The 55,435-nt window shown below is 51.4% G+C and carries 61 protein-coding genes, 4 tRNA genes and 1 pseudogene (1 of these 66 cut by a window edge); 29 read left to right on the top strand and 37 right to left on the bottom strand.

Annotated elements, in window-relative coordinates:
• Nucleotides 1-275 carry the 3' portion of a flagellar protein FliT gene (gene fliT / locus ACF8OF_RS11820; protein WP_025152211.1) on the top strand. It extends 115 nt beyond the left edge of the window, so the window shows 275 of its 390 coding nt (coding positions 116-390); its start codon lies off the left edge, out of view; the stop codon is at nt 273-275.
• A gap of 94 nt (nt 276-369) precedes the next feature.
• Here fliT and ACF8OF_RS11815 read toward each other — a convergent pair whose 3' ends face one another.
• The 3 genes from ACF8OF_RS11815 to ACF8OF_RS11805 form a co-directional block, all read right to left on the bottom strand.
• The gene (locus ACF8OF_RS11815; protein WP_274370152.1) at nt 370-768 is read right to left on the bottom strand and encodes a CrcB family protein; all 399 of its coding nucleotides are present in this window, start codon (nt 766-768) and stop codon (nt 370-372) included.
• Nucleotides 769-778: 10 nt separating this feature from the next.
• Complete coding sequence (gene crcB / locus ACF8OF_RS11810; RefSeq protein ID WP_004236805.1) at nt 779-1,159, bottom strand: fluoride efflux transporter CrcB; 381 nt, start codon at nt 1,157-1,159, stop codon at nt 779-781.
• Nucleotides 1,160-1,321: 162 nt separating this feature from the next.
• Entirely contained in the window at nt 1,322-1,615 is a 294-nt protein-coding gene (locus ACF8OF_RS11805) for a hypothetical protein (protein WP_279799935.1), read from the bottom strand.
• A 171-nt stretch (nt 1,616-1,786) separates the two neighbouring features.
• Between ACF8OF_RS11805 and ACF8OF_RS11800 the strand changes: the two genes are divergently transcribed.
• The gene (locus ACF8OF_RS11800; RefSeq protein ID WP_279799937.1) at nt 1,787-2,287 is read left to right on the top strand and encodes a DUF4377 domain-containing protein; all 501 of its coding nucleotides are present in this window, start codon (nt 1,787-1,789) and stop codon (nt 2,285-2,287) included.
• A 145-nt stretch (nt 2,288-2,432) separates the two neighbouring features.
• Here the strand turns inward: ACF8OF_RS11800 and ACF8OF_RS11795 are convergent, their stop codons facing one another.
• Together ACF8OF_RS11795 and ACF8OF_RS11790 are read right to left on the bottom strand one after the other, a co-directional pair.
• Nucleotides 2,433-2,540, bottom strand: a complete 108-nt coding sequence (locus tag ACF8OF_RS11795) for an MliC family protein (RefSeq protein WP_392496735.1) — start codon at nt 2,538-2,540, stop codon at nt 2,433-2,435.
• A gap of 257 nt (nt 2,541-2,797) precedes the next feature.
• Complete coding sequence (locus ACF8OF_RS11790) at nt 2,798-3,523, bottom strand: hypothetical protein (protein ID WP_392496734.1); 726 nt, start codon at nt 3,521-3,523, stop codon at nt 2,798-2,800.
• A 295-nt stretch (nt 3,524-3,818) separates the two neighbouring features.
• Here ACF8OF_RS11790 and ACF8OF_RS11785 point away from each other — a divergent pair, with 295 nt between their 5' ends.
• Entirely contained in the window at nt 3,819-4,877 is a 1,059-nt protein-coding gene (locus ACF8OF_RS11785) for a hypothetical protein (protein WP_392496733.1), read from the top strand.
• Nucleotides 4,878-5,139: 262 nt separating this feature from the next.
• Here ACF8OF_RS11785 and fliE read toward each other — a convergent pair whose 3' ends face one another.
• Entirely contained in the window at nt 5,140-5,451 is a 312-nt protein-coding gene (fliE, locus tag ACF8OF_RS11780; protein ID WP_025152206.1) for a flagellar hook-basal body complex protein FliE, read from the bottom strand.
• A gap of 274 nt (nt 5,452-5,725) precedes the next feature.
• On the opposite strand from fliE, the gene fliF reads away from it, so the two are divergent.
• The 13 genes from fliF to fliR all read left to right on the top strand — a co-directional run bounded on the left by fliF (nt 5,726) and on the right by fliR (nt 16,697).
• The gene (gene fliF / locus ACF8OF_RS11775; RefSeq protein ID WP_392496732.1) at nt 5,726-7,426 is read left to right on the top strand and encodes a flagellar basal-body MS-ring/collar protein FliF; all 1,701 of its coding nucleotides are present in this window, start codon (nt 5,726-5,728) and stop codon (nt 7,424-7,426) included.
• A complete protein-coding gene (fliG, locus tag ACF8OF_RS11770) occupies nt 7,423-8,415 on the top strand; it encodes a flagellar motor switch protein FliG (protein ID WP_024473852.1) in 993 nt (330 codons plus the stop codon). The genes fliF and fliG overlap by 4 nt, the downstream gene beginning before the upstream one ends.
• Complete coding sequence (gene fliH / locus ACF8OF_RS11765) at nt 8,408-9,139, top strand: flagellar assembly protein FliH (RefSeq protein WP_262858842.1); 732 nt, start codon at nt 8,408-8,410, stop codon at nt 9,137-9,139. The genes fliG and fliH overlap by 8 nt, the downstream gene beginning before the upstream one ends.
• Nucleotides 9,136-10,500, top strand: a complete 1,365-nt coding sequence (gene fliI / locus ACF8OF_RS11760) for a flagellar protein export ATPase FliI (RefSeq protein WP_262858734.1) — start codon at nt 9,136-9,138, stop codon at nt 10,498-10,500. The genes fliH and fliI overlap by 4 nt, the downstream gene beginning before the upstream one ends.
• An 11-nt stretch (nt 10,501-10,511) precedes the next feature.
• Complete coding sequence (gene fliJ / locus ACF8OF_RS11755) at nt 10,512-10,955, top strand: flagellar export protein FliJ (protein WP_262858735.1); 444 nt, start codon at nt 10,512-10,514, stop codon at nt 10,953-10,955.
• On the top strand, nt 10,940-12,319 hold the full coding sequence (locus ACF8OF_RS11750) for a flagellar hook-length control protein FliK (protein ID WP_392496730.1): 1,380 nt from the start codon (nt 10,940-10,942) through the stop codon (nt 12,317-12,319). Before fliJ ends, ACF8OF_RS11750 begins: the two co-directional genes overlap by 16 nt.
• A gap of 164 nt (nt 12,320-12,483) precedes the next feature.
• Nucleotides 12,484-12,969 carry a flagellar basal body-associated protein FliL gene (fliL, locus tag ACF8OF_RS11745; RefSeq protein WP_392496729.1) on the top strand — a complete coding sequence of 162 codons (486 nt, stop codon included), beginning with the start codon at nt 12,484-12,486 and terminating at the stop codon, nt 12,967-12,969.
• A gap of 5 nt (nt 12,970-12,974) precedes the next feature.
• Nucleotides 12,975-13,988, top strand: a complete 1,014-nt coding sequence (gene fliM / locus ACF8OF_RS11740) for a flagellar motor switch protein FliM (RefSeq protein WP_262882988.1) — start codon at nt 12,975-12,977, stop codon at nt 13,986-13,988.
• Nucleotides 13,981-14,391, top strand: coding sequence for a flagellar motor switch protein FliN (fliN, locus tag ACF8OF_RS11735; RefSeq protein ID WP_025152197.1), 411 nt, complete (start codon nt 13,981-13,983; stop codon nt 14,389-14,391). Before fliM ends, fliN begins: the two co-directional genes overlap by 8 nt.
• A gap of 1 nt (nt 14,392) precedes the next feature.
• Complete coding sequence (fliO, locus tag ACF8OF_RS11730; protein ID WP_392496727.1) at nt 14,393-14,860, top strand: flagellar biosynthetic protein FliO; 468 nt, start codon at nt 14,393-14,395, stop codon at nt 14,858-14,860.
• An 8-nt stretch (nt 14,861-14,868) separates the two neighbouring features.
• Complete coding sequence (gene fliP, locus ACF8OF_RS11725) at nt 14,869-15,609, top strand: flagellar type III secretion system pore protein FliP (RefSeq protein ID WP_262858739.1); 741 nt, start codon at nt 14,869-14,871, stop codon at nt 15,607-15,609.
• A gap of 29 nt (nt 15,610-15,638) precedes the next feature.
• Nucleotides 15,639-15,908 carry a flagellar biosynthesis protein FliQ gene (gene fliQ, locus ACF8OF_RS11720; protein WP_262858740.1) on the top strand — a complete coding sequence of 90 codons (270 nt, stop codon included), beginning with the start codon at nt 15,639-15,641 and terminating at the stop codon, nt 15,906-15,908.
• 3 nt (nt 15,909-15,911) lie between these two features.
• Nucleotides 15,912-16,697, top strand: a complete 786-nt coding sequence (gene fliR / locus ACF8OF_RS11715; protein ID WP_004236824.1) for a flagellar biosynthetic protein FliR — start codon at nt 15,912-15,914, stop codon at nt 16,695-16,697.
• Nucleotides 16,698-16,858: 161 nt separating this feature from the next.
• On the opposite strand, the gene ACF8OF_RS11710 is transcribed toward fliR, so the two are convergent.
• Complete coding sequence (locus ACF8OF_RS11710; protein WP_262858742.1) at nt 16,859-17,596, bottom strand: SDR family NAD(P)-dependent oxidoreductase; 738 nt, start codon at nt 17,594-17,596, stop codon at nt 16,859-16,861.
• 112 nt (nt 17,597-17,708) lie between these two features.
• Between ACF8OF_RS11710 and ACF8OF_RS11705 the strand changes: the two genes are divergently transcribed.
• Complete coding sequence (locus tag ACF8OF_RS11705; RefSeq protein ID WP_279799965.1) at nt 17,709-18,662, top strand: LysR family transcriptional regulator; 954 nt, start codon at nt 17,709-17,711, stop codon at nt 18,660-18,662.
• Nucleotides 18,663-18,731: 69 nt separating this feature from the next.
• Here the strand turns inward: ACF8OF_RS11705 and flgL are convergent, their stop codons facing one another.
• The 11 genes from flgL to flgB all read right to left on the bottom strand — a co-directional run bounded on the left by flgL (nt 18,732) and on the right by flgB (nt 28,885).
• Nucleotides 18,732-19,679, bottom strand: coding sequence for a flagellar hook-associated protein FlgL (flgL, locus tag ACF8OF_RS11700; protein WP_392496725.1), 948 nt, complete (start codon nt 19,677-19,679; stop codon nt 18,732-18,734).
• A 24-nt stretch (nt 19,680-19,703) separates the two neighbouring features.
• A complete protein-coding gene (flgK, locus tag ACF8OF_RS11695; protein ID WP_392496724.1) occupies nt 19,704-21,344 on the bottom strand; it encodes a flagellar hook-associated protein FlgK in 1,641 nt (546 codons plus the stop codon).
• Between the two features lie 149 nt (nt 21,345-21,493).
• The gene (flgJ, locus tag ACF8OF_RS11690; RefSeq protein WP_262858746.1) at nt 21,494-22,471 is read right to left on the bottom strand and encodes a flagellar assembly peptidoglycan hydrolase FlgJ; all 978 of its coding nucleotides are present in this window, start codon (nt 22,469-22,471) and stop codon (nt 21,494-21,496) included.
• Nucleotides 22,471-23,577, bottom strand: coding sequence for a flagellar basal body P-ring protein FlgI (locus ACF8OF_RS11685; RefSeq protein ID WP_262858747.1), 1,107 nt, complete (start codon nt 23,575-23,577; stop codon nt 22,471-22,473). Before ACF8OF_RS11685 ends, flgJ begins: the two co-directional genes overlap by 1 nt.
• Before the next feature lie 17 nt (nt 23,578-23,594).
• Complete coding sequence (locus ACF8OF_RS11680; protein WP_072871785.1) at nt 23,595-24,344, bottom strand: flagellar basal body L-ring protein FlgH; 750 nt, start codon at nt 24,342-24,344, stop codon at nt 23,595-23,597.
• Between the two features lie 75 nt (nt 24,345-24,419).
• The gene (flgG, locus tag ACF8OF_RS11675) at nt 24,420-25,202 is read right to left on the bottom strand and encodes a flagellar basal-body rod protein FlgG (protein WP_004236835.1); all 783 of its coding nucleotides are present in this window, start codon (nt 25,200-25,202) and stop codon (nt 24,420-24,422) included.
• A gap of 19 nt (nt 25,203-25,221) precedes the next feature.
• The gene (locus ACF8OF_RS11670) at nt 25,222-25,977 is read right to left on the bottom strand and encodes a flagellar basal body rod protein FlgF (protein ID WP_262858749.1); all 756 of its coding nucleotides are present in this window, start codon (nt 25,975-25,977) and stop codon (nt 25,222-25,224) included.
• A gap of 21 nt (nt 25,978-25,998) precedes the next feature.
• A complete protein-coding gene (gene flgE / locus ACF8OF_RS11665) occupies nt 25,999-27,210 on the bottom strand; it encodes a flagellar hook protein FlgE (protein ID WP_262882995.1) in 1,212 nt (403 codons plus the stop codon).
• Between the two features lie 29 nt (nt 27,211-27,239).
• Nucleotides 27,240-28,046: a flagellar hook assembly protein FlgD gene (locus ACF8OF_RS11660; RefSeq protein WP_392496723.1), complete on the bottom strand. Its 807-nt coding sequence runs from the start codon at nt 28,044-28,046 to the stop codon at nt 27,240-27,242.
• An 11-nt stretch (nt 28,047-28,057) separates the two neighbouring features.
• Nucleotides 28,058-28,462 (bottom strand): flagellar basal body rod protein FlgC, encoded by a 405-nt coding sequence (flgC, locus tag ACF8OF_RS11655; RefSeq protein ID WP_004236840.1) that lies wholly within the window; start codon nt 28,460-28,462, stop codon nt 28,058-28,060.
• Between the two features lie 6 nt (nt 28,463-28,468).
• Nucleotides 28,469-28,885: a flagellar basal body rod protein FlgB gene (gene flgB, locus ACF8OF_RS11650; protein WP_032098796.1), complete on the bottom strand. Its 417-nt coding sequence runs from the start codon at nt 28,883-28,885 to the stop codon at nt 28,469-28,471.
• A gap of 206 nt (nt 28,886-29,091) precedes the next feature.
• Between flgB and flgA the strand changes: the two genes are divergently transcribed.
• The 3 genes from flgA (at nt 29,092) to ACF8OF_RS11635 (ending at nt 30,616) form a co-directional block, all read left to right on the top strand.
• Complete coding sequence (gene flgA / locus ACF8OF_RS11645; RefSeq protein WP_392496722.1) at nt 29,092-29,748, top strand: flagellar basal body P-ring formation chaperone FlgA; 657 nt, start codon at nt 29,092-29,094, stop codon at nt 29,746-29,748.
• A gap of 114 nt (nt 29,749-29,862) precedes the next feature.
• Nucleotides 29,863-30,183, top strand: coding sequence for a flagellar biosynthesis anti-sigma factor FlgM (gene flgM / locus ACF8OF_RS11640; protein ID WP_262858753.1), 321 nt, complete (start codon nt 29,863-29,865; stop codon nt 30,181-30,183).
• Nucleotides 30,176-30,616 (top strand): flagella synthesis protein FlgN, encoded by a 441-nt coding sequence (locus ACF8OF_RS11635; RefSeq protein ID WP_025152180.1) that lies wholly within the window; start codon nt 30,176-30,178, stop codon nt 30,614-30,616. The genes flgM and ACF8OF_RS11635 overlap by 8 nt, the downstream gene beginning before the upstream one ends.
• 356 nt (nt 30,617-30,972) lie before the next feature.
• Here ACF8OF_RS11635 and flhA read toward each other — a convergent pair whose 3' ends face one another.
• Together flhA and flhB are read right to left on the bottom strand one after the other, a co-directional pair.
• Entirely contained in the window at nt 30,973-33,069 is a 2,097-nt protein-coding gene (gene flhA / locus ACF8OF_RS11630) for a flagellar biosynthesis protein FlhA (RefSeq protein ID WP_392496719.1), read from the bottom strand.
• Nucleotides 33,062-34,213 carry a flagellar biosynthesis protein FlhB gene (flhB, locus tag ACF8OF_RS11625; protein WP_392496718.1) on the bottom strand — a complete coding sequence of 384 codons (1,152 nt, stop codon included), beginning with the start codon at nt 34,211-34,213 and terminating at the stop codon, nt 33,062-33,064. Before flhB ends, flhA begins: the two co-directional genes overlap by 8 nt.
• Nucleotides 34,214-34,536: 323 nt before the next feature.
• On the opposite strand from flhB, the gene ACF8OF_RS11620 reads away from it, so the two are divergent.
• Nucleotides 34,537-34,860: a DUF5339 domain-containing protein gene (locus tag ACF8OF_RS11620; RefSeq protein WP_262858757.1), complete on the top strand. Its 324-nt coding sequence runs from the start codon at nt 34,537-34,539 to the stop codon at nt 34,858-34,860.
• 59 nt (nt 34,861-34,919) lie between these two features.
• Here ACF8OF_RS11620 and ACF8OF_RS11615 read toward each other — a convergent pair whose 3' ends face one another.
• The 15 genes from ACF8OF_RS11615 to cspE form a co-directional block, all read right to left on the bottom strand.
• Nucleotides 34,920-35,558, bottom strand: a complete 639-nt coding sequence (locus ACF8OF_RS11615) for a protein phosphatase CheZ (RefSeq protein WP_262858758.1) — start codon at nt 35,556-35,558, stop codon at nt 34,920-34,922.
• A 25-nt stretch (nt 35,559-35,583) separates the two neighbouring features.
• Nucleotides 35,584-35,976, bottom strand: a complete 393-nt coding sequence (cheY, locus tag ACF8OF_RS11610; RefSeq protein ID WP_004236857.1) for a chemotaxis response regulator CheY — start codon at nt 35,974-35,976, stop codon at nt 35,584-35,586.
• 41 nt (nt 35,977-36,017) lie between these two features.
• Nucleotides 36,018-37,085 carry a chemotaxis response regulator protein-glutamate methylesterase gene (locus ACF8OF_RS11605; RefSeq protein WP_279799996.1) on the bottom strand — a complete coding sequence of 356 codons (1,068 nt, stop codon included), beginning with the start codon at nt 37,083-37,085 and terminating at the stop codon, nt 36,018-36,020.
• Nucleotides 37,057-37,920, bottom strand: a complete 864-nt coding sequence (locus ACF8OF_RS11600; protein WP_262858760.1) for a CheR family methyltransferase — start codon at nt 37,918-37,920, stop codon at nt 37,057-37,059. The genes ACF8OF_RS11605 and ACF8OF_RS11600 overlap by 29 nt, the downstream gene beginning before the upstream one ends.
• 117 nt (nt 37,921-38,037) lie before the next feature.
• Nucleotides 38,038-39,612, bottom strand: a complete 1,575-nt coding sequence (locus ACF8OF_RS11595) for a methyl-accepting chemotaxis protein (RefSeq protein WP_262858761.1) — start codon at nt 39,610-39,612, stop codon at nt 38,038-38,040.
• 111 nt (nt 39,613-39,723) lie between these two features.
• Nucleotides 39,724-41,409 (bottom strand): methyl-accepting chemotaxis protein, encoded by a 1,686-nt coding sequence (locus ACF8OF_RS11590; protein WP_392496714.1) that lies wholly within the window; start codon nt 41,407-41,409, stop codon nt 39,724-39,726.
• A 95-nt stretch (nt 41,410-41,504) separates the two neighbouring features.
• Nucleotides 41,505-42,002 (bottom strand): chemotaxis protein CheW, encoded by a 498-nt coding sequence (gene cheW, locus ACF8OF_RS11585; RefSeq protein WP_025152172.1) that lies wholly within the window; start codon nt 42,000-42,002, stop codon nt 41,505-41,507.
• Between the two features lie 16 nt (nt 42,003-42,018).
• Entirely contained in the window at nt 42,019-44,091 is a 2,073-nt protein-coding gene (cheA, locus tag ACF8OF_RS11580) for a chemotaxis protein CheA (protein ID WP_392496713.1), read from the bottom strand.
• Between the two features lie 76 nt (nt 44,092-44,167).
• Entirely contained in the window at nt 44,168-45,169 is a 1,002-nt protein-coding gene (motB, locus tag ACF8OF_RS11575; RefSeq protein WP_279800004.1) for a flagellar motor protein MotB, read from the bottom strand.
• Nucleotides 45,170-45,176: 7 nt separating this feature from the next.
• Nucleotides 45,177-46,064: a flagellar motor stator protein MotA gene (gene motA, locus ACF8OF_RS11570; protein ID WP_107679415.1), complete on the bottom strand. Its 888-nt coding sequence runs from the start codon at nt 46,062-46,064 to the stop codon at nt 45,177-45,179.
• Between the two features lie 99 nt (nt 46,065-46,163).
• Nucleotides 46,164-46,745 carry a flagellar transcriptional regulator FlhC gene (flhC, locus tag ACF8OF_RS11565; RefSeq protein ID WP_025152169.1) on the bottom strand — a complete coding sequence of 194 codons (582 nt, stop codon included), beginning with the start codon at nt 46,743-46,745 and terminating at the stop codon, nt 46,164-46,166.
• 5 nt (nt 46,746-46,750) lie between these two features.
• Nucleotides 46,751-47,104: a flagellar transcriptional regulator FlhD gene (gene flhD, locus ACF8OF_RS11560; protein ID WP_025152168.1), complete on the bottom strand. Its 354-nt coding sequence runs from the start codon at nt 47,102-47,104 to the stop codon at nt 46,751-46,753.
• Between the two features lie 1,714 nt (nt 47,105-48,818).
• Nucleotides 48,819-49,514: an MgtC family protein gene (locus tag ACF8OF_RS11555; protein ID WP_025152167.1), complete on the bottom strand. Its 696-nt coding sequence runs from the start codon at nt 49,512-49,514 to the stop codon at nt 48,819-48,821.
• Nucleotides 49,515-49,862: 348 nt separating this feature from the next.
• Entirely contained in the window at nt 49,863-50,057 is a 195-nt protein-coding gene (gene dsrB / locus ACF8OF_RS11550; protein ID WP_392496711.1) for a protein DsrB, read from the bottom strand.
• A 103-nt stretch (nt 50,058-50,160) separates the two neighbouring features.
• Complete coding sequence (cspE, locus tag ACF8OF_RS11545) at nt 50,161-50,373, bottom strand: transcription antiterminator/RNA stability regulator CspE (protein WP_004240014.1); 213 nt, start codon at nt 50,371-50,373, stop codon at nt 50,161-50,163.
• Nucleotides 50,374-50,833: 460 nt separating this feature from the next.
• Here cspE and ACF8OF_RS11540 point away from each other — a divergent pair, with 460 nt between their 5' ends.
• From ACF8OF_RS11540 to ACF8OF_RS11520, 5 genes are all read left to right on the top strand, one after another.
• A complete protein-coding gene (locus tag ACF8OF_RS11540; RefSeq protein ID WP_392496709.1) occupies nt 50,834-51,343 on the top strand; it encodes a YlaC family protein in 510 nt (169 codons plus the stop codon).
• A 129-nt stretch (nt 51,344-51,472) separates the two neighbouring features.
• Nucleotides 51,473-51,548, top strand: a tRNA-Asn gene (locus ACF8OF_RS11535).
• Between the two features lie 248 nt (nt 51,549-51,796).
• Nucleotides 51,797-51,872, top strand: a tRNA-Asn gene (locus ACF8OF_RS11530).
• 243 nt (nt 51,873-52,115) lie between these two features.
• Nucleotides 52,116-52,191: transfer RNA gene (locus tag ACF8OF_RS11525), tRNA-Asn, on the top strand.
• A gap of 226 nt (nt 52,192-52,417) precedes the next feature.
• Nucleotides 52,418-52,493: transfer RNA gene (locus ACF8OF_RS11520), tRNA-Asn, on the top strand.
• A 48-nt stretch (nt 52,494-52,541) separates the two neighbouring features.
• Here ACF8OF_RS11520 and ACF8OF_RS11515 read toward each other — a convergent pair.
• A complete protein-coding gene (locus ACF8OF_RS11515) occupies nt 52,542-52,844 on the bottom strand; it encodes a helix-turn-helix domain-containing protein (RefSeq protein WP_262858767.1) in 303 nt (100 codons plus the stop codon).
• 2 nt (nt 52,845-52,846) lie between these two features.
• Nucleotides 52,847-53,200 (bottom strand): type II toxin-antitoxin system RelE/ParE family toxin, encoded by a 354-nt coding sequence (locus tag ACF8OF_RS11510; protein ID WP_392496708.1) that lies wholly within the window; start codon nt 53,198-53,200, stop codon nt 52,847-52,849.
• Between the two features lie 164 nt (nt 53,201-53,364).
• Here ACF8OF_RS11510 and pyrC point away from each other — a divergent pair, with 164 nt between their 5' ends.
• From pyrC to ACF8OF_RS11495, 3 genes and pseudogenes are all read left to right on the top strand, one after another.
• Nucleotides 53,365-54,417 (top strand): dihydroorotase, encoded by a 1,053-nt coding sequence (gene pyrC / locus ACF8OF_RS11505; RefSeq protein WP_262858768.1) that lies wholly within the window; start codon nt 53,365-53,367, stop codon nt 54,415-54,417.
• Nucleotides 54,418-54,652: 235 nt separating this feature from the next.
• Complete coding sequence (gene bssS / locus ACF8OF_RS11500) at nt 54,653-54,910, top strand: biofilm formation regulator BssS (RefSeq protein WP_004236879.1); 258 nt, start codon at nt 54,653-54,655, stop codon at nt 54,908-54,910.
• Between the two features lie 167 nt (nt 54,911-55,077).
• Nucleotides 55,078-55,435: pseudogene (locus tag ACF8OF_RS11495) on the top strand (hypothetical protein); the annotation flags it as partial.

Here is a 55,435-nt window from a genome sequence, read left to right as displayed (position 1 = left end):
ATTTGATTGCCCGTGAAACGGATTATGTTTGCGCGGTTGAACACCTGACACAGTTATCTCATGAACTGGAAAAAGAACAGCCGGTCACCGGCGAACTGGTGGAAATACTGCAGGCTATTATTGAAAATGAACGGGTAACAAAAATCTGTTTACAGGATCACCTCAACTTTCTGAGTAAAGAAATAAAACAGCTTGACCAACAACGGGTGATTAATAAAAGTTACGGGCAATTCAGTGACCCGGATTATTCCATTAATATTAAACCAGTAGAATAAGTTTTTCTGATCAGCGCAGTGTCTTAAAATAATGAAAAAATGGCCTGATCTGTTCCGGCCGGACAGTCGTTCTCTGTCCGGCCGGAACCTTTTGCTATTCTGCGGTATTTTTTACACCGGGTTTCACACAATTTCCCAGATATAACCCCGCCATAACGGCTGCAAATCCGCCGATCACACTGACCAGTAAATACGTTATTCCGGTACCTAATAACGCCGGGGATGACATAATTTCAAAGGTTCCGTACACAAAACTGCTGAATGTGGATAACCCGCCCATAATACCGGTTGCCACCAGTGCATTAACATACTGATTAATCCGGTTGCGCTGTAATAACGCTGCCGTTATTCCCAGCAGGAATGAGGCAATAATATTGGCCGCCAGAATATCAAGCGGAAACCCGTCACTCAGAGACGGCACACCGAGCATCAGTAATTCGCGGCAGATTGCACCGAAGGCTCCGCCAATAAAAATAAGAATCACCATATTCATCTTGTTATCCTTATGCCGCCAGCCAGACACCCAGTGCGGCAGCCGCCAGACCCGCCACAACAGAGATAAGCAAATACCCGAAAGCCAGCATCCGCTGTTTGGAATTCACCAGTTTTGCCGCGTCCAGCTGCATACTGCTGAATGTGGTGTAACCGCCGAGAATACCGGTCAGAACAGCCGCATGCAGGAATGAACCGAAACGGTCATGCCAGTCAATCACGAATAACGTGCTTAAAAAACCGATAATAAAGGCACCCGAGATATTAATAATAAAGGTACCCAGCGGAAAATGGCCGTGATAACGTTCGCCTGTCAGTTTACCGACCCACCAGCGCAGTAATGAACCGCTGCCGCCACCGATACCGACCCAGAAAATATCAATTGCTGTCATATAGCCTCACCTGTAAATACCTTTGCCAGGAGAAATACGTACCGCTGATAGTGTAGATCCTCTCTCTTTATTTCACAATTACCGGAATGAAACATGCTGAATTTGTACAAAGATACCGGATCGGCAGTCCGGTTACAGGTTATGCCCTGTAATATTCTGTGATTATACGGAGAACGGATACCAATAACTGACAGTCAGCAGAAAAATAGCCACTCCGCCTGCCAGCGCGGCAGCCATCAGATAAAAACGGTACCGGGGTACGGTTATTACCGGGTTACGCCGGATATTGCGGTAAACACGGAGTAAATCCCCCGACAATATCAGCAGCAGAATGACCAGCAGAAATTTACTGACCAGATATACCGAATCCCAAAAACCAGCGGAAACCGGCGGCTCCCGCAGATTATTATTTATCCATTTAACCAGTATTATGCCGGTTGTTGTATATAACCACACCCGGAAATAAAAACCGGCCAGTATTATCACACTTGTCACTGATATTTTATATCTCTTCATTTGTACTCTTTTTACAGATAAAAAAGCGCCAATACGGAACTAACTCCGTTTTTATGCTGTCATAAACAGAGTAAAAACACACTGTTTTACTATACACATTAAGGACAACTGATGAAATCAGCCTATGTTATTGCTCCGCTCTTCTTATTAATGGCAGGATGCAGTCAGAATACCCTGACAACACCGGCAACGGATAATACCAAAACACTTTACATCGATTCTGAGCTGGCCGACTGCACAGGTGTCGCACCGATGAAGTGCATGAAAATAAAAGAATCTCCGGAGGCAGACTGGGAATTTTTCTATCAGAATATTGACGGTTTTACTTACGAACCGGGATACCAGTACCGGGTATCCGTCAAAACCACCCATATTCCGAATCCGCCTGCCGATGCACCCAATATCCGTTATCAGTTAATCTCCGTACTGAATAAAGATCCGGTAGCGGCGAAGGCAAACATTGGCATGGCGAACCCGGCATCGGTGTATTGTGAACAATCCGGCGGTAAAACAGAAATCGTGAAAGCAGAATCAGGCTGGACCGGTTACTGTAATTTACCGGGTGGTGAACGGGTTGAAGAATGGACTTACTACCGCAAAAATCATAAGTAAGCCGATCAAAAGGAGCGGGACAACCCGCTCTCTTTATTTATCCGGTATAAAAACTGTTTTTGTTATTTCACTAATTGACAGGTACGGCCTTTATCTTCAGCAACCTTGCCTTTCACCGCATCATCTTCTGAGATGGTGGCCAGGTTCAGTTCATTTTTCCGTTTGACCAAAGCTGGAAATTTTCCCCGACATAACGGGCACCACTGGCCGCAGGCGCTTCTTTCAGAACAATAATCTCATCGCTGTATACCATTACAGCGGTTGTGGCTCCGGGGTTCCGCTTATGCCGGTGAGATTCGAAATCTGCATAAAACCCTGACGGGACTGATTGAAGCCTATATTATTGGTCACGGTGCAATGGGGTTATTGCATTTTATCGTCTGGCTGCGGAAAAAATCAGTTTCTGATAATAATCAGACCCGTTAATGTTCTGTCAGGAGATAATGTCTCTCCGGCACCGCTGTAAAATAATAAGCCCGCCGGGGCTTATTATTTTTACGGCAACAGCAGCTAGTTATTTTTTTTCAGATTCGCCACTAATTTTTCCAGCAACTCTGCTTTATATAATACCGGTGCAATATTACCGCTCTCAATTAAGGCATTAGACACATCAGATAACTTAAAGCGGACAGCTTTCCCTTCAATACTCACACGGCTTGCAACCAGTGGGGTATTTTTTGTTTCCGTACCGGTCATAAACACACTCATCGCCGCAATATTCGGGACCGGTAATTTGCCTTTTTCCAGCACTAATGTCATTTGCAGCTTAAGGTCACCGGGAGCGGATTTTTTCGCTGATTGCAGGCGTTTAATCGCTTCCGGGGTGATCATCACACCGGCATAGAGCTCATCATTTGATAAGATATAAATCTCAGCATTTACCGCCTTCATATCATCCGCGATAAACCCGACCCCGACAGGAACGGTAAAGCGGGCATAGGAATTAAACTTCTCTTTGTAACACTCTTTATACTCTGCACCGGAAAAGACCGCCGGCAACTGCTCTTTAATTTTGATCAGACTTTTCGATTCTTTCCGTGAATCCTCAAAATCATTGCAGGCCGGTACTTCCACATTAATATTACCGGCAACCAGTTTATGCTCATGTGATATCAGATCATCTGTATTTACCGTGGTTTCAACATCTGCTTTACAGCCTGCCAGTAAGACAACCGGGATAAGAACAGGAAGGATTTTTTTCATTTTTTCACCACTCTGTGTTTCGGATCCATCCATTTAAACACACCGGCAGTGAAATGACAGAGATCCGGGGGATTTTTGCCGGAATACTTATACGGAGGCTTGTCTGAAAGCGTTACAACCGGGAGATACCTTACTTCTATGGCTATGGTGACCGGATCGGCCGGGGAGATCAAGGATTCACCTGGTTGCTATGGTGGTGGCGTTATGCAATAAAGTATATCGGGTTTCGTTCACTGTGTGACGGTGGCATTGATACAACCACACCACCGAATATTGCTGAATCGAATGATAAATCAAACCGTAACGAATAAAGTAGAGGTAATTAGCCATGCTCCCGCCAGTATCCATAAATACAGATACTTCAGCACATATTTCTCATCATAATTATCAGGCGGCCCCATTAACAACCGAGCGTGTGATACAAAATTCTTGCCTGACACAGAAGGATCAATGTAGTTCTCGTTCCATGGGACATCTCTCTTGGGGTGAATATGAACATCTTGCATCACTTCATGACAGAATTGACTTTATAAATAAAGTCACATCTTATATTACAGACAAAATTCCGTTGCGGGATACACCAATAACATTGATATCATTAGGTTCAGGTGGCTTACTGACAGAATCATTTATAGATGAACAACTTAAAAACTCAGGCTATAAAGACCTTAACTGGAGAGTCATAGATCCAGACTACCAAAATAATGGATATGAACAGTGCCGGAACGAATTTAAACAACGAGTCAATAATAACGTCATGGCATTTACAACGGAGCAGGCATATTTAAACGAGTCACCCGAACATTACGGGTTAGCTGAAAATGATAAAAATCACGGAGCCACTGTCATCTTATCTATTTTCCCTCCGACAGTATTACCTGAAGTAAGCTGCGACCCCGATAGTATGGTTCTCAAAGGAAGGTCTGTCGAGGACGTTAGCGAAGCAAATGGGATTTATTTGTTTGTTGTACCACCAAATTATAAAGAAATGTTAGATCAAATTCCACTCGTCTTATCTGAAGGGAGCCAGCTTATTGTTCTTAACTGTGCGCTAAAATGCTTAATCAATAAACAAGGGAATTATGAGATTAACGTTAGTCCATCTGAAACAGGTCGTTTTATAAATAATGAAACTAAACCCTATTTGGATTCTCTCAGTAAAACGTCCAATCCGACACAGAAGAAAATTGAGTTAAGTCATGTTGGCAACGCTTTTGATAAATATATTGAAAAACTAAATAATCGTGAACAACTTGGTATGAAGTTTTTTATTTCCGATTATGATGTAAGTATAGAAAAATTACAGGATTACTTTATTGAGAGCAATAATAAAACATTATTTGCGTCTTTTGATAAGAATGAAACTTCACTCAAGATGAATGAATAGCTTATATTTGAATAGCGATTTTTATAAAAAACCTGTGTATGAGGGTAACGTCGTCATTTTTCCGGCTTACCCTCATTTTGACTACTTTAACCGGTTTGCAAACGGATCACCTATCTTCAAAGATGATCCACGATGTATACGGAGCATGGATGAAGGAAAATGATGCCGACCAGATAGCCATTATGAACAACAATGCCCCACCCATGCCCCAATCAAGATACAGAAAAGCAATTTAACCTTTTATATCAATGTGTTAATACTTCTACACCGGCATTGACATAATTTCCTGATACGCCGCGACCAGCTTATTGCGCACCTGAATACCCATTTGCAGGCTCAGGCTCGCTTTCTGCATATCCACCATGACATCATTAAGGGAAATATCGGCTTTGCCGAGTGTAAAGTCTTCCGCCTTTTTTGCGGAATTAATGCGGGTGGTATTGATCTCATTCACTGCTGAGATCAGGTGATCACCAAACCCCGGCGCATCAACGACCGGCCTGGTCTGGTTTGCTGCCTGTGCTGCTGTTACATTCAGCTGGGAGACGACTCCCTCAATTGCCTGAATTGTCATGTTTTTTCTTCCGTTAACAGGGATTAATGTGTCCCCCGGAAACCACTTTCTGCTGAAAAAGGCACCGGTCACATCTTATTGCCTGCATACCCTAACACACCCTTTTTAACTTGAAGCCCGTAAATAACACCAAAATCACGGGCTGATTCTGTCATTAGATTGGTTATCCGCGGGGAATAATAGCAGCGTAAAAAAGTGACGTTACAAAGAGGGAAATTACGTTGTTTCGCCAAAACTATTTTCACCCGTCAAATCAGCAAGGCAGGGAATGTTTATGAGTGCCGCACCACAAGACACCGGAGATACCAAAAAGGGATTCGCCCTGATTATTGACCGCATTAAGGCTGATCCGAAGGTTCCGCTGATGGTCGCCGGCGCGGCGGCAATCGCCGTTATTGTTGCGTTGTTCCTCTGGATGCGCAGCCCGGATTACCGCGTTCTGCTCAGTAATCTGAGTGCCAAAGACGGCGGCGATATTGTCAGCCAGCTGACACAGATGAATATGCCTTACCAGCTCGCGGATAACGGCAGTGCCATTCTGGTACCTGCTGATAAAGTGCATGAGCTGCGGCTGAAACTGGCACAGGCCGGTCTGCCGAAAGGCGGTAACACCGGTTTTGAACTGCTGGATAAAGAGCAGTTCGGTATCAGTCAGTTCAGTGAGCAGGTGAACTATCAGCGCGCCCTTGAAGGGGAACTGTCACGCACGATTGAATCACTCAGCCCGGTTCAGACCGCGCGGGTGCATCTGGCGATCCCGAAGCCGACCCTGTTTGTCCGCGAGCAGAAATCACCGACCGCCTCCGTCACCGTCGGATTGCTGCCGGGCCGCGCACTGGATGAAGGCCAGATCAGCGCGATTGTGCATATGGTCTCCGGCAGTGTGTCCGGATTAACCTCATCCAACGTCATTATTGTTGACCAGGCCGGACGTCTGCTGACAAACAATGATAACAGCCAGCAGTCTGTCAGCACATCCCAGATGCGCCTGACTCAGGAAACAGAAGCCCGCCTTAAACAGCGTATTGAAGATCTGCTTGCGCCGCTGGTCGGTCGTACCAACGTACAGGCGCAGGTCACCGCGCAGGTGGATTACTCCAAAGTCGAGCAGACCGCTGAAGAATACAAACCAAACCAGCAGCCGGATTCCGCCGCTGTCCGCTCGCGTCAGAGCAGCCAGAGTCAGCAGAACAGCAACGGCGGCCCGGGCGGCGTACCGGGAGCGTTATCCAATCAGCCGGTCAGTGCCCCTTCCGCCCCTGTTGAAACAGCAAAAGCGGATACAAAAGATAATGAAACAGCATCCCCTGTCGATAATAACCGCAACAGCAACATTAATTCACAGAGTGATGAAACCACAAACTACGAAGTGGATCGCAAAATCAGTCATACCCAGCGCCAGATTGGCGTGGTTGACCGTCTCTCTGTCGCGGTAATTATTAACTGGCTGCCGCAGAAGAAAGAAGACGGCACTGAGGAAATGCAACCGCTGCCGCCGGAGATGATCAAAGAGATTGAAGCGCTGACCCGCGAGGCAATGGGCTATTCCGCCGATCGCGGCGACACGCTGAGCATCACCAACTCCCGCTTTACTGATGAAGGTCAGCTGACCGAAGAGCCGTCGCTCTTCACAAGCCCGGTCATCATTGCGCAGGTACTGGAGTACGGCAAAATCCTGCTGCTGTTACTGGTGGGCTGGCTGTTGTGGCGCAAAGGTATCAGACCGCAGTGGCAGCGCTACCGTAAAGCACAACAGGCGGAAGCGGAAGCCCGTATGTTTAAGGCAACGCAGATGAAAACCCCGCTCGTGGCTGATGAGGTTATCAGTGACGATATGGACGAGAAAACCCGCCGCCGCCTGACCCGTCAGCGTGTCAGCGCCGAAATTCAGAGCCAGCGTATCCGTGAGATGGCGGATAAAGATCCGCAGGTTGTGGCAATGGTTATCAGTCAGTGGTTAGGAAAAGCACAATGAATTTAAGCGGAACAGAAAAGAGCGCCGTCATGCTGATGACGCTCGGTGAGGACCAGGCCGCCGAGGTCTTTAAACACCTGAACAATAAAGAAGTTCAGCAGCTGAGTATGGCGGTGTCCAACATGCGTCAGGTCTCCAATGCCGAGCTGGCGGAAGTCCTGACGGAGTTTGAGGAAGCGGCGATTCAGTATGCGGCGCTGAACATCAATACCAATGATTATCTGCGTTCCGTGCTGGTCAAGGCGCTGGGTGAAGACCGCGCCGCCAGCCTGCTGGAAGATATCTTCGAGAAACACGAAAGTGCATCGGGAATCGAAAGCCTCAACTATATGGAGCCGCAGACTGTGGCCGATATTATCCGCGACGAACATCCGCAGATTATCGCCACCATCCTGGTGCATTTAAAACGCAACCTGGCTGCCGATGTGCTGGAGCTGTTCGACGAACGCCAGCGCAACGACATTATGCTGCGTATCGCCACCTTTGGTGGTGTCCAGCCTGCGGCACTGGCGGAACTGACCGAAGTTCTCAACAACCTGCTGGACGGTCAGAACCTCAAGCGCAGCAAAATGGGTGGCGTGAGAACCGCAGCCGAGATCATCAACCTGATGAAAAGTCAGCAGGAAGAAGGTGTTATCGGGGCAATGCGCGATTACGACGGCGAACTGGCGCAACGCATTATCGACGAAATGTTCCTGTTCGAGAACCTTATCGAAGTGGACAACCGCAGTATCCAGCGCATCCTCCAGGATGTGTCCAACGACTCGCTGGTTATTGCACTGAAAGGCTGCAACGAAGAGCTGCGCGAACACTTCCTGCGCAATATGTCCACCCGTGCGGCTGAGATTGTCCGTGATGATCTGGAATCCCGTTCACCGGTGCGCATGTCGCAGGTTGAAAATGAACAGAAATCCATTCTGCTGATTGTCCGCCGTCTGATGGAAACCGGTGAAATTGTGATTGGTGGTGGCGACGATGTCTATGTCTGATAAAGAAAACACCACACTGCCGTGGAAGCGCTGGCAGCCGCGGGAACTGAATCAGTGGGATTTAAATTCTTCGGTGCTCCCTGCTTTGTCCGATGAGCCGGAGCCGGAAAAGCCCAAAGTGCCCTGCCTCGAACCTCAGGAAGTGCTCGAGCAGATCAATCTGCTGGATAACCTGAAAGAAGAAGCGCAGCGCAGCGGTTTTCAGTCCGGTCATGAACAGGGACAAAAAGCCGGTTATGACGCCGGGTTTGCTCAGGGTCTGCAGGACGGTGCGGAACAGGGCCGTCAGCAGGTACTGGCAGAACAGCAGCCGCTCACGGAAGCGTGGCAGAAACTGTTGTCCGAGTTCAGTTATTCCCTCGACAGTTTTGACAGTGTGGTGACCACCAAACTGTTGCAGATTGCCCTGACCGCCGCCCGTCAGGTGCTTGGTCAGCCTGCGGTCTGTGACGGTACCGCGCTGCTGGAAGAGATCAGCCGTCTGCTTCAGCAGAAACCGCTGTTTGCCGGTCAGCCGGAACTGCGGGTTAACCCGGTACATATTGAGATGCTGGAGCAGCATATCGGCACCCAGCTCAGTCTGAACGGCTGGCAGCTGGTACCGGATCCGCAGCTGCATGCGGGCGGATGCCGTGTGGTAGCGGATGACGGCGAAATCGATATGAGTGTTGCCACCCGCTGGCAGGAGCTGTGCCGGTTATACGCACCGGAGACGTTATCATGACCGCGCGGATCGGCCGCTGGATAAGCGCGCTGGACAGCGTTGAGTCCCGGATGTCCGGTGTGGTGATGACCCGCCATTACGGGCGCCTGACCAAAATCACCGGGCTGGTGATGGAAGCTGAAGGCATCAAAATGCCGCTCGGTGCCACCTGTTTTATCGAGCGCGTGATCAACGGCAACACCGAAGAAGTTATCTGTGAAGTGGTCGGTTTTAACGGTCCGCGTATGCTGCTGATGCCGCTGGCAGAGCCGGACGGTATCGCGCCGGGTGCGCGCGTGTATGCACAATCCACCGGAAGCGGCGGGCAGACCAGCCGTATGCTGCCGCTGGGTGATGAGCTGCTCGGCCGTATTCTTGACGCCTCCGGCAATCCGCTGGACGGCAAAGGGCCGCTGGACGCCAAAACCCGGGCTCCGCTGACCACGCCGCCGATCAACCCGCTGGAACGTTCGCCGATTAAAGACGTGCTGGATGTCGGTGTCCGCGCTATCAACGCCCTGCTGACCGTCGGGCGCGGTCAGCGTATGGGCCTGTTTGCCGGTTCCGGTGTCGGGAAAAGTGTGCTGCTCGGCATGATGGCGCGTTTCACGCAGGCGGACATTATTGTGGTCGGGCTGATTGGTGAGCGCGGTCGCGAAGTCAAAGATTTTATTGAGAACATCCTCGGCGCGGAAGGACTTCAGCGTGCCGTGGTCGTCGCGGCACCAGCGGACGTTTCCCCGCTGCTGCGGATGCAGGGTGCCTCTTATGCCACGCGGATCGCGGAATATTACCGTGATCTGGGCCGCAATGTACTGTTAATTATGGATTCACTGACCCGCTACAGTATGGCACAGCGTGAAATTGCGCTCGCCATCGGAGAACCGCCTGCCACAAAAGGCTATCCTCCGTCGGTGTTCGCAAAATTACCGGCACTGGTCGAACGGGCAGGCAACGGTAAAAACGGCGGCTCTGTTACCGCGTTTTACACTGTACTGACCGAGGGGGATGACCAGCAGGATCCGATCGCTGACTCCGCGCGGGCCATTCTTGACGGTCATATCGTGCTTTCACGATCTCTGGCGGAATCCGGACACTACCCTGCTATCGATATCGAAGCTTCCATCAGCCGTGCCATGACCGAGCTGATTGAGAAAAGCCATTACCGGAAAATTCAGCGTTTCAAACAGCTGACCTCGGCTTACCAGCGCAACCGCGACCTGATTAATGTCGGTGCTTACGCGGCAGGCAGTGACCCGATGCTGGATGAGGCCATTCAGCGGTTCCCGTCTATGGCGGCGTTTCTGCAACAGGATATCGATGAGCGCTGTGACTACCCGGCCGCCTGTGAGCAGCTCAGTCAGGTGATACCGGACGCATAACGAGGTCGTCAATGTCAAATACGCATGCACTCACCACGCTGTTAAATTTAGCTGAAGAAGCCGCCGAAGAGGCGGCTAAAGTGCTGGCGCAGGTGCGTCAGACCCACACGCAGATGAGTCAGCAGCTGACCATGCTGGAGAATTATCAGGCTGATTACCGGCAGAAACTGAATCAGACACTGTATAGCGGAATGGCTGCCGATAAGTGGCAGAACTATCAGCAGTTTCTGGTCACCCTCGAACTGACCATTGAACAGCAGCAGGGTCAGCTGAACCTGTGGGAGCAGCGCGTCAGTGATGCCAACCGTCACTGGCAGGAAAAACAGCAGCGCGTCAATGCCTTCGATACCCTGATCCGCCGTGCGGATCATGCAAAAAATCAACGACAAAACCGGCTGGAGCAAAAGCAGATGGATGAATTTGCCCAGCGCGCGACTTTATGGAGAACCCGTTAATGGATGTCAACGCCGGTAGCAAAGCAGTCAGTTCAGCTGACAATACACTGAATAAACAGGGATCCCCGCGTGCGGAAGATGCACAGGCAACCGTCCTGCCGTTTCAGGCGGTGATGGATGCACAGCAGCCGCGCCCGGAAAAACCGGCACAGGCGGTACATGCGGTGAAACAAACCCGCAATGACACTGCCGCGCATAAACAGGCCGCAGAGGGTAAAACGGTCTCCGCACAGGAAAAACAGACCGGTGCCGACACCATGGCACAGCTGAATTTCTCCCGCCGCCTTGCCGGGGATACAGCCTCACCGGCGCTGGATGCAAAATTGCTGACCACCGTGGATGATGCACCTGCATTACCGCAGACAGACGGTGACGCTGACAATGCCCTGCTCGCGGCACTGAAAGAACGTCTGACCGGGAAGGAAAGCAACGCATCGGATAAAGCGGCCGCAGACACAAAACTGCATATTGATGACAACGGAAAAAACAGCGCCAAAACCACAGAACTGCCGCAGGACACGCTGACGAAGACCGGTGATAAGCCTCTGCTTACGGATGAAAATAACGATGCCCGCACCCTGTTTGTTGATGACAAGTCCAAACCGCGTGTGGATCAGCCGCGCTTTTCACTGACCGATGCCCAAAAACCGGATCAGAAAGCCCTGCCGGATGATTTTTTACCGCTGAATAAAAAACCCGCTGACACTTCCGTGCCGTTATCGCTGGCTTCCGCCGCTGATAACAGTGCCGATAACAGCAAAAGCGCATTCAGCATCAAAACAGAAAGCAGCGCCTTTCAGACGGTAACCGCGCCGGGCAGCCATACTGCCGTGCAGAGCCCGGCGCTGATGCCGGCAGCGGCACAAAGCACCGCCGCGCAGACCAATGCGCCGGTGGCTCAGCCTGCCATGCAGCTGACCGCGCAGCTCAGCAGCGAACTGTGGCAGCAGCAGGTCAGCCAGAATATGATCTATTTCTCCCGTCAGGGATTACAGCAGGCACAGCTGCGTCTGCATCCGGAAGAGCTGGGCTCGCTGAATATCCATCTTAAAATTGAGGATAATCAGGCGGTAATGCACTTTGTCTCCCCGCACAGCCACGTCCGCGCGGCGATGGAGTCCATGATGCCGGTGCTGCGCAACGCCCTTCAGGAGAGCGGAATTCACCTGGCGCAAAGCTCTGTCGGGCAGGAATATCACGGTAATCAGCAAGGCCCCGGTGATGATCGCCACAGCGGCGGCAGTGCTGACGGTATTGCTTCCGGCGGCAGTATCAGCGGCGTGAATATCAGCACCGATAACCTTGTCCGCCCGGCGGCACTTCATGACGCCCGCGCCCGCGGCGGGATCGATACCTTCGCCTGATCCCTGCGCATAACGGCGGTACAGGGGACTAAAGCCCCGAGTTACCGCCTTTTTGCTTCGTTTTTCCCCCCTTTAGTCCTTCAGAAGCACGCCATAATGGACGGGCTTACAGAGTATGAACCCCCTGCCGGGGTTCGCTATCAAGAAATAGGAATTCAGTTAACATGTCGTCTTCACGCAATGCCTCAAAAGGTTCCAATACCGGGTTACTGGTTATCTTTGCCCTGATTGCCCTCGCAGGAGCAGGTTTCGGGGGGTACAGCTGGTGGTCTTCTCAGCAGGACAGCACCACTGCCGGTACCGCAGACGAAAAACGGGTCAATATGCCTGAGCCTATCTTTATGGGCATTGAACCGTTTACCGTGAATCTTCCCGGTATGAACAACGGCCGTGATCGTGTGCTGTATATTGATATGACACTGCGTCTGGCCAACGAACGTTCCCGCAAACAACTCCATGAATATCTGCCGGAAGTCCGCAGCCGCCTGTTACTTTTGCTCTCACAGCAGTCCCCGCAGACGCTCAGTACCCATGACGGCAAACTTCAGCTGATGAAGGCAGTGAAAACCACCTTAGCGCCGACCGTGGTACAGGGACAGCCGGATCAGGAAATTTCGGATGTGTTATTCACCACCTTTATTCTCCGGTAAAACTGATGAGCGATAATATTTTATCTCAGGCAGAGATAGACGCGCTGCTCAATGGTGACTCGCCGTCAGAGCCGCAGCCTGCCGACACCGCACTCAATAAACGTAAGGACAACGTCCGTCCTTATGATCCGAATACCCAGCGCCGCGTTATCCGCGAGCGTATGCAGTCCCTGGAAATTATTAACGAGCGTTTTGCCCGTCAGTTCCGCATGGGGCTGTTCAACATGCTGCGCCGCAGTCCTGATATCACGGTCGGTGGTATCAAAATTGAGCCTTATCATGAGTTTGCCCGTAATCTGCCGGTGCCGACCAACCTGAACCTGGTGCATATGCCGCCGCTGCGCGGAACCGCATTGTTCACCTTTGAGCCGGCACTGGTTTATATCGCTGTCGATAACCTGTTCGGCGGGGACGGCCGTTTTCCGGTCCGTTCCGAAGGAAAGGAATTTACCAACACCGAACAGCGCATTATCCACCGCATGCTGAAACTGGCACTGAACGCCTACCGTGATGCCTGGAAGCCGATTGCCGAAGTCGATGTGGAATATGTACGTTCGGAAATGCAGGTGAAATTCACCAATATCACCACCTCCCCTAACGATATCGTGGTCACCACCTCCTTCCTGGTGGAAATCGGCAATACCGTGGGTGAGCTGAGTATCTGTATTCCGATCGCCATGATTGAACCTGTCCGTGAACGGCTGATTAACCCGCCGATGGAGCACGGTCACCAGGAAAATGAAGCCTGGGTGTCCAGTCTGGTGACCCAGGTGAAACACTCCGAACTGGAGCTGGTGGCGAATTTTGCTGAAATCCCGCTGCGGATTTCAAAATTACTGCAACTGCAGAAAGGGGATGTGATCCCAGTGGAGAAACCTGATCGCCTGATCGTCAGTGTGGACGGCGTACCGGTACTGACCAGTCAGTACGGCACCCGCGACGGCCAGTATGCATTGCGTGTGGAACATTTGATTAATCCTGTATTAAACACTCTGGACGAGGAAAAAACCAATGAGTGAGGCGAACAACACTCCTGATATGAACCCGGAACACGATGGCGAGTCTCTGTGGGCAGAGGCAATGGAACAACAAAAAAAAGCAGAAACCGGGACCAGTCAGGCGTTTGATAATCTCGACAGCCAGAATCCGCTGAATCAGCTGTCTGATATCAATCTGATTATGGATATCCCTGTCCGTCTCTCTGTGGAACTGGGCCGGACAAAAATGACCATCAAGAAGCTGCTGAGTTTATCCCAGGGCTCCGTGGTGGCACTGGACGGGCTGGCCGGTGAACCGCTGGATATTCTGATCAACGGCTATCTGATTGCTCAGGGTGAAGTGGTGGTGGTCTCCGATAATTACGGGATCCGCATCACCGATATTATCACCCCGTCTGAACGTATGCGCCGCCTGAGCCGCTGATATGACACCGACCGCATCCGGCACCCCCGTTTTACCGGCCGCAGAAAAAACGGCAGATAATGCCGTTTTTTCTTCCGTGACCCTGCCGCCGCCCGCTGCCGGTTCTCCGGCAATTAACAGCACGGACAGTCTGCTTCAGGTGTCCGGTGCCCTCAGCGGCATTATTCTGCTGATCCTGGGACTGACCTGGCTTGTCCGCAAATTCGGTTTTACCGCAAAACTGGCCGGTAAAAACCCGCTGCTGCGGATCAGAAGCACCTGTTCTCTAGGCAACAAAGAACGGCTGGTGGTGGCGGAAATTCAGGGCGAATGGCTGGTACTGGGTGTGACCACGCAGTCGGTGAATCTGCTGCACCGCTGTCCGGCTGACCCGGCAGCGGTGACGGATGCCCCTTCCGCCTTTCAGGCACTGCTGAAAACCAAACGTACCGCCAATAACGCTGCGGTACCGGCTGACGAACCACGCTGAGATTTTTCATGATGTCATTGCTCAAACGCGCCCTTCCCGCACTCGCTCTGTTTCTGCTGGTTCCGCAGGCACAGGCTTCACTGCCGGGGGTTGTCAGCCATGTGCTGCCGGATGGCGGCCAGAGCTGGTCTTTGCCGGTTCAGACCCTGCTGTTTCTGACATTGCTGGGCTTTATCCCTGCTCTGCTGCTGATGACCACCAGTTTTACCCGCATCATTATTGTGCTTGGCTTATTACGCAACGCCCTCGGCACACCGTCCGCACCACCGAACCAGGTGCTGCTCGGACTGGCGCTGTTTCTGACGTTTTTTGTGATGTCGCCGGTGTTCGATAAAGTCTACGACGAGGCTTACCGTCCGTTCAGTGAAGACAAGATCAGTCTGGAAACGGCACTGGATCGCGGTACCGCACCACTGCGCACCTTTATGCTCGGTCAGACACGCGAAAACGACCTGGCACTGTTTGCCCGTATCGCCAAAGTGGGTGAAATTCAGGAGGCCAAAGATGTACCGATGCGCATTCTGATCCCGGCCTTTATCACCAGCGAACTGAAAACCGCCTTCCAGATTGGTTTTACGCTGTTTATTCCGTTCCTGATTATTGACCTCGTGGTGGCCAGTGTCCTGATGGCACTCGGGATGATGATGGTACCGCCCGCCACGGTTTCCCTGCCTTTTAAGCTGATGCTTTTTGTGCTGGTGGATGGCTGGCAGTTGCTGCTCGGTTCGTTATCACAAAGCTTTTTTTAGCCGGAAAATAATATGAGTCAGGAGAAAGTATGACACCGGAATCCGTAATGGCGCTGGGCACCGAAGCCATGAAAATCGCCCTGATGCTGGCCGCCCCGCTGCTGCTGGCGGCGCTGGCAGCCGGTCTGCTGATCAGTCTGTTACAGGCGGCGACCCAGGTGAATGAAATGACCCTGTCATTCATTCCGAAAATTCTGTCTGTTATCAGTGTGATTGTGATTGCCGGTCCGTGGATGCTGAATCTGCTTACTGACTACATGCGCACACTGTTAACCAATCTGCCGTTTATTATCGGCTGACCTATGTTAAGTATCACCAGTGAAACACTGACACTGTGGCTGAGCCAGGGATTTTACCCGTTTATCCGGGTGCTGGCGCTGCTGGGTACCGCGCCGTTTTTCAATGAAAAACAGTCGATCAGCAAGGTGCGGGTGATGCTGGCTTTTTTCACGGTTCTGATTGTGTCCCCGCAGTTGCCGGTGGTGAATATCCCGCTGTTTTCCGCTCCCGGTCTGTGGGTGATTTTACAGCAGGTGGTGATTGGTGTGGCGATGGGGCTGACCATGCAGATGGCATTTGCCGCCGTCCGTCATGCGGGGGAAGTGATCGGTCTTCAGATGGGTTTATCCTTCGCCACCTTCTTTGACCCGAGCGGCGGACCGAACATGCCGATTCTGGCGCGGATACTCAACCTTATCACCCTGCTGCTGTTTCTCGCGTTTGACGGGCACCTGTGGCTTATCCATATTGTGATAAGTTCGTTTGATCTTATCCCGGTGCAGGTCACCCCGCTTAACCGTGAAGGGTTCCGTATGCTGGTGCAGTCGGCTAACCATATCTTTCTCAACGGATTAATGCTGGCACTGCCGTTTATCACGCTGTTCCTGATTCTTAACCTCGCATTGGGGATTCTGAACCGGATGACGCCGCAGCTTTCTGTTTTTGTGGTGGGATTCCCGCTGACGCTGACTGTCGGTATCAGTATGCTGGGTCTGATCATTTCCGTTCTGCCGGGCTTTACCGAACGCGTGATCCATCAGGCGTTTGAGCAGCTCTCACTGATTTTTAATCTGTTTGCCTCACCATAACCGGCTTTCACACCTTTCTGATGTCATAACAGCATAAATAGTCGTATATCCCGGAAATAAAAAACCGGTAATCACCGAGAAAGTGATTACCGGATCCGGTAATGGCGTACAAATGAATATTGCTGTGTATAATCCGGAAAACGACTTGAGAAATAACACGGTTACCAGTTTCCTGCTGAATAGCCTCCGTCAACCGGCATAACAGTGCCGTTAATATAATCAGACTTCAGCAGAAAACGAATACTTTCTATAATATCATTAATGGTGCCGACTTTATCCGCCGGTGAGACTAAATTAATAAAATCCTGATTGAGTTCTGTATTCAGCGGGGATTCAATATACCCCGGTGCCACGGCATTAACACGGATATTTTTCTTCGCGTACTCCAGCGCCAGTGCTCTGACCAGCCCGTGTACACCTTCCTTTGCCAGAACACTCAGTGCGGCCGGTATTTTCTGTGACGGCTGCAGGGCAATACAGGAGGTTACCACGATAATTTTACCACCGTGATTTTTCAACATGTTTTTAATCGCCAATTGACTCAGATTAAATAAACTATAAATATTGCTGTTTATTAAATGCATGAAATCATCCGGCGTCGTTTTTTCATAAGTTTTGCTGAGAAAAGCACCGGAATTATGAATAATAATATCGATATTCCCGAAATGAATAATTCCCTGTTGTATCAGTTGTCCGGCGAAATCGGCACAATGGCTTTCACCGGTCACGGGCAGAAATGCGGTTTTATTATCCAATTCCTGTAAAAAATGTTGTTTGTTTTCATCACTGCTGAATATACCGATCACGTTATAATCGTCATCAAGCAGTGTCCTGACTAATGCTTTCCCCAGACAACTTTCTGCATCAGTGATGATAGCAGTTCGCTGTTGTGGTTTCATAAATAGCCTGTGGTTATGATTTAATACCTGTAATTGATGTAAATTATTACATTTCTTCGCTGCGTGAAATAAACTACTCTGATATCACTTCATTACCAACCTGAGGTTAATAATGCCACGCCATTTTGATGACCTGATGCTGGGAACGCTGGAGCTGTTTTGCTGTGCTGCGGAACTGAAAAGCTTTACCGGCGCTGCCAAAGCCATGAATATTTCACCGGCGGCGGTCAGTAAAACCATTTTACGGCTGGAGCAGAAGCTCGGCAGTACCCTGTTTCTGCGTTCCACACGGCATATCCGCCTGACAGAAGCCGGTGAACAATATCTCGGTTACTGCAAAACGGCATTACAGGCCATGTACACCGCCGAAGAAACGCTGCTGGATATGCGCACCATCCCGGCCGGGAAAATCCGCGTCAGCCTGCCGAATGACTATGCATACCGCAAGGTGTTTCCGCTGATGCCGAAATTCCGCCACCGTTACCCGCAGATTGAGGTCGATTTCCATCTGCGCTTCCGTATTCTGAGCCAGGAAACCACCGAGTGTGATGTGGTGGTCACCAGCTGGATTGACCGGCTGCCGGACTGGATTGCCACCAAAATAGATTATGCCCGGTTCTGGATCCTGGCCTCACCGGACTATCTGAAACATGCGCCGCCGCTGAACACCCCGGATGATCTGGTACATCATAACTGCCTCCAGATGCATTTGCCGGAACATACCCGCCCGCTGCCGTGGCCGCTGGTGATCAATGGTGAGGTTGTGCATGTTGAAACCACCGGCGACATGGCGTTTTTTGAGGATGTGATGGCAGCCTATTACATGGCGGTTGACGGTAACGGCCCGGCAATGATGCACGATTTTATTGCCCATAAAGCGGTGGAGAGCGGAAAGCTGGTGCGGGTGCTGGAAGATTACGCCAATGTCTCGCACATCTATTACCTGGCCTGTCCGGCGGATGCCCGCCATTCACCGCGTATCCGTGCTTTTATGGATTTTCTGGCTGAAGAACTGAAACCGGAAGGGAGTTTTCCGGATCACTGGGTGATAGCCCCGGTACGCTGACCGGTGTCCGGTATAAAAAAAGGCCGTCGCAATGACGGCCAAAGGAATTCAGTACTGCATCCGGATAGTTTAACGACCGAACAGCGACATGCTGTTGAGATCCTTAAAGATATCCTGTGAGGCCTGGAACAGCGCCATTTCTTTTTGGTAATCCGATACCGTGCTGGTCCAGTCAGTCTCGACCAGGCCACTCAGACGGCTTTCATTCTGGATTTTACGGGTCTGGGAGAGGAAATCCAGACTGTCAATTTCCTGTAACTGTAAGCCCTGTTTCGCTTCAATATTGGAGATTTTATCCATCCCGGCTTTCACACCGCGATTTGCTTCATCCATCCCGGCTTTGGCTCTGTCCAGATCCGCCTGTGAGGCATTCTGCTGAGGAATTTTCAGTGCTTCCAGGCCTTTGTTGATCGCGGTGAACATATCAGCGACTTTTTCACCTTTCGCGTTTGTCGTGGTGGCAAACACTTCCGAACCGGCAAAATAGCTGGTCATTTCACGGTCACTGCCCACGTTCTGGGTAATGGATTTATCGCCGCCTTTGTAAAGCACATCACCGGTCGTTACATCCACTTCAAACGGCGGGGTGTCTGATTCATAACCCCCAAAAATATAACGGCCGTTACCGTCAGTCGTGTTGCCCAGCGACACCAGCTGATCTTTCAGCCCCTGCAGCTGTTCTGCCAGTGAGGCACGGTCGTTATCGCTGAGTGAGCCCTGGTTGGATGCCTGAATAATCGTGGTATCCATCTGTGTGGAAACGCTGTTCATCTGCGTCAGAATACTCATCTGCAGTGTCATCCCGGTTTTGGCATACCCCCGTGTGGATGCATACTGCTGATTACGGTTCTCAGACTGAGTGACACGCACCGCCTGTGCGGATGCCTGCGGGTCATCAGACGGTTTACTGACACGTTTACCGGAAGCCAGTTTACTGCCCGCTTCCATCCAGCGGGCCGTGGCATTGTTCATATCCGACACACGCTGACTGAACATTAAATTGGTGCTGAAACGCATGATAATTTCCTTCTTAACTCAAAATCAGAATGCACGCATCAGAACGTTGAATAATTCATCAACGGTTGACAGCACTTTGGCGTTGGCATTAAAGAACTGCTGCATTTTCTGCATCTGCACACTTTCTTCGTTGGTGTTAACACCGGAGATGCTCTGCTGATGCTCATAGAGGTTGACGGTCAGTTTGTTCTGAACCTCAGAATCAATCTGTGCCTGGCTGGCCTTGCTGCCCACCTCATTTACGACTGATGCATAGAAATCAGACAGTGTGGATGTGCCGCCGACCAGTTTCTGATCCTGCAGTTTTACCAGCTCTTTGATGTTTTCATTGTTGCTGGCGCCACCGGTGCTGTCTGCCGCCGCAAAATCTGCCGTATTTGTCACCAGCGTGTTCAGCCCGCCGATCACATTATCCACCGGCTTAAGCAGGAATTTATCACCGGCCTGTGCCGTGTTATTGCTGATTTTGATATCCATGCCATCAAAACTTAATGTTCCGGAGGCGGCATCAAAATTCGCATTCACAACCGTGCCTTCCGGTAATTTGGTCACATTCCAGTTGGTGCCGTCATAACTGACATCATAATTATTGCCAGTGACTTTGGAGACATCGTTGTATTTGATATCAAAATCAGCGTTGCCTTTGTTGTGGGTATTGCTGACCACACTACCGCCGCCGACCGCAAAGAAATCCTTACCGGTATTCCCGTTGACATCATAACCCTTGCGGTGAACCTCATTGAATTTCTCCGCGAAAACCAGCGCCATCTGGTTCAGTTTTTGTCTTGCCGGGTCGATAATTTCACGGCGTGAGCGCAGAACGCCGCTCAGTTCACCACCGCGAATCTGGTCATCTTTGATTTCACGGACATTACCGGCGGAATCAACAAAACCGATGCTCAGACGGCTGTCATCCGTCCCGGAGGCAACCGCTTCCAGGTGGTTAGCACGGCCGCCTGTCACCAGTGGCAGGCCGTTAGCAAACGAGACGTTGAAGTTGCCGTTCTGCTCGATCACTTTGATGCCGATAACAGAATTGAGCTCATTCACCAGACGGTCACGCACATCCAGCAAATCATTCGGCTCTGCGCCGTTCACCGCGCGGGAGTTGCTGATCTGCTCATTCAGCTTGGCAATTTTTTCGGCGTAGGTATTGATATCTTTGATTTTGTTATCAATCTGATGGTTAACGTCACTGTCCATCTCACGCAGACGGCGATCAGCCTCCTTCAGCTGGCTGACCATTGTTTTGGCTTTGCCGAGGAATACGTCCACCAGCGTTTTGTCACTGGCATCACTGGCGGCTTCATCCAGTGAGGTGAAGAAGCTGCCCAGCATGCCGGCGATATCATCGGTACTGTTGGATAACAGGTCATCCACCCCGGAGGCATTTTTCATAAACGCTTCGTAGTCGCCGCTGCGGGAACGCGCATTGTTATACTGCATGTTGACGAACTCATCGAACTCACGGCGGACGTGGCTGAAATAGGTGCCGTTACCGAAGTAGCCGTTGGTTGTCATGGTGCCCGGGTTTTCACCGAAGACCGCGCTCTGACGATGATAATAACCCACCCCGGCGTTGGCCAGGTTGTTGGAAATAACACTCAGCCCGCCCTGGGCCGCGTTAATTCCGCTTAATGCGTTATTCATTACATTATTCAGCATGTGCTTTTCCTTTCTCTGGCGACTGCTTTCCCGGCGACTTGCTGAAAATGCAGCGCAGATAGCATCCGTTTAAAATTATGTCTTACCTTGTTATCGGAAAGACGGCGCAAAAATTTAGTGTTCACTGCATTTTTTTACGCCGGAAATGATCAGAAAATGTCACTCAAGTCGAGGGTGTACGCCTGTACCGCCCGTGAAGCGACCGGTGCGGCTGCCGGGGTACCGCGGATTTGATTAATAAGGACAATCAGCTTGCCGGAATATCCCGGGTCGGTGGCATATCCGGCCTTGTGCAGACGTTGTGCGGCCTGCTCCGGGCTGGCCGCCTGTTTCACACCGTGATAACGCGGATTTTCGGTCAGCAGGCGGGTGTAATCAGCGATCGCCTCTTCATAAGAGCCGTAAACCCGGAAGTTATCCCGCATTTTGACCGTCTTGCCGTTGATCACCTCGGTGGTCATGATATTGGTGACCGGCCCTTCCCAGCCTTTCCCAGCTTTGATACCAAACAGGTTGTGACTGTTTTTGCCGTCAGCGGTCAGGATTTCCCGCTTACCCCAGCCACTTTCCAGCGCTGCCTGTGCCAGGATCAGCAGATGATGTACGCCGCTTTTCTGCGATGCGGCTTTCGCCGGTTCTGTCAGTTTGGCAATGAAATTCTGACTGTTAAGCCCCAATTCGCGCACTTTTTTCAGTGGTGAACTCAGCGCATCCCCCGCTGAACTGAATTTTCGCATCAGCTGCGCCATGGCCTGCTGCGGCATCGATTGGATCACCGTGGCATCATCCAGCGCCATCATTGACGAACGCAGCGGCAGATCCGGTTCATTATCCGCAGAAAGCTGCTTAAACATCATATCGCCGAAGCCCAGCCCCTTTTCTGACAGGTTCTGGGCTATCTGCTGGTCATACATACTGGTCAGCATCCGCGTCTGATCGCTGGAGAATAGTCCGTCCTGCGGCAGTGCGGCACGCATGCTTTTCAGCATCATCTGAACAAACGTCGCTTCCAGTTGCTGCGTCACCTGACGCAGCCCCTCCTGCGGTTTTTCATTCAGCTGCTGTTTCAGGCTGCCCAGCGACTGCACATCGTAGGCTGCACTCTGCATCAACTGTATGTCGCTCATCAGATGATCTCCAGTTTCGCCCGCAGGCAACCGGCACTTTCCATCGCCTGTAAAATCGACATCAGGTCAGTCGGTGTGGCACCTAATGCATTGAGCGCCTGAATAACCTGATTAAGATTCGCCCCGGCATTGACTTTTTTCAGGGTGCCATCCTGCTCGCGGATGCCGACATTGGTATTGCGGGTCACGACAGTCTGACCACCGGCAAACGGCGTGTCCGGCTGGCTGACCTGTGTCTGGCGATCGACCGTCACCGCCAGGCTGCCGTGGGCAACCGCGCAACTGTCAAGCGTCACTGTCCGGTTAATCACTACCGAACCGGTCCGTGAATTGAGGATAACTTTGGCTTCGTTCTGCGGCGGACGGATATTCAGATCCTGTACCCGCGCCAGGAAACGCACCTGATCACTGCTGCTCTGCGGTACACGTAACTGCACGGTGCGGGAATCCAGCGGCGTTGCGGTACCAAAGCCGTTCATACGGTTCACGGCATCACTGATATCCTGCGCCAGCGCAAAACTGTCTTCATTCAGCTGAAGATTAATCACACCGCTCTGACCGAATGCACCCGGCAGTTCACGCTCAATCGTCGCTCCGCCGCTGATCCGGCCACCGGCCAGCTGATTCACTTTGACACTGCTGCCCCCGGCACTGACACCGGCACCGCCGACCAGAATATTGCCCTGCGCCAGCGCATACACCTGACCATCCACGCCTTTCAGCGGGGTCATCAGCAGTGTGCCACCACGCAAGCTTTTGGCGTTACCCATCGAGGACACCACCACGTCAATTGCCTGACCGGAGCGGGCAAACGGCGGCATTTTGGCGGTAACCATCACCGCCGCCACGTTTTTCAGCTGCATATTGGTGCCCGGCGGGACAGTGATCCCCATCTGCGACAGCATGTTATTCAGACTCTGCGTGGTAAACGGCGTCTGCATGGTCTGGTCACCGGTACCGTCGAGGCCGACAATCAGCCCGTAACCAATCAGCGCATTCTCACGCACGCCCTGTACGGTGGTCAGATCCTTAATCCGCTCACTGTGTGCGGGGAGACTCGCCACACCTAAAACCGCAATCAGCAGGCCGGTCAGTACTTTTTTCATTCTCACTTTACCTCTGCTCAGTACGGTGACACATTCAGGAAGAAACGCTGTAACCAGCCCATATTCTGCGATTCGTTGATATAGCCGTCACCGACATACTCAATACGGGCATCCGCCACCTGAGTGGAGCTGACACTGTTATCTGCGCCGATGGTGCGCGGGTTGACCACGCCGGAGAAGCGGATAGATTCCGTGCCCTGGTTGATGGCGATCCGTTTTTCACCCACCACGTGCAGGTTACCGTTTGCCAGTAACTGATCGACCGTGACTGTAATCGTGCCTTTAAAGGTGTTTTGGGCGTTGGCGCCGCCTTTGCCAGTAAACTCACTGTTACCTTTTACGTCCAGTTCCGTGTTACCGCCGCCGAGCCAGCCCTGCATAAAGCCGGGCAGAATCGCGGCGAGAAAACCGGTTTTCCCGGCACGGTTAGCATTGGCGGAGGAGTTTTTGCTGGCGCTGACGTTTTCCTGCAGATTGATGGTGAGGATATCGCCGACATTACGCGGACGTCTGTCCTCAAACAGCGGCTGGTAGCCGTAGTAGGCAGGCTGTGCACTCTGAAAAATAGCACCGTTCGCGGCCGGGGCAGTCGGTGCGACCGGCAGCGCGGTGGTATGGGTATCCACCAGCGGTTTGGGTTTGATGTAAGCACAGCCGCTGAGTGATACGGCAAGCACTGCCGCTGTCACCAGTCCGCGCCCGCAAACAGAAGTGGCAGGAGAACTTGCGCAATCCTGCTGCCGTGGAACAATGCCGCTTTCAGTCATCTTAATACTCTTGCTGTTCTGTGCGTGTCTCAGTAAAAAGCCCCGGCGGCGATCACCTCAGCGCCGGGACGGGGATTACAGTTGTGTCAGACGCTGTAACATCTGATCAGAGGCGGAAACGGCCTTACTGTTGATTTCGTACGCGCGCTGCGTCTGGATCATATTCACCAGTTCTTCCGCCACGTTGACGTTTGAAGTTTCCACCATGCCCTGATACAGACGGCCTGCGCCGTTGGTTTCAGGGGCACTTTCTGTCGGTGCGCCGGAGCTGGCGGTTTCCATGTAGAGGTTTTCGCCGATGCTTTCCAGACCCGCATCGTTGATGAAGGTGGTCAGGGTGATTTGCCCGATCTGCTGCGGCTGGCTTTCACCGTACATGGTGACAGACACGGTACCGTCACGGCCGATTTCCATCTTCTGCGCCCCTTCCGGGATCATAATGGCCGGGACAATCTGATAGCCGGATGAGGTCACCAGCTGACCGTTCTGATCCGGATGCAATGAGCCGTCACGGGTATAGGCATCAGAGCCGTCCGGCATCTGGACATGGATAAAACCCTGTCCGCTGATGGCGATATCGGTCGAGGTACCGGTTTTGTTCAGCGCCCCCTGGGCGTGAATACGGGTGGTCGCCACCGGACGCACACCGGTACCCAGCTGAAGGCCGGTCGGCAGAGAGGTTTGTTCGGAGCTCATGGCACCCGGCTGGCGGATGTTCTGATACAGCAGATCTTCAAACACCGCACGCTGGCGTTTAAAACCGTTGGTGCTGACGTTAGCCAGGTTGTTGGAAATAACATCCAGGTTCGTCTGCTGGGCTTCAAGCCCGGTTTTGGCAATCCATAATGAACGGATCATGATAATTCCTTACTGAATATTAACTCACAGAAAGCAGCTGATTGGCCCGCTGGGCATTCTCATCCGCGCTGTGAACCACTTTCATCTGCATCTCGAAATGACGCGCGTTGGCAATCATTTCCACCATCGCCTGGGCCGGGTTGACGTTACTGCCTTCCAGCACACCGGACGATACTTTGCCGCGTTCGCTCAGCGGCAGTTCGTTACCATTGGCATTACGCGCTGCCGCCGTGAGATGAAACAGCCCGTCCTCGCCGCGCAGTACATCCTGCGGTTTTGCCTCCACCACTTTCAGGCGTCCGATCTGGCCGAGCATGGTCGGCGGATCGGTCGGGATCAGCGCGGTGATCGTACCGTCACCACCGATGGTCAGTTCCGCGTGCGGCGGCACATCAATCGCGCCGCCGTCACCCTGCAGAAGGTGTTCACCCAGCATCAGCTGACCGTCCGCTGAAATCTGAATGCTGCCGTTACGGGTATAGGCTTCTTCCCCGCCCGGCAGTGCCACCGCCAGGAAATGGCCTTCATTCAGCGCCACATCCATCTGACGACCGGTGTAGTTCAGCGGCCCCTGAGTCATGTCCGCCCCGGGGGTCGAAGAGACCACCAGTGTCCGGGTCTGCTCTGTATCACCGTTTACCGGCACGGCCCGCATGGCGGACAGCTGTGCCTTAAACCCGGACGTCGAGACGTTGGCAATGTTGTTCGAGACAATGGCCTGATTTTCCAGCGCATGCTTAGCGCCGCCCATTGCCGTATAAATGACGTGATCCATGGCCACCTTCTGTCTTTATGCTTAACGTAAGTTAACCAGCGTCTGCAGCATCTGATCCTGCGTTTTGATGGTCTGCGAGTTGGACTGATAGTTACGCTGCATCACAATCATGTTGATCAGTTCCTGGCTCATGTCCACGTTGGAGGCTTCCACCGCACCGCCGGTCAGGTTACCGAACTGCCCGGTTCCCGGAACACCGTCCATCGGGTTACCGGAGGCATTGGTGGCTTTCCAGACGTTACCGCCCTGGGAGGCCAGGCCGTTATTATTAGCAAAGGAAGAGAGTGCGATTTTACCTACCGTCCGCTTCTGCTGATTGGAATAGCTGGCGGTGATGGTGCCGTCATTCTCAATTTTGAAGCTGGTGTATTCACCGGACTGATAGCCATCAATGTCGATTTTGCTGACTGATGACTCAGTGACTTTCTGCTGACGGGTTTTGTTGAAACTCAGGTCAATCGTGCCGTTATTCGCACCGTTTAAGCCGGTATAGTTGAATTTAAAGTCGGCGCTGCCTTTTAATTTACCGTTACCGTCAAATTCCATGTTGCCCAGATCCTGAACAGCCGCTGTTTTATCACTGCTGTCTTTGGCTTTGACCGTCCATTTGTTGTCAGCGGTTTTGATAAAGTAAACCGCGACTTCATGGGTATTCCCCTGGCTGTCATAAGTGGTCATGGTGGTGCTGAAGTTGTAGGTATCCGGGTTGTCCGGATCAAACGCATCGGTAATCGCTTTATCATCCGAGTTCAGGTTCATGGTTAATTCACCTTTGGCGGATGCTCTGGCGTCCATCATATCGGTCGGGATATTCAGCGGTTGCGGCACACCGCCGGTCTGGATAGTGGTGTTACCGTCAGCATCCTGACCCGCCGGGAAGCCGGTGACCATCATGCCCTGGTTGTTGACCAGGTTACCGCTCTTGTCACGGTGGAATTCACCGTCACGGCTGTAAACCACATCACCGTTACCATCCAGCAGACGGAAAAAACCGTTACCGGAAATCGCCACATCGGTGGCACGGTCAGTACGGGTGATAGCACCGTCTTTGAAGTTCTGGGAAACCGCCGCAACGTTAACCCCGAGGCCGACACCGGAACCGGCAAACATGTCAGCAAAAGACGCATGCGCCCCTTTAAAGCCGTTGGTTGCGGAGTTGGCTATGTTGTTACCGATCGAATCAAGACCGGATGAAGCGGCATTCAGGCCGCTGACTGCTTGTGAAAAAGACATGTCACCTCCATGACAATTGGGTTTTCTTTTTAATTTGACGGATACACTTTAAAGATTTCAGACAGCAGCACGCTGTTGCCGATGCCCACATCCAGAAGCGGTGCATCCGCTCCCGGTGTCACGCCATTCACTTTTGCGTATTTCAGTCTGACGACGCTGCTTTGCGGGATCTCTTCGCCCTTCATGGTGGCTTTCACCTCAAAGGTATATTTTCCTTTGGTATCGGCAACCAGCTCACCATTGTCATTGCGGCCGTCCCAGGTCTTGTCGTAGATATCCGGTTTGGTTTCACCGTCAATCGTGATGGTTCTGACAATCCCTTTATTTTTATCGCGGATGGTTATCTCAATTTTGTCCGCCGGTTTGGCGAGGAAAAAACCGAACGGCGACGATTCAAACCCGCTGCCGCTGCTGTCATCACCGCCGTCATCATCCGCAAACGGGGCAATCGATGTGTCATCACCCGGCGGCGGGTTATCGGCTTTCACCCGGATTTTGCCGTCACCGGTTGGTACCAGAACCAGGTCACTGCCCGGGATCAGAACATTTTTGCCGACCAGTTGTGTCGCCTGTAATGACTGACCGGAGTTAATCTGTTTTGAAATACCGCTGACGCTGTCATTCAGGTTATTCATACTTTCCAGGGTGGCGATTTGCGCCAGCTGACTGGTCAGATCCGTGTTATCCATCGGTTTGGTCGGATCCTGGTTCTGCATCTGCGTGACAATCATCTGCAGAAAAGTGTCCCGCATATCGTCACTCTGACTTTTCTGCGGCTTTTTCTGCGCATCAATGTCGTTATTGACCGGATCATTGGTTGCTGCATTAATCCCCATGACTCACTCCGTTACTGTCCGAGGGTTAAGGTTTTCTGCAACAGCACCTTGGCGGTGTTCATCACTTCCAGGTTTGCCTGGTAACTGCGGGAGGCGGAAATGGTGTTGATCATTTCACCCACTGTGTCCACGTTCGGCATACGCACATAGCCCTTTTCATCCGCCAGCGGGTGTCCGGGTTTGTATTCCAGACGCGGTGGTGCCGGGTCTTCAATCAGCTGGCTGACTTTCACGCCGCCGATGTCATAACGCCCCTGCGGTGCGGTCTGAAATACCACCTGCTTCGCACGGTACGGCTCGCCGTCCGGCCCTGCGACACTTTCTGCGTTCGCCATGTTACTGGCGCTGACGTTCAGCCGCTGAGACTGCGCGGTCAGTGCGGAGGCGGAAATGTCAAAAATACTCAGTAATGCCATGGAAAATTACCCTTGCTGTAAGACAGCCAGCATGCTTTTCACGCGGCTGTTAATAAAGGTCAGGTCAGCCTGATATTTCAGGGTGTTATCAGCAAACTGACTGCGTTCAACATCCATATCCACGGTATTACCGTCCATTGATGTCTGATACGGAACCCGGTATTTGAGATCAACCGCTGACGGTGTTGCGGCACCGTGTCCGCTGATATGACCTTTCGCGGTCACCGCCATTGCCAGGCCGCCGTTTTTCACCGTGCCGTTATTCATCGCCTGTTTCAGCTGACGGCTGAAATCGATATCCCGCGCCTGATACCCGGGGGTATCCGCATTGGCAATATTGGATGCCAGGATTGTCTGACGCGTTTCCCGCAGCGAAAGCGCCTGCTGCTGAAATGCAAACGTGGCATTTAACTTATCAAGCATGTCTGCCCTCTGTTGATGTGTTACGCCTGTGGTGCGTTACGCCTGTGGTGTGTTACGCCTGTTTTAGTGAACGGTATATTATCCGCCCCGTGAAAATCTAATGCCGGGATAAACGCGAAATAACCGACCTATTTACCGGATTCAACAACGCGGAAATTGCGTAAACTGCGGCCATCAGAAATAAACCGCCTGTGAAGGAGAAAAGCATGATATCCCGTTACCGCACCTTATTTATCAGCGTGTTACTGGTGTTTTCCGCCTCCGCACAGGCCGGATTACCGGAAGATATCAGTCGTTACTTCCGGCAGCTACATCCGAAGCCGCTGCAGGTGTCCGTTGAGATAAAAACGCCGATCGACCGCTGGCCCGCCTGTACAGACCCGGTTCTGCAACTGCCGGCGGGCGGACGCAACACCGGCAATGTTTCGCTGCCGGTGTTATGCGGTAAAAAGCGCACATTTATGCAACTGACCGTGAATGTCACCGGTCAGTATTACGTGGCAACCCGCCGGATTCAGCGCGGTGAGACGATTCAGTTTGTGGATATCGGCACAAAGCGCGGTTTACTCCACAAATTGCCTGCGGGTGCCGTTACCGATAAAATGGCACTCCGTGGTGCCATTGCCCTGCGCAATATTGAGGCCGGACAGACCTATGCCGCCGCCATGACCCGCAAAGCCTGGGCTATAAAAGCCGGACAAAGTGTGTTTGTTATGGCGGACGGTGATAATTTCTCGGTAAAATATGAAGGCCGTGCCATTAATAATGCCGCCGCCGGCACCTCTATCCGGGTCCGGCTGGTAAATGGTCAGGTGGTCAGCGGTGAAGCCCTTGAAAACGGCAGTGTGAAAGTGTCACTGTAGTAATATGCTGAGTGATAAATTTAGTTATAAAGTTTCAGATAAGATTGCCGATAAACTATGAGCATAAGGGAGGCACCCCTCCATCTCATACAGATCGGGAAAAGGAAAACAGATATGGCAATTGAGCAAACATCCGCGATTTCAGCACTGACCAAAGTGACTAACCGCGACCCGAAAGAGCTGACCGCACCGGTGCGCGATAAAAAAGTTCAGGCCGAAGAGACTGTCCGTGAAAGCGCATTTTCGCCGAGCGAGCTTCAGAAGCAGCTGCTTGCACCGGGTAAAAACGACATGAATGCCGCAAGAGTGGCAGAAATCAAACAGGCACTGAAAGACGGCACATTACGGATGGATGCCGGTAAAGTCGCTGACGGCCTGCTGCGTGATGCACACGAATGTATGTTATCCATGAACAGCGCCGATAAAAATGACTGATCAACTTCTGCCGCTGCTGGATCAACAACTCTCTCATTTACAGTCACTGCATCAGGTGATGAAAAATGAAGAGTTGTTACTCGGCTACCCGCGTGTTCCGCAGTCTCCGTTTCAGGAAGCCACGGAACAAAAACGGTTTCTGGTTGCCGCTATCGGCCATAATGAAACCCGCCGTCTGGCACTTGAGCAGGAAAGCGGTCTGTGTGCGCCCTATGACAATAATGAAACCATGCACACTGTCTGGACTGCGATTAAAGACCTTATCCTCACGCTGAAAGAGATGAATTACCGCAATCATCAGATGCTGAAGCTGCATATGCAGTTTAATCAGGAACAGCTGGATTTTATGAAAAAACATAATAACCAGGCGACTTACGGCGCTGATGGTCAGGAATCCCGCACACCGGTACTCGGTAAAAAAATCTCTGTCTGATCATTAACTGCCCTTCTCCGGCAGTTAATCCCCTCTGCATAACATTCTCCTGTTTTATCATCCTGCGTTACTGCACGGTATCCTGCTGATATCACTCAGACCGGAATTTGTTCACATCATGTCTTTATTTTCCGGTAACGCCGCGCTATCCGGGGAAACACGACTCTCCGGGGCACAATGCGGTAAGATTTTACTGATAATGTGCCGCTCAGCCCATTGACAGAGGCTGCGGATATCACGGGGCGTAACGGTCTTTTACCTGAGATTCACACCCGGGGACAAAAACAGATCACTGAACATAAAAAAAAGGAACCGGCCTGAGTGGGTTCCTCTTATCGTGATTATCTTGTCCGGCCTCAGCCGCCAATCATGGAGGTCATCCGTATCTGGCGGCGATCATTCAGTTCAAGGTTGGACATTACCGCCAATTGCGGCAGACTGCGGCGCAGGAAGCGGGACAAAATCAGACGCAGTGAATGATTGACCAGCAATACCGTTGGTGCCCCCATGGCCTCCTGGTGCTGAACGGCATTCATTGCCTGCATTTCGATATTCTGCGCCAGATTCGGCTCCAGACCACCGCCGCTTTTCGCGGCCTGTAACAGAATCTGTTCCAGACCCGCATCAAGCCCGATAACCTGAATTTCACCGGACGAACCAAACCACTGCTGGGTGATGGCGCGGCCCAGTGCTATCCGCACCTGTGAGGTCAGAGCATCGGTATCTTTCTGCTCACCATTTTCACCAACCTGCTCTGCCAGGGTTTCAATAATAGTCCGGATATCGCGGATCATGACATTTTCAGTCAGCAGGTTTTGCAGTACGCGATGGAAAACAGTCAGTGATAACGTATCCGGGATCAGATCATCCGCCAGCTTCGGCATCTCTTTTTTCACGCGGTCATACAGCATCTGCGCTTCCTGACGACCAAACAGATCACTGGCGTATTCCAGCAGGATCTGATTAAAGTGAGTCGCCACCGCGGTACTGGCTGAGACCACTGTGTAACCCTGGATCTGAGCCTGTTCACGCAGGTCATCATCAATCCATACCGCCGGTAAACCAAATGCAGGTTCCTGTGTGGCATCCCCTTCCAGAGAGCCCGCCGCATTACCCGGATCAATCGCCAGCCAGCGACCGGGCTGAGCTTCGCCGCGTCCGACTTCCGCCCCTTTGATCAGGATACGGTAGGCGGTCGGTGCCAGCTCAAGATTGTCACAGATATGCACCACCGGCGGCAGATAGCCGACTTCCCCGGCAAATTTTTTGCGCAGTCCGCGGATACGCCCGAGTAATTCGCCCTGCTGGTCGTTATCCACCAGCGGGATCAGCCGGTAACCGACTTCCATCGCCAGCAGATCTTCCGCCACCACATCATCCCAGGTCGCTTCCGTGACTTTATTGGCCTCACGGAACTGCTGCGCCTGGATATTCGTATCGGTTTCTTTGACCGGCTCCTTGCTTTTTTTCACCAGATACCAGCCGAGTGAGGCCAGTGCCACCGTGAATAACAGGAACACAAAGTTCGGCATGCCCGGGATAAGCCCCAGCAGACCGAGAACCCCGGCACTCAGCCACATCACGCGCGGGTTATTGAACAGTTGGGTGACCATCTGCTCCCCGGCATCTTCATCGGTTGCCACGCGGGTGACAATTACACCGGCTGCGGTTGAGATAATCAGTGCCGGGATCTGCGCCACCAGACCATCACCAATGGTCAGCAGGGTATACGTGCTGGCCGCATCGCCCAGCGGCATATGGTGCTGAGCCACACCGACAATCAGGCCGCCGATCACGTTAATCACCATGATCATAATCCCGGCGATAGCATCACCGCGGACAAACTTACTGGCCCCGTCCATTGAGCCGTAGAAATCGGATTCCTGAGTCACTTCCGCACGGCGGCGTTTGGCTTCTTCATCATTGATGATCCCGGCATTTAAATCCGCATCAATCGCCATCTGTTTACCCGGCATTCCGTCGAGTACAAAGCGCGCACCAACTTCAGCGATACGTCCCGCACCCTTGGTGATAACCATGAAGTTGATTAATACCAGAATGATAAAGACCACAATCCCGATGGCAAAGTTACCGCCGACCAGAAAGTGCCCGAATGCCTCCACCACCCGGCCCGCTGCGGCGGGACCGGTGTGACCGTCCATCAGGATGATACGGGTGGAGGCCACGTTCAGTGACAGGCGCAGTAAGGTGGAGAACAGCAGGATAGTCGGGAAGGCGGCAAAATCGAGGGTACGCCGGGTGAACATTGCCACCAGCAGCACCATAATGGACAGCGCAATATTAAAGGTAAACAGCAAATCCAGCACAAACGCCGGCAGCGGCAGTACCATCATTGACAGGATCATCAGGATGAGGACCGGCCCGGCAAGTAACTGCCATTGTGCTCCCTGCATCGTTTTCGGTAATCTCAGAAGTGCAGCCAGATTAGCCATTTCGGGTATTTTCTCCAACAAAATCAAGTGCCTTCGGCACCGGTAAATTCTTCGGTTTTTTCGGTTTCAGGCCGCCTTCACGCCGCCAGCGGCGCAGCTGAAACACCCATGCCAGCACTTCCGCCACCGCAGCATAGAGTGCAGCCGGAATTGACTGCCCCACTTCGGCATGGCGGTAAAGTGCCCGTGCCAGCGGCGGAGCCTCCAGCAGCAGAATACGGTTTTCCGCACCTATCTCTTTGATCCGCTGTGCCAGCACCCCGGCACCTTTGGCCAGCACTCTCGGCGCGGTCATTTTTTTCTCGTCATACTTCAGGGCAACGGCGTAGTGAGTCGGGTTGGTCACAATCACATCCGCCTGCGGCACATCCGCCATCATGCGGTTACGCGCCATGGCGCGCTGCTGCTGACGGATTTTGGCTTTTATCTGCGGGTCACCCTCCTGCTGTTTAAATTCATCCTTGATTTCCTGACGGCTCATCCGCAGCTTTTTCAGGTGCGAACGGAGCTGCCAGAACACATCAAACGCCACCATCGGGATCAGCATAAAGATGATCAGATAACCGGCAAAAATCACTTTCTGCATGGCATTCGTCATTGCCGTTGCCGGCGATTCCATCGCCAGATGCAGCAATGACGGCCACGCCTGCCATAAAAAAATCCATGCGCCCAGACCAATCAGCAGGGATTTAAGAATCGCCTTGAAGAGTTCGGCCAGCACATTCATGGAAAAAATGCGTTTAAAGCCCTTCAGCGGGCTCAGTTTTGTCAGGTCAAACTTGATGGATTTGGTGTTAAACGCCAGCCCGCCGACCAGCGCCGAGGCGGAAATACCCACCAGCGCCAGTCCGCCGACAACCGGCAGCAGGGCAAACAACGATTCACCAAGCACTTTACCGAGAAAACTCAGCATCAGCCCCGGGTTCTGCAGATAAAAGTTATCGAAGATAAATCCCTGACGAAAAATACCGCGCAACTGTTCCGCCAGATGACCGCCGCTTAACCACAGCAGGCTGACACCCGCCAGCATCATCATCAGTGAACTGAGTTCTTTGGAGCGGACAATCTGTCCGTCTTCTTTGGCTTTCTGTTTTTTATGGGGGGTGGGTTCTTCTGTTTTTTCTACATCACTTTTATCAGACACACACGCCTCCGCCGTCTGCCGGGATTTTGCTTATGGCTATAGCATGACAGAGTGCGGAAAATTCAATGGTGGAAAATGACCGGTCTTAACGGTGTAATTCCCTGATTAAAGCAGGAGTGGCGGATTTATCAGCAGAAAATCACTCAGTGACACCTGCGGGCAGTGGTCCGCAACGCAATATCGTCAAATAACGCCGCTGAACCTGATGAAAGCCCGTATTTCGCACGGCGTGTTAAATTAGGAACTATTCCGATAGGCAGGTATTACCGGTACTTTATAATTTGCCACTGTTTTATTCCACGATAATCACAAGGTACTCACTGATGAAAAAAACTATTTTAGCCTGCTCTCTGGGTTTAATGGCTCTTGCTCTGACAGCCTGTTCCGGCGAAGAAAAATCAGCATCATCTGTTCCGGGTGCAACTGAAACCTGTAACAAATACTTTGCTGAAGTCGATGATTTAATGAAGAAAGCAACCGAAAAAGCCGGTAATAACGAATCGGTTAAAGCGCAGTTAGAACCGATGATCAAGCAGTATGAAGATGCGAAAAAACAAATCGCCGCAATGCCTGCTGACCAGCAGGATGCCGCATGTAAAGCCGGCAGCGACGCAATGGCTCAGGTTAAGCAGGCAATGGGTCTCTGATTTCCGTTGTGACGGACTGACAGATCTGAACCGCGGCGTCCCTGCTGCGGTTTTTTATGTCAGAAACCGAGCTCGTCGAGCAGGTCATCAACCTGTGACTGTGATGCCATCACGTTTGTCCCTTTCGGATCAATCTGCGGTCCGTTTTTCAGACTGTCGGCCGGATGTTTTGCACGGATGTCTGCCGGGGTGTTTTCCATCAGCAGAAACAGCAGCTGTTTCTCTGTTTCTTCCACCACTTCCATCATTTTTTTCACAACCTGACCGGTCAGATCCTGGAAATCCTGTGCCATCATAATTTCCAGCAGCTCACTTTTGGTCACCGCGCTGCCGTCAATCACCCGGCGGATAAAGGCCAGGGTGGATTCCTGCAGGGCCGGATCGACCTCCGCTGACGGACAGGATTGCCAGCGCGCCTGTAAATCCAGCGCATCCTCATGCATTTTTACCTGTAACGGCTTGATAGTATCGATACCGTTGAGCGTCTTTTCCGCCGCCTGTGCGGTCATCTGAGCGATGTAACGCAGTCTGTCTTTTCCGTCCGGAATTGTCGCGACCGCCTGCTGCACGCCCTTTTCTAATCCCAGTTCACGCATGCTTTCTCTTAACATCCTCGTTAAAAAACCAACCCGGGTGATGATCTGTTTTAAGTCATCATCACTGTTTTTGTTTCTGTCCGTTGATTTATTTTCCGTCATCCTGCTTTCCTTCTGCTGAAGCCCCTCAGTTCAGACCCATCTTTTCGAAGACTTTATTCAGTTTTTCCTCGAGGATCGCGGCGGTGAACGGTTTGACAACATAACCGCTGGCACCGGCCTGAGCGGCGGCAATAATATTTTCTTTTTTCGCTTCGGCAGTCACCATCATGACCGGGATGTGTTTGAGCGCATCATCCGCACGGATGGTTTTCAGCAGCTCCAGCCCGTCCATGTTAGGCATGTTCCAGTCCGCCACCACGAAATCAATCTGACCCGCACGGATTTTCTCCAGCGCATCCACACCGTCTTCCGCCTCTTCAATTTTGTTGTAGCCCAACTCTTTTAAGAGGTTACGCACAATACGGCGCATGGTGGAAAAATCATCAACTACCAGAAAATTCAAATCTTTAGCGGCCATAACCACTCCTGCAACAATACAATGAATAATTGCCGGTTCCGTCAGGCGGAAACGGCAGCAAGTCTGCCCAGCACACTGGGGGCAATTTTGACGAGATCCTGAATTTCATCGACCGCATTCAGTTCAATCGCCGCTCTCGGCATACCGAAAACCACACAACTGCGCTCATCCTGGGCATAGGTGACCGCACCTTTCTGCCGCAGATTCAGCATGCCGCGCGCACCGTCCATCCCCATTCCGGTCAGCAGGACCGCGATACATTTGCGGGCGGCACACTCAGCCACGGAGTCAAACAGCACATCCACAGACGGGCGGTGACGGTTGACCGGCGGTGTCTGCTGAAGCACCACCTGGTAACCCTGGCCTTTATCCGCGATCAGCATATGGGCATCACCCGGCGCAATGTAGGCATGCCCTTTGAGCAGCACATCACCGTGTTCCGCCTCTTTTACCGTCAGCGCACAGAGCTTGTTCAGGCGCTCGGCAAAGGAACGGGTAAACCCGGCCGGCATATGCTGGGTGATCACCACCGGCGGACACGCCGGCGGCAGCATCTCCAGAAACTGACGGATAGCCTCGGTACCGCCGGTCGATGCCCCGACCGCAATCAGGCGGTTATGGCAAACGTACGATGACAGTGGTTTGCTGAGCGCCGCCGGTGTGGTCGTCACTTTTTCCTGACGGCGGAAGCGGTTACTCTGCGTGACTTTTGACATCGCCGCCGCACGGATTTTTTCACCGATAAGATCGCGGTAACTCATCATGGTTTCGCGGATCCCGATCTGCGGTTTGGTGACAAAATCCACCGCGCCCAGTTCCAGCGCTTTCAGCGTCACTTCCGAGCCTTTGGACGTCAGTGTGGAGACCATCACCACCGGTACCGGGTGCAGCCGCATCAGTTTTTCCAGAAAATCGATACCGTCCATCCGCGGCATTTCCACATCCAGCGTCACCACATCCGGTTCATGCTGTTTAATCAGATCACGCGCAACATACGGATCCGGTGCCACATCCACCACGGTCATATCCGGATGGCTGTTAATAATTTCACGCATTAACTGGCGCATCAGCGCCGAGTCATCAACGCAAAGCACTTTTATTTTTTTCATCACTTCTCCCGGCCGCCTGAATGCTGTAAACGGTCTGTCCTCTGATGACATAACGCGAAGATAACTGTGATAAGTTCTCCGAGTGCCCGATAAACAGCAGCCCGTCAGGCTTCAGTAGCGGAACAAAACGTTCCAGTAGTTGTTTCTGCATATCCTTATCGAAATAAATCATGACATTACGACAAAATATGGCATCGAACTGCCCCTGAAACTGCCAGTCGTTGTCCGTCAGATTCAGATAACGGAAATCAATCATCCGGCCGAGCGCCGGTTTCACCCGGGCATAGCCTTCATATTCCCCTACCCCCTTCATAAAATAGCGCTGACGCTGAAGGGCGTTGAGATTTTTCAGCTCTTCGATACGGTAGACCCCCTTACGGGCCTTCTCCAGAACGTCGGTATCGATATCACTGGCGATCACTTTGGCATTCATGGCGTTAGCGCCGAGAACATCACTGAGTGTCATGGCGATCGAATACGGTTCTTCCCCTGTCGCCGCCGCCGCGCACCAGATAGTGACCGGCTGGTTACGTCGGGGACGGATAAAGTCAGTCAGTGTCTGAAAGTGATGAGGCTCCCGGAAAAATGCGGTTAAATTGGTGGTCATTGCGTTAATAAATGCCTGCCATTCCGGATGCAGCGGCTCCCGGTCCAGCAAACGCAGGTATTCGGCGAATGTGCTCATATTGCAGTCTCTGAGCCGCTTTAACAGGCGGTTGTAGACCATATTCTTTTTATTCATGCTAAGGACGATGCCTGACTTTTTATGAATAAACCGGCACACCCGACCAAACTCATCATCTGTGAGTGGTTCTATCTGTGGCGCAAAAAGCATCGTACTTGTTGTCCTTTCGGTAAAAACGATTCAGTGACAATTTCAATACAAACCGATCAGTTACCCCCCGCCACCGGCTCTGCGATACGGGCCGGCGGCAGGCGATGATCGGGACTGTCAGCCGGCAAAGCCGGACTGAGTGCCCCTGTTATCCGGCAGCTCAAAGAAAGCGACCGTATCGACGAGGTTATTCGCCTGATCTTCCAGTGCGGCTGTTGCACCCGTTGACTGCTCAACCAGTGCGGCGTTCTGCTGGGTCACCAGATCCATCTGGCTGACGGCGGTTGCCACCTGCTCGATACCACGGCTCTGCTCGTTGGAGGCAGACGCGATTTCACTCATCAGTTCCGTCACCTGGTTCACGGCGGTGACCAGTTCTTCCATTGTTTTACCGGCGCTGTCCACCAGTTGCGTTCCCTGACCGACGCGGTCAACCGACTCATCAATCAGGGACTTAATCTCTTTCGCGGCTTCCGCACTGCGCTGTGCCAGCGCACGCACCTCACCGGCGACCACGGAGAATCCGCGTCCCTGCTCACCGGCACGGGCGGCTTCCACGGCGGCATTCAGTGCCAGAATGTTAGTCTGGAAGGCAATACCGTCGATAACACTGATAATGGCGCTGATCTTCTGCGAACTGTTGGCAATCGAGGTCATGGTTTCGATCACGCTGTCGGTGATCTGACCACCGCGGCTCGCGGTTTTCGAGGCCGTCACTGCCAGCTCACTGGCCTGACGGGCGTTATCAGCGTTCTGTTTCACCGTCGCGGTCAGCTCTTCCATGCTGGCGGCAGTTTCTTCCAGTGATGCAGCCTGCTGTTCTGTCCGCGATGATAAATTATTATTACCCAGGGCAATCTCGCGAATTCCGGTATACATCTGGTCTGTATTCAGGCGAACGTTTGAGACAGATTCTGCCAGTGATTCCTGCATCAGCTTAAGCTGGCCGAATACCACACCGATTTCGTCGCGGGTGGTCACTTCTATCTTCTGGTTCAGTTTGCCCTGTGCCACCTGCATAAAATGCTCACTCATGCTGATGAGCGGATTGATCACTTTGTGACGCATCCAGAAATGTGCGAGGCCGGAAATCAGCAGAATGGTGGCGGTCACCGCGAAGAACATGATCCACGCCAGCCGGTTATAGAAGGTGCCGGACTCAATCGCACTGCGGCTCTCTTCATCCAGCAGGGCCAGATAGTCATTCACCACCGCGCCCATTCTGTCCTGATACATCTGGGTCGGATGTTCCACATACGCCGGGATATTGGCGTGATCAATGTAACCACGCAGTTCTTTGATCACACCAAGGTAAGACTGGTACTGCTCCTCAATACCGGCAAAATCCTCTTTGTCACTGAGGACCGGCTGAGATTTGAAATTGCTGTAATCTTCCGCCGCTTTCTCCAGCAGCAAATCAAATGCCGCTTTAACCTGGCGGATATCGCTCTCTTCAGAACCGACTTTAATATGAACAACAACCTGGGTAAGCAGGTTACGGGCCTGCATCAGATCTTCATAGGAAGACACCAGCAATGCCCGTTTTTTTGAGCCGAGTTCGACCCGTTCCAGTGACGATAATTCAGATGAAACAATCCCCAGCGATAATCCGCTGGACACTATCTGCATGCCGCAAAAGAAAATAAGCAACAGATATAAACTGACAGAAATCCGTATTCTCTTACCAAACATATGCTATCCCCACTGCGTCCGGCCGGGCTCACCTGCTTCGGTTATTGTTATCGCTGTGATGCACAAAAGCGCTGTCAGGTTTCCCTGACAGCGCAAGGCGAAGACGCGTCGTTAAAAAGTTTCCCAATTGTCATCATCTTGATGATTCTTCGATGATATTTTGCTGAGATCCGGGGTTTTCACGACATTGGAAATCGTTCTTGCCGCCGGTTCAGTGTGTTTATCGTCCTTGTGTTTCAGGGCCGGTAAGCGGAAAATAGCTATCAGTTGTGACAGTTTTGCCACCTGTTCTTCCAGCACATTTGCCGCCACCGCAGACTGCTCAACCAGTGAAGCGTTCTGCTGCGTCACCTTGTCCATTTCAGCAACTGCAATACTGACCTGTGAAATACCTTTGCTCTGCTCATCGGATGCGGTGGCAATATGAGCCATAATGTCGGTAACGCGGGTAACGGATTCCACGATTTTGGTCATGGTTTCACCGGCATCTTCTGCCTGACGGGCACCGGTTCCGGTACGGGATACCGAGTCTTCGATGAGGATTTTGATCTCTTTTGCCGCATCGGCGCTGCGCTGTGCCAGGTTACGGACTTCATCCGCCACCACGGCGAAACCACGGCCGTGTTCACCGGCACGGGCAGCCTCAACCGCCGCATTCAGAGCCAGAATGTTGGTCTGGAACGCAATGCTGTCGATAACGGCAGTGATATCAGAAATTTTCTGTGAACTGTCAGCGATATTCAGCATGGTATTCACCACATTGGAGACCACTTTGCCGCCTTCACGGGCAATCTCGGACGCCTGACCGGCGAATTCACTGGCCTGATGGGCATATTCGGTGTTCTGTTTCACCGTTGCGGTCAGCTCTTCCATGCTGGCAGCGGTTTCTTCCAGGCAGGCAACCTGCTCCTGGGTACGGGCAGACAGATCATTGTTACCGGCGGCGATTTCACTGGTACCCTGATAGATGTTTTCGCTGCCGTCACGCACACCGCGCACCGTATTAATCAGCTCCTGCTGCATGTGCTGCACACCCCGGCCCAGATCAGCGATTTCATTATTACCGTTCACTGTCACTGTCGGGGTCAGGTCACCGGCAGCAAAGATCCTGATACGGTCAACCAAGCCATTGAGAGGATGAATAATGCCGCTCTGTACATAGCGGTAACTGATAAGACTGATCAGCGCGAGGATAACAGCCAGAATAATCAGCATATACAGGGATTCACTGAAGTTATCTTCCGCATTCTGCACTTCCCCGCGGAACGCCACCGAAATGCTGTCGAAATATGAATTAAACTGCTCTTCGAACTTCATCTGATAGCCGGATGTGGCATAGGTGTAGAACTGTTCCAGCTGATCTTCCCGGACATAGGACATCAGCCTGGTCAGTGCATTACGGTAGGTTTCATAGGTGGAGAGCAGCTTTTCAAACTTCGCCTTGTCGTAACTGGTGCCCTCCATCATTTTCATATAGCGGGCATACGCGGCATCTGCATCCGCTAACTGACGGGTGGCCTGTTTGATCAGCTCATCCGGGGTGGCATCGTCTTTAAAGGTGTGTTCTCTGAGCAAAAAGCCGTTTGCCGCCCGGTTCAGATTGGCACGGGCCTGGATCAGGTTAACCCAGCTTTGGGTAAGCACCTGCCGCTGGCTCTGAAGTGAGTCCAGAAAGTGAATACTGTCACGGTTTTCACCCAGTTTGCTGAACATCAGCCCGCTGGATGCCAGCTGTAACAGTACAAATATAAGAATAACGGATAAAAGCCCTGATACAATTTTAATTCTGCTATACATAATTTTCTACTGGCATAGTGTTATTGTATTTTTGATATCGGTCACACGACAAAAAACTTTAGTGATGGATTAACCAAAACCATTTGGCTGAATTATCATTCAGCCATGCTGTCGATGAGTGCCATTTCCTCGCTGGAAAGCAGCTTTTCAATATCCACCAGAATCAGCATCCGGTCACCGATAGTGCCCAGGCCGGTCAGGTAACGGGTCGATAACGTGACTGCGAAATCCGGCGCCGGGGCAATCTGCTCATCTTTGAGCACCAGTACGTCAGACACGCCGTCCACCACAATTCCCACCACGCGATCTTTCAGATTGACCACAATCACCACGGTGTTGTCGTTGTATGTGACGTTCTGATGGGAGAACTTCACGCGCAGATCAATAATCGGGATAATCACGCCGCGTAAGTTGGTGACACCCTTGATAAAATCCGGGGTATTCGCGATACGGGTGACCTGCTCATAACCACGGATTTCCTGTACTTTCAGGATCTCAATGCCGTACTCTTCTTCGCCCAGGGTAAAAATCAGATACCCTTCGCCGTTTTTCTCTTCATCGAGTTTGTTTAAATCTTCATCCATCATCGACATGGTTATTTACCTTTGTTTATTGCATCACAACGTGTGACGTGTTCAGTTTCTTTTGGCACAAAATTTCGTTGTTCATCCGCTGTAATTCCGCCACATCAATAATCAGTGCAACAGAACCATCGCCCATAATGGTGGCGGCAGAGATCCCCGGGATTTTGCGGTAATTACTTTCCACATTTTTCACCACCACCTGCTGCTGTCCGATCAGTCTGTCCACCAGCAGGGCATAACGGTTACCGGCGTTCTGTACAATCAGGGCGATACTTTTCGCCAGATCACGCTCCGCCTCTTCAATGCCGAAGACCTGATGCATTTCCACCAGCGGCAGATATTCGCCGCGCACCAGCAGCATTTTTTCCTCACCGGCAAGGCGGTAAATGTCTTCCTGGCGCGGCTGAAGTGTGCTGATAATGGCACTGAGCGGAACAATAAAGACATCATCCGCCACTTTGACGGACATACCGTCGAGAATAGCCAGGGTCAGCGGCAGCAGGATCCGGGTCACGGTGCCGCGCCCTTCGGTGAAACCAATCTGAATACGACCGCCCATGTCCTGAATGTTACGTTTCACCACATCCATACCCACACCACGTCCTGACACATCGGTGATCACTTCGGCGGTAGAGAAACCCGGCGCCATAATCAGCATCGCGATTTCATCGTTGGTCATGTTGTCGTGCACATCCATGCCCTGCTGGCGCGCCTTGGCCAGGATCCGTTCCCGGTTCAGACCGGCCCCGTCATCCCGCACTTCAATGCAGATATTGCCGCTCTGATGTTCCGCCGCCAGGGTCAGAGTCCCGGCTTCCGGTTTGCCGTTTGCGGCACGGACGTCCGGTTTCTCAATACCGTGATCGAGACTGTTACGCACCAGGTGGGTCAGCGGGTCGATAATCCGCTCGATCAGGCTCTTATCGAGTTCTGTCGAACTGCCTTCCACTTTCAGCTCGATTTTCTTATTCAGTTTTGAGGCGATATCGCGCACCATGCGCGGGAAGCGGCTGAAGACATAATCCATCGGCATCATACGGATAGACATGACAGATTCCTGCAGCGCCCGCGAGTTACGCTCCAGCTGGACAATCGAACTGAGCAAATCCGCATATTCGGTCTGATCCACCTGCTGACTGTGCTGGGTCAGCATTGACTGGATAATCACCAGTTCACCAACGAGGTTGATCAGCTGATCCACCTTCTCCACCGCCACACGGATACTGCCGCTGTCACCTTTGTTTTTCACCGCCGCTGCCGCTGCTTTACGGGTTGCCGGGGCAGATGACGGCGCGGCTGCCGGTACCGGTGCGGAAACCGTCGTACTGACCGTTTCCGCTGCCGGCTCTGCCGGGGTGCTGTCTGCTGCTAGCATGGCGCTTAATTCTGCTGCCGGGGTTTCCTCATACGCAATCTGCGATTCATCCACCACAAAGCAGAGCACGCCGCTGATATCATCAATTGCGGTATTGGTGCCCAGCCAGACTTTCAGGGTATCGGTGCCCTGTTCGGTTTTGTATACTGTGCCGAACAGTGACAACTCATCAGCCAGCAGAGCGACCTCGCTCTCCTTTAACTTACTGAGTGTAAACGTGAAATGATGTGAAAAACCGGTTTCCGGTGCTGTGCTGTTCTCTTCTGACGCGGCAGTAATTTCTGCGGTTTCACTGACCGGTTCCGGTGCCGTGGTTTCCGTGACAACAGCGGCATCCGCCACACTCTGCTCCACATGCCCCAGCACTTCACAGATACGGTTAAAACTTTCTTCATCCGGCAGTGTGTCACTCTTATAGGCATCCAGCTGTGAGCCCATCACATCTTTGGTATCAAGGAAGACATCAATGATATCCGGCGTCAGCGTCAGCTCATCATGGCGGGCTTTATCAAGCAGGTTTTCCAGGGTGTGTGTGGTTTTCTGCAACAGCGTGAATCCGAATGTTGCCGCACCACCTTTAATGGAGTGCGCGCTGCGGAAGATAGCATTGAGCTGTTCACTGTCCGGATCCCGGGGATCAAGCTCCAGCAGGTGCTGTTCCATATCCCGGAGCAGCTCGTCGGCTTCATCGAAGAACGTTTGATAAAACTCGGTTATATCCATCGCGGTTATCCAATTTTTTTCTTGTGTTACGGCTGACAGATACTGCCGGCAATCCGGCAGTATCTGTCCATCCTGTTTATTGTGTTGTCTCTGCCGCCGCAGCGCTGTTCTGCGGCGGTGTCTGATCCGGTACCGCCGGTTCCGGCACCCTTTCCGGCGGGATCGCCGGCGGAGCCGGTATCCCGGTATGCGGTGCCGGTAGCTGCTTCAGCTGCTGTAAATCGGTAATGGGAACAGCCCCCTCATACTCATGAAGAATATTTTCCATCTCTGACTCATTCAGAACGATGATGCTTATGCGGCGGTTCACCGGCGCAAGCCCGTCGTTTTTATCCAGATGGATAGAGGATGCCATCCCGACCACCCGCAGAATTTTATCTTCGGCCATACCACCGCGTACCAGTTCACGGCGCGAGGCATTGGCGCGTTCAGCAGACAGCTCCCAGTTGCTGTAATTGCCGCCGTTGGCATACGGCAGGTCATCAGTGTGTCCGGAAATACTGATACGGTTCGGTACGTCATTGAGGATCGGTGCGATAGCGCGCAGAATGTCCCGCATATACGGCTCAACATGGGTGGAGCCGACCATAAACATCGGGCGGTTGGCACTGTCGACAATCTGGATGCGCAGCCCGTCATCGGTGGTATCAATCAGCAGATGCGGTTTCAGTTCATTCAGACGCGGGTCTTTGAGAATGGCCTGCTCCAGATCCTGTTTCAGTTTCTCAAAACGACCGGCTTCATCCTGTCCCTGCTCCTCCTGCATGCTGTCCGGGTCCGGCAGGGTATCACCGTCTTTATAAATGATATCTTTGCCACCGCCCGGAATCGGGTTGGTGGCATCCCCGGTTTTTGTTCCCGGATTAATGGCGGTTTTCAGCGGCGTGCGGAAATATTCCGCGATCTGCGTCAGCTCCTGCGGGCTGGAGATAGAAATCAGCCACATCACCAGGAAGAACGCCATCATGGCGGTCATAAAGTCAGCGTAAGCAATCTTCCATGACCCGCCGTGTCCGCCGCCGTGCCCGTGACCGCCCCGCTTTTTGACGCGGATAACATGCGTATTGCCCGGTTTCATTGTCGCTTTACTCCCCGTCCTGAGCTTCGGTACGGTGGCTGACTTTTACTTCACGGACTTTGTCTTCCAGCTCGGTAAAGGACGGACGATCGGCGCTGAACAGGACTTTACGCCCGAATTCAACCGCAATTTGCGGCGGATAACCCTGTAAAGAGGAAAGGAAAGTGACTTTGATGCATTCCAGCATTTTCAGCTGTTCACCGCTGCGCAGGCGGATCAGTGACGCCAGCGGCAGAATAAAGCCGTATGCAACGAGAATACCGAGGAATGTCCCGACCATGGCATGGGCAATCAGCGCCCCCAGCTCACCGGCCGGACGGTCAGCGGAACCCAGCGCATTCACCACCCCGAGAACGGCGGCAACAATACCGAATGCCGGCATGGAATCCCCGACCATATTCAGGCCGGAAGCAGGCACTTCGCTCTCCTGGCGGAAGGTTTCCAGCTCTTCATCCATCAGGGCTTCGATTTCATGGCTTTGCAGGTTACTGGTGATCATCAGACGCAGATAATCCACCAGGAACATCAGTGCAGTCTGATCTTTAAGAATGCGCGGGTACTGGGAAAAAATATCGCTCTCCTGCGGATTTTCGATATCTTTTTCCAGGGCAAGCAGCCCCTGCTGGCGGGATTTATTAAGAAGCTGGAACAACAGCGCCATCAAATCCATTGACATCGCTTTGTTGTAGGAGGAGCGCCGGAACAGACGCGGCAGCACTTTACCCAGGGCAACAATGGATTTCCCGCTGTTACCGACGACAAATGCACCAAAACCGGCACCTAAAATAATAACAAATTCAGCGGGTTGATAAAGTGCGCCCATATGGCCGCCAACCATCAGATAGCCGCCGATGACCGTGCCCGTAACAATGATGTATCCGATGAGTATTAACACACTATTCCCTTTAACTCAGTTAGGTATCGGATGGCTGTCAAAGGGAATTTTAAGGAAAGACAGGCAAAACGGGTTTGCCTGTTTACCAACTCAATCCGGTCACATTACCGCTTTGGCAATGCCATCCTCTCGATATAGCGTAATATCGGCGGGAAGCGCGGAAAGTTTACGTTTTTTTATTGCCCGTGACGGCGGCTGGCACAAACTGCAGGTAAAGCTGTTTTCGGGGATATGGGCGTAGGTGATAAATGACCCGCTGCAGCAACTGCAGACAGAACGCTGCAGCATACCGCTCTCCACAAAACGCACCAGCGTCCAGGCACGGGTCAGTGCCAGCAGCGGCTCTTCACCGGGAACCGGCGGACACTGCTCCAGGTAGAGCCGGTACGCCTTTACTATCACATCAACACCGGAGCACTGTCCGCTGTTCATCAGAAACTCGTAAGCGTTATAAAACATGGAGGCATGAATATTTTGCTCCCATGTCATAAACCAGTCGGTGGAAAACGGCAGCATGCCTTTCGGGGGCGGGCATCCGCGCAGCTCTTTGTACAGACGGATCAGGCGTCCGCGGCTGATTTGTGTTTCACTTTCCAACATCTGAAGACGAGCACCCAGAGAGATTAATTCCATCGCGAGACGGATATCCTGAGCCTCTTTGATGATACTTTTTTCGGCCATGATACTTATCTTTTTCTTGCGTGTGAGTCAGTGCCAGCCGCGCCGTGTGTTTGCAGCAGGCGGGTTGACAGTAAAATTCCGGTATGAACCTGTTGTAATTCATCCACGCGGGAATCACGTGTGAGTTTTTCAATGGTATCGCTGCTTTCAAATCTGAACTGACAGATTAGCTGGTTGGTTTCCGCTAATTTGACCAATTGAGAGAGCGTGAGATTTGCTAACGTAGTTGCCATTGCATCGTTAATGCCTAAGCGGAACATGGCAGAAGCTTTTTCCTGAGCAATAAGTTTTTGGGCTAACAGCAGGTATGAGAGGTTAATATCATAAATATGCTTCAGAAAATCAGTCGTCTGGCTCATTTTTTTTCCTTTCCGAATATCAGCAGCATCAAAGTACAGCAGAAACTATCTCCGGCGCTGTGTGATACCGGAGATCCTGTTTTACGTAATGTTATAAATACCGGAGAAGCTCATTCCATTGTTTACTGCCAATCCATATAAATATCCGGCATGCGTGCGAAACACACAAAAGTAAACTTAAATTAAATGCATATCAGGAATACCTGTAAACAATAAAAGTAACGATTAAAATCAGCATCAGCTTATTTAATGTCTGAATCATCTTATATCATTTATAGACGTTATTTATTATGCACCACAAATTTAACTATTCAAGCCACTGATGTTTGTTTTTGGCTGATAAAGACAAACATCCCCGCATGCATTAGTACAATTTTACTATTAATTATATTTTGTCTCACCATATCCCAAATACTCACCGCACTTATAACTCCCATAAGCTAAATGCCAATAATCTTCAGGTAAATATGACTCAAAATGTGTGTGTCTCAAGTCCATTGCACCAATCACATAATGTGAGGACATATATTGATCCGGATCAATGTGTTTTATTAGGAAACTCCGTCCTGCACCATTCAGAATGAGAATACATGGCAAAAATAGCGGTATAAAACACTTTTTTTCCACCGTGATGGTGATATAACGTGCGATTTAGTCCTTTTTTGCACGGTTTATGATAAGGATATAACAAAGTGTAACGACGGGTATGACATGATACCCCTGCGGATCAATGTTTAGTTATTTTTAATAAAAAATAGCCATTCAGAACAGGGAAACATAAAATTATCTAATGTTGAGGCAGGTTATTTATTCAGCAGGAAAACAACTGAAGATTAAATGAATTTAATTTATTTTTCTGATTTTCTATTCTCGCTCCTCTTTATTGCTTATTAAAAATAATGTCTCTTTCTTTTTATATGCTCACTTATTTGTCTTTACGGAGCGGATAAGGTTATGTATATACGTCCGCGGGTACTTTTATAAACTCAGCGACCTCTCTGATACGCTGGTTACTGTTCTGAAAAACGCATTGATACCCTGCTGTCACCAAAATGACATCATGCCATCACAATCCCGGTATTTTCCTATTAGCACAGTCGTTAATTAAATGTAGCATTGCTTCGGGCGGTCATGTGTGAAGTAATACCCCCAAATATAGTAACTTATAGTTACTATATACTTTTTTTTTTACAAATTAGAAGTGTACTGTGGCTGAGTACGAATTTTGAGTAATCATTTCATGCTATCCTGCCCGGCAGAACAGTGCATTTTATTCCCCGGCGCTGAAGACCGGTAAGCAGATCAAAATTTGCGATTTCGCGCTTTTTATACTGACACCGGCTGATAGCAGGAATGTTACCGGATCGTGACCATCATCACATTTAATTGCTATTTTTCTGAAAACTTTCTTAAATCCGGGCCGATACTGATAACAGTAATCACGCTCTCCACCCCGGGAGCCCGCTTTACGGCCACAAAAAATTCGTTGTAGTGTGACACGGAAAAGGGACTTTCCATCACGCGGAAAACTGAGAATTTGGTGCTTTATTCTTAAAATGAGTAAAAAACATCTCATCTTTCCCATCAAAAAATATCACTAAATATAAATATTCTGTTGATACACAGAATAAAGCCGGTGGATGAGCCACCGGCACAAACCTTAAGACTTTATTAAAATAATGCTGCTGTTCGCTGAACAGCGTACAGAAAATCCTCAGACGGGCAGTTCAGACGCAATCATCCAGTTGACCGCACTGACACTTCTTTCCAGACTGACCCGGCAGACAATACCTTCTATCTCCTTTTGCTCCGCCGGTGTGGCCCGGACTTCCGCACACACTTCCAGCTTTCCGCCGGACGTATCCGCACTGCTGAGTGAATGCAACCTGACATGTGAACCATTCAGCGCCTGGAGGATCACCGTTCTGACCAGAATCTCATCTTTTTCATTGCAGACAGCACGGATTTTATAGTCCTGCACCAGATCCGTGGCGTGAATAACCGGCCGGGCATTGATGCGCTGCGCCGCTTCCCGCAGCAAAATATTGGCACATAAGATAACCAGTGCCGCCGTCACTGCCGGACCGAATTCTCCCAGCCCGCACAACACACCAATACCGGCTGAGCACCATAACGTTGCAGCGGTATTCAGTCCGCGGATATTCATGCCTTCACGCATAATCACCCCGGCTCCGAGAAAACCGATCCCGGAAACCACCTGTGCGGCAATGCGCCCCGGGCTGTCCGGTGATGTGGTCACCGAACTTAAGATAAATACAGCGGCACCAACGGCTACCAGCGCATTGGTGCGCAGACCGGCCATCCGCTGACGCCACTGACGCTCCGCGCCGATCAGTGCGCCAAGAGCCAGCGCCGCCAGTAAATTGAGTAAATAAGGAATTGCAAACATAGTAACCTCCACCCGAAAGACGCCATGGCGTCAGGTGTTAACAGCAGAAAACGTAAAAATAACTGAAAATTCTGCTCAGTAACCGGGAGGAAAGAGTGCGTGAGAAACAATAAACATACTGCATACCTATTGCAGTGATACGACCGGGAACCGGTGGATCATCTGTATCAATCAAAAAGTGCAGTACCGCAGAGAGGTGCTGCCCGCCATTATCATTCCGGCAGACAGTTTCAGAAGAGAAAGGTGTGCCGGATCAGTTAATTGAGTTATAACTGTGACTGTCCAAATCCGGGTCCTCTGTTCAGAAAAGATGCGCGGAGTATAGGATGTCCGCGAAAATATGTAAAGTCAGAAATCATTTTTCGGCGTGATAAATACCCCGTCCCCGCCCTCTTTTTCATTAAAAAACCAAATCCCCTCCGGATATTCCGGCAATGCCACCAGGTACATCACCCCTTCACTAAACGGTTCGATCAGTAATATCCGGCCTTCGCGGGGCTCTTCTGCATCCGTTTTAACATAAACCATGTCGTTAATCTGCATAAACCCGCTCCCGGTGATCACAATAAGGTGATAAGCATAAACATCAGATATAAAAAAAGCCCGCCACTTACGCGGCAGGCTTGGAATTCGGTTTGGCTATATCTTACAGCGGAGTTACGTTAGCTGCAGCCGGGCCTTTAGCACCATTCTCGATGGTGAATTCTACTTGCTGGCCTTCGCCCAGGGTTTTGAAACCTGCGCCCTGAATGGCAGAGAAGTGAACGAAAACATCTTTGCTGCCATCAGCTGGAGTGATGAAACCAAAGCCTTTAGATTCGTTGAACCACTTAACTTGACCTTTCATTTTGTCAGACATGTGACTTTCCTATATATAAATAAATGCATTGCCATTTTGGCAGGTACTGGCCGGAAGCAAAAACTAAATGGAGGCACACAGCATATGAAACGGTCAAAGGCTATCCTGGATAACACTCAACTTAAACGCTCAAACTCAGTTGTCATACATAAAGCTGCTCTTTTTAGGGCCGCAAACATTAACTCATGAGTAGGGATGAATAGCAACTGATTTATTACCGTGAATTTTAAAAAAAGTGAAAGCGCTCATATTTATGCATTTTTGTTTGTCTGATTGCCTGCAATTTCAGCGTATTGAACGGATAAACACACCTGCCTTAAGCCGAATAAGACTATTCTTAATAACCCCCGCACCATAACAGTTCCCCCTCACAAACCCTGTAACTGTTCTGCGCGGTTGTATGCCTGACATGTTAATATAATGTATCAGAACAGTCAGCAGACCTGCGGAGGTCATTTATATGGATGTCGTCAGAACACTTATTACCGGCGCCCTTGATAATATTAATCAGCGTGAGAAACGGGACGGAAAACCCCGCTTCAGCAGTCATTTTATCCGTACCTATCCTTATTTATGTCTGGCGATGGTGGTGTCCTATCTTGTGCTGGGTATTCTTATTTATTACGCACCCTACTTCGGTTTTTACTGGCTGATCGGTTTCAGTGCCCTGTTTCTGGTAATGGCGGCGGTTCTGCTGTTTGAGGTCAAACCGGTTTACCGCTTTTCGGATATCGGTGTCCTGGATTTGCGGGTGTGCTATAACGGCGAATGGTTTGTCAGCGAAGCAGTGCCTCCGGAAACCCTGGCGGTGTTACTTGACCACCCGCAGGTCAGTGAATCACTGAAACAGGATGTCCGCCATATGACAGAAACAAAAGGTACCGTGTCATTTTATGATCTGCATCTGATGGCGTACCCGGAAGCGCATCCGGAGAAACCACGCTCTCACTGGATGAAAGGCGCGGCTTAAGCCACTGTTTATGCCTGTTTTTTATTCATCCGGGTTACTTGCTGAGCAAACAGGATAAAATTATCTTTTTCCCGTTGACACAACCGGGGCACCCCGTTAATATGCGCCTCGTTCCCACGGGAACTCGCTTCCTCCATAGTTCAGTCGGTAGAACGGCGGACTGTTAATCCGTATGTCGCTGGTTCAAGTCCAGCTGGAGGAGCCAAATTCAAGAGCCCGCTCACTGAGCGGGCTTTTTCGTTTCTGCCCGCCGGAAACCGGAACCGCCCCTTCCTGCACGAAAGCCATTAAACTATTCAGACAGCACCGGACACAACTTACAGAACAGCAGAGTCCGTACTGTTTCAGCCGCAATTGCTCAAGCCTTCGCCAGTCAGTCATTTTTTTGCATTTTGCCCTTTACAAGCTGCCGCAGGATAGCTATGATTCACCCCGTTCTCACGAGAACGCAATTCCTCCATAGTTCAGTCGGTAGAACGGCGGACTGTTAATCCGTATGTCGCTGGTTCAAGTCCAGCTGGAGGAGCCAAATTTAAAAGCCTGCTCACTGAGCAGGCTTTTTTTCATTTCCGCTGTTTCATTCTTCCGTACTGCCCTTTTTATCGTCCGGCGAATAAAAAAACCGGATTTATATCTGTTAACCCTGTGATTTTGATGATTATTCCGCCGATGTGCTCATAAGTGCGGCAAACAGATCACAATCACTGATTTTCGCTTTGACAATCCGTTCTGACCACATTACTATGCATCCCGTTCTCACAGAGAACACGCTTCCTCCATAGTTCAGTCGGTAGAACGGCGGACTGTTAATCCGTATGTCGCTGGTTCAAGTCCAGCTGGAGGAGCCATATTTAAGAGCCCGCTCACTGAGCGGGCTTTTTCGTTTCTGCCAGACGGCAATTTCTGTTTGCCCGTTTTTATTTTTTCTGACTGACTGATTTACAGGCAAAATTAACCTTTTTCGCTGCTATTTTCCGCAAAGTGATCACAAACAAAGCGAACGATTCAAAAAGTCATTTTTCATTTTGACAAACCCGCCCCGCCGCACTACTATGCACCCCGCGTTGAAGATGTTCCTCCATAGTTCAGTCGGTAGAACGGCGGACTGTTAATCCGTATGTCGCTGGTTCGAGTCCAGCTGGAGGAGCCAACGTTTACCTCTCCTTTTATTTCTCTGTTTTATCCGTACTATCCTGTATCAGACCCTGAACATATAATGCGTGCCGTCCGGCAGCTCAACATCAATATTCAGTTTTCCGCCGATGGCATCCACATAGCGTCTCAGCGTGGATAATTTGACATCACGCCCCGGTTTTTCCATCCCGGCGACCGTCGGCTGTTTGATCCCCAGCGCCTGTGCCATTTCCACCTGTGTTTTGTTCACTTTCTCCCGCAGTTCCGCCAGATGGATATTCAGCAGGATCTCCTCCGCCTGAACCCGTGCAGCCGCTGCGACTTCCGGCTTTTCCTCAGCCAGCAGTTGTCTGAGTGACTTTCCCATTGTTAACTCCTGTTTTCCGGCCTGTTCAGCCATTCTGTATACTCACGGTCAGCCTGCGGGATCATCTGCATATAAAAACGTTTTTCATTACCGGTTTTATACCCCGCGCACAGCAAAACACCTCTTCTCTCAGGGTCGAATGCAAAAAATGCCCGTATCGGTTGTCCCCTGCTCTGTATACGTAACTCTTTCATATTCGTATACCGGGAACCTTTTACGGTATCTGCATACGGCCTTGGTAAGCCGGGCCCCCGCTTCTCCAATACCAGCATCGCTGCCAGTATTGCTGCGCGATCTCCGTCATCCTGCCCGGCAAACCACGCTGCAAATTTATCTGTTGTCACTATCTTCCACACGTTATGTCCTTATAATATAGATCAGATGCTATATAGGTGCAAAGCAATAAGTAACACAGAAACGCAAATTAACATGGTATTTACCGGCAAATCGTTCTATCATTCTTTTCCGGCTTATGGCACCCGCCATCAGGTTATCCTTTACTTATTTCGGAGCCGGTTCAATGACTCATCCTGTTACTTCCCTGAAAATTCGCCGCCCTGACGACTGGCATATCCATTTCCGTGATGGGGCAATGCTCGGTACTGTTGTGCCTTTCACCAGTGCGTTTTTCGGGCGCGCTATTGTGATGCCGAACCTGGTTCCGCCGGTCACCACCACCGATGCCGCCATTGCGTACCGCGAACGCATCCTGGCCGCCGTTCCGCAGGGGCATGATTTCACCCCGCTGATGACCTGCTATCTGACCGATAATGCCGACCCGGCAGAGATTGAACGCGGTTTCCGCGAAGGTGTGTTTACGGCCTGTAAACTGTATCCGGCGAATGCGACCACCAACTCCGCACACGGCGTGTCAGATATCCGCAATATTTATCCGGTGCTGGAGATGATGTCACGCAGCGGTATGCCGCTGCTGGTACACGGTGAAGTCACACATGCCGATATTGATATTTTCGACCGCGAAGCCCGCTTTATTGATGATGTGATGATCCCGCTGCGCCGTGATTTCCCGGCACTGAAAGTGGTGTTCGAGCATATCACCACCAAAGAAGCCGCCCAGTATGTGCTGGACGGGGATGATAATGTCGCCGCCACACTGACACCACAGCATCTGATGTTTAACCGTAACCATATGCTGGTCGGCGGTGTGCGTCCGCATCTGTTCTGCCTGCCGATCCTGAAACGCAATGTGCATCAGGAAGCGTTGCGTCAGGCGGTAGCCGGCGGCTGTAAACGGTTCTTTCTCGGCACGGACAGTGCCCCGCATGCCCGTCACCGCAAAGAGTCCGCCTGCGGCTGCGCCGGGGTGTTCAATGCGCCGACCGCACTGGCCGCGTATGCCACGGTATTTGAGGAGCTTAACGCACTGGCGCACTTTGAGGCGTTCTGTTCACTGAACGGCCCGGCGTTTTATGGTCTGCCGGTCAATGACGGCTTTATCGAATTAACCCGCCGGGACGTGATCATCCCGGAAACCATTAACGGCGCAGAGGATATTTTAGTGCCTTTCCTGGCCGGCACTGATGCCCGCTGGGATGTTAAAACCTGTTGTTAAACACAATAAATCAGGTGTAAATACGTAGTCATTTAGTGCGATAAGGCGAAAAACGGCTTATTGCACGACTATGATGTTCAGAGAAGACTATTTTGCCGTTTTTTGCATAATAAAAGTCTGATCCCCCCCTTTTTACTTTTCAAAAAGACCTTATACTGATATGACCCGTTGTTAACGGGACGTTAGCTCTTAGTCAGAGATACTCAGCCATCTTGCCGTATGATTAGGAGGTTCCATGAACGATAAAAAAACCGTTATCCAGACTCATCCGGTTATCGGATGGGATATCAGTACCGTCGATAGTTACGACGCCATGATGCTGCGCCTGCATTATCTGCAGGATCAGTCCCAGTCTCCCGAACATGCAGAAGTGGATAAAACCATGTGGCTGACGACCGATGTCGCCCGCCAGTTGATTGACATACTTCAGGCCGGTATCGATAAAATTGAATCCGGTGAATATTACAATCAGTCAGACAATATCAGACACTGACACACAAAGACTGCACAAGAGGGACACCATTTGGTGTCCTTTGTGTTTTCTGCGGGCTTATTGCAAAAACTGAATACGTATCATGTTTTTTACCGACAGACATTTTTTTTTGATGATGATAAATAAGGGAGTCTTAACAGCCGGTTACAGATCAGAAACGGACGCATATGCCACCTGTAAACACACTAACCACCGCCTCATCAGCTAACATAACCCCGGTATACCGGGATAATCCAAAACCGGAAGACCCGGATATCTGGTTTGATGCCATCGACTACGTTGAAATGGAAGAGACCTGGTTTGAGGGAGCTGAAGCCTTTACCCCTTATAAAGACCATCATACCGATCCATCGTTTTCTGCCGGAGACGCGGCGGATTCACGGGTTCCCTTTACGGAAGACTGCCGCCGGTGTGTGCAGCAGCTTGTCCGTACCCTGGGCGAATACGGGGAGAACAAAATACTTTCTGTCTGCCTTTCTGAAATACTTCCGGGAACGCCGGCCCCTGTCATTATCGCAGCAAACA

This window comes from Morganella sp. TYF_1 (genome assembly GCF_043105645.1).
GTDB classification, from domain to species: Bacteria; Pseudomonadota; Gammaproteobacteria; order Enterobacterales; family Enterobacteriaceae; genus Morganella; species Morganella morganii_B.
The sequence above is the reverse complement of the archived record's forward strand: the minus strand, read 5'-3'. Positions and strand labels throughout refer to the sequence as shown.

Excerpts from the sequence above, each read along its gene's own strand:
- ACF8OF_RS11815 (WP_274370152.1), bottom strand. The coding sequence starts at position 768 with ATGAATATGGTGATTCTTATTTTTATTGGCGGAGCCTTCGGTGCAATC.
- crcB (WP_004236805.1), bottom strand. The coding sequence starts at position 1,159 with ATGACAGCAATTGATATTTTCTGGGTCGGTATCGGTGGCGGCAGCGGT.
- ACF8OF_RS11800 (WP_279799937.1), top strand. The coding sequence starts at position 1,787 with ATGAAATCAGCCTATGTTATTGCTCCGCTCTTCTTATTAATGGCAGGA.
- ACF8OF_RS11795 (WP_392496735.1), bottom strand. The coding sequence starts at position 2,540 with ATGGTATACAGCGATGAGATTATTGTTCTGAAAGAAGCGCCTGCGGCC.
- ACF8OF_RS11790 (WP_392496734.1), bottom strand. The coding sequence starts at position 3,523 with ATGGATGGATCCGAAACACAGAGTGGTGAAAAAATGAAAAAAATCCTT.
- ACF8OF_RS11785 (WP_392496733.1), top strand. The coding sequence starts at position 3,819 with ATGCTCCCGCCAGTATCCATAAATACAGATACTTCAGCACATATTTCT.
- fliE (WP_025152206.1), bottom strand. The coding sequence starts at position 5,451 with ATGACAATTCAGGCAATTGAGGGAGTCGTCTCCCAGCTGAATGTAACA.
- fliF (WP_392496732.1), top strand. The coding sequence starts at position 5,726 with ATGAGTGCCGCACCACAAGACACCGGAGATACCAAAAAGGGATTCGCC.
- fliG (WP_024473852.1), top strand. The coding sequence starts at position 7,423 with ATGAATTTAAGCGGAACAGAAAAGAGCGCCGTCATGCTGATGACGCTC.
- fliH (WP_262858842.1), top strand. The coding sequence starts at position 8,408 with ATGTCTGATAAAGAAAACACCACACTGCCGTGGAAGCGCTGGCAGCCG.
- fliI (WP_262858734.1), top strand. The coding sequence starts at position 9,136 with ATGACCGCGCGGATCGGCCGCTGGATAAGCGCGCTGGACAGCGTTGAG.
- fliJ (WP_262858735.1), top strand. The coding sequence starts at position 10,512 with ATGTCAAATACGCATGCACTCACCACGCTGTTAAATTTAGCTGAAGAA.
- ACF8OF_RS11750 (WP_392496730.1), top strand. The coding sequence starts at position 10,940 with ATGGAGAACCCGTTAATGGATGTCAACGCCGGTAGCAAAGCAGTCAGT.
- fliL (WP_392496729.1), top strand. The coding sequence starts at position 12,484 with ATGTCGTCTTCACGCAATGCCTCAAAAGGTTCCAATACCGGGTTACTG.
- fliM (WP_262882988.1), top strand. The coding sequence starts at position 12,975 with ATGAGCGATAATATTTTATCTCAGGCAGAGATAGACGCGCTGCTCAAT.
- fliN (WP_025152197.1), top strand. The coding sequence starts at position 13,981 with ATGAGTGAGGCGAACAACACTCCTGATATGAACCCGGAACACGATGGC.
- fliO (WP_392496727.1), top strand. The coding sequence starts at position 14,393 with ATGACACCGACCGCATCCGGCACCCCCGTTTTACCGGCCGCAGAAAAA.
- fliP (WP_262858739.1), top strand. The coding sequence starts at position 14,869 with ATGATGTCATTGCTCAAACGCGCCCTTCCCGCACTCGCTCTGTTTCTG.
- fliQ (WP_262858740.1), top strand. The coding sequence starts at position 15,639 with ATGACACCGGAATCCGTAATGGCGCTGGGCACCGAAGCCATGAAAATC.
- fliR (WP_004236824.1), top strand. The coding sequence starts at position 15,912 with ATGTTAAGTATCACCAGTGAAACACTGACACTGTGGCTGAGCCAGGGA.
- ACF8OF_RS11710 (WP_262858742.1), bottom strand. The coding sequence starts at position 17,596 with ATGAAACCACAACAGCGAACTGCTATCATCACTGATGCAGAAAGTTGT.
- ACF8OF_RS11705 (WP_279799965.1), top strand. The coding sequence starts at position 17,709 with ATGCCACGCCATTTTGATGACCTGATGCTGGGAACGCTGGAGCTGTTT.
- flgL (WP_392496725.1), bottom strand. The coding sequence starts at position 19,679 with ATGCGTTTCAGCACCAATTTAATGTTCAGTCAGCGTGTGTCGGATATG.
- flgK (WP_392496724.1), bottom strand. The coding sequence starts at position 21,344 with ATGCTGAATAATGTAATGAATAACGCATTAAGCGGAATTAACGCGGCC.
- flgJ (WP_262858746.1), bottom strand. The coding sequence starts at position 22,471 with ATGAGCGACATACAGTTGATGCAGAGTGCAGCCTACGATGTGCAGTCG.
- ACF8OF_RS11685 (WP_262858747.1), bottom strand. The coding sequence starts at position 23,577 with ATGAAAAAAGTACTGACCGGCCTGCTGATTGCGGTTTTAGGTGTGGCG.
- ACF8OF_RS11680 (WP_072871785.1), bottom strand. The coding sequence starts at position 24,344 with ATGACTGAAAGCGGCATTGTTCCACGGCAGCAGGATTGCGCAAGTTCT.
- flgG (WP_004236835.1), bottom strand. The coding sequence starts at position 25,202 with ATGATCCGTTCATTATGGATTGCCAAAACCGGGCTTGAAGCCCAGCAG.
- ACF8OF_RS11670 (WP_262858749.1), bottom strand. The coding sequence starts at position 25,977 with ATGGATCACGTCATTTATACGGCAATGGGCGGCGCTAAGCATGCGCTG.
- flgE (WP_262882995.1), bottom strand. The coding sequence starts at position 27,210 with ATGTCTTTTTCACAAGCAGTCAGCGGCCTGAATGCCGCTTCATCCGGT.
- ACF8OF_RS11660 (WP_392496723.1), bottom strand. The coding sequence starts at position 28,046 with ATGGGGATTAATGCAGCAACCAATGATCCGGTCAATAACGACATTGAT.
- flgC (WP_004236840.1), bottom strand. The coding sequence starts at position 28,462 with ATGGCATTACTGAGTATTTTTGACATTTCCGCCTCCGCACTGACCGCG.
- flgB (WP_032098796.1), bottom strand. The coding sequence starts at position 28,885 with ATGCTTGATAAGTTAAATGCCACGTTTGCATTTCAGCAGCAGGCGCTT.
- flgA (WP_392496722.1), top strand. The coding sequence starts at position 29,092 with ATGATATCCCGTTACCGCACCTTATTTATCAGCGTGTTACTGGTGTTT.
- flgM (WP_262858753.1), top strand. The coding sequence starts at position 29,863 with ATGGCAATTGAGCAAACATCCGCGATTTCAGCACTGACCAAAGTGACT.
- ACF8OF_RS11635 (WP_025152180.1), top strand. The coding sequence starts at position 30,176 with ATGACTGATCAACTTCTGCCGCTGCTGGATCAACAACTCTCTCATTTA.
- flhA (WP_392496719.1), bottom strand. The coding sequence starts at position 33,069 with ATGGCTAATCTGGCTGCACTTCTGAGATTACCGAAAACGATGCAGGGA.
- ACF8OF_RS11620 (WP_262858757.1), top strand. The coding sequence starts at position 34,537 with ATGAAAAAAACTATTTTAGCCTGCTCTCTGGGTTTAATGGCTCTTGCT.
- ACF8OF_RS11615 (WP_262858758.1), bottom strand. The coding sequence starts at position 35,558 with ATGACGGAAAATAAATCAACGGACAGAAACAAAAACAGTGATGATGAC.
- cheY (WP_004236857.1), bottom strand. The coding sequence starts at position 35,976 with ATGGCCGCTAAAGATTTGAATTTTCTGGTAGTTGATGATTTTTCCACC.
- ACF8OF_RS11605 (WP_279799996.1), bottom strand. The coding sequence starts at position 37,085 with ATGAAAAAAATAAAAGTGCTTTGCGTTGATGACTCGGCGCTGATGCGC.
- ACF8OF_RS11600 (WP_262858760.1), bottom strand. The coding sequence starts at position 37,920 with ATGCTTTTTGCGCCACAGATAGAACCACTCACAGATGATGAGTTTGGT.
- ACF8OF_RS11595 (WP_262858761.1), bottom strand. The coding sequence starts at position 39,612 with ATGTTTGGTAAGAGAATACGGATTTCTGTCAGTTTATATCTGTTGCTT.
- ACF8OF_RS11590 (WP_392496714.1), bottom strand. The coding sequence starts at position 41,409 with ATGTATAGCAGAATTAAAATTGTATCAGGGCTTTTATCCGTTATTCTT.
- cheW (WP_025152172.1), bottom strand. The coding sequence starts at position 42,002 with ATGTCGATGATGGATGAAGATTTAAACAAACTCGATGAAGAGAAAAAC.
- cheA (WP_392496713.1), bottom strand. The coding sequence starts at position 44,091 with ATGGATATAACCGAGTTTTATCAAACGTTCTTCGATGAAGCCGACGAG.
- motB (WP_279800004.1), bottom strand. The coding sequence starts at position 45,169 with ATGAAACCGGGCAATACGCATGTTATCCGCGTCAAAAAGCGGGGCGGT.
- flhC (WP_025152169.1), bottom strand. The coding sequence starts at position 46,745 with ATGGCCGAAAAAAGTATCATCAAAGAGGCTCAGGATATCCGTCTCGCG.
- flhD (WP_025152168.1), bottom strand. The coding sequence starts at position 47,104 with ATGAGCCAGACGACTGATTTTCTGAAGCATATTTATGATATTAACCTC.
- ACF8OF_RS11555 (WP_025152167.1), bottom strand. The coding sequence starts at position 49,514 with ATGTTTGCAATTCCTTATTTACTCAATTTACTGGCGGCGCTGGCTCTT.
- dsrB (WP_392496711.1), bottom strand. The coding sequence starts at position 50,057 with ATGCAGATTAACGACATGGTTTATGTTAAAACGGATGCAGAAGAGCCC.
- cspE (WP_004240014.1), bottom strand. The coding sequence starts at position 50,373 with ATGTCTGACAAAATGAAAGGTCAAGTTAAGTGGTTCAACGAATCTAAA.
- ACF8OF_RS11540 (WP_392496709.1), top strand. The coding sequence starts at position 50,834 with ATGGATGTCGTCAGAACACTTATTACCGGCGCCCTTGATAATATTAAT.
- ACF8OF_RS11515 (WP_262858767.1), bottom strand. The coding sequence starts at position 52,844 with ATGGGAAAGTCACTCAGACAACTGCTGGCTGAGGAAAAGCCGGAAGTC.
- pyrC (WP_262858768.1), top strand. The coding sequence starts at position 53,365 with ATGACTCATCCTGTTACTTCCCTGAAAATTCGCCGCCCTGACGACTGG.
- bssS (WP_004236879.1), top strand. The coding sequence starts at position 54,653 with ATGAACGATAAAAAAACCGTTATCCAGACTCATCCGGTTATCGGATGG.